The organism is Streptomyces sp. NPDC042002 (assembly GCF_055588305.1).
Window position 1 is genome coordinate 201,702 of sequence record NZ_JBVJCT010000003.1, and the last position, 54,395, is coordinate 256,096.

The 54,395-nt window shown below is 71.3% G+C and carries 44 protein-coding genes; 31 read left to right on the plus strand and 13 right to left on the minus strand.

Annotated elements, in window-relative coordinates; translation table 11 throughout:
- Positions 1–2,112 (minus strand): DEAD/DEAH box helicase (locus ACZ6KY_RS06220; RefSeq protein ID WP_469309142.1); only part of this gene is annotated, 2,112 nt, incomplete at its 3' end.
- Positions 2,113–2,585: 473 nt separating this feature from the next.
- Between ACZ6KY_RS06220 and ACZ6KY_RS06225 the strand changes: the two genes are divergently transcribed.
- Positions 2,586–3,347, plus strand: a complete 762-nt coding sequence (locus ACZ6KY_RS06225) for a ferritin-like fold-containing protein (protein ID WP_469309143.1) — start codon at positions 2,586–2,588, stop codon at positions 3,345–3,347.
- Positions 3,348–3,414: 67 nt separating this feature from the next.
- Here the strand turns inward: ACZ6KY_RS06225 and ACZ6KY_RS06230 are convergent, their stop codons facing one another.
- The 4 genes from ACZ6KY_RS06230 to ACZ6KY_RS06245 all read right to left on the minus strand — a co-directional run bounded on the left by ACZ6KY_RS06230 (position 3,415) and on the right by ACZ6KY_RS06245 (position 5,357).
- Positions 3,415–3,684, minus strand: a complete 270-nt coding sequence (locus ACZ6KY_RS06230; RefSeq protein ID WP_469309144.1) for a hypothetical protein — start codon at positions 3,682–3,684, stop codon at positions 3,415–3,417.
- A gap of 208 nt (positions 3,685–3,892) precedes the next feature.
- On the minus strand, positions 3,893–4,120 hold the full coding sequence (locus tag ACZ6KY_RS06235; protein ID WP_328558121.1) for a DUF3107 domain-containing protein: 228 nt from the start codon (positions 4,118–4,120) through the stop codon (positions 3,893–3,895).
- Between the two features lie 184 nt (positions 4,121–4,304).
- Positions 4,305–4,946, minus strand: a complete 642-nt coding sequence (locus tag ACZ6KY_RS06240; RefSeq protein WP_469309145.1) for a TetR/AcrR family transcriptional regulator — start codon at positions 4,944–4,946, stop codon at positions 4,305–4,307.
- Positions 4,947–5,138: 192 nt separating this feature from the next.
- Positions 5,139–5,357, minus strand: coding sequence for a hypothetical protein (locus ACZ6KY_RS06245; protein ID WP_469309146.1), 219 nt, complete (start codon positions 5,355–5,357; stop codon positions 5,139–5,141).
- A gap of 159 nt (positions 5,358–5,516) precedes the next feature.
- Here ACZ6KY_RS06245 and ACZ6KY_RS06250 point away from each other — a divergent pair, with 159 nt between their 5' ends.
- From ACZ6KY_RS06250 to moeZ, 12 genes are all read left to right on the plus strand, one after another.
- The gene (locus tag ACZ6KY_RS06250) at positions 5,517–6,506 is read left to right on the plus strand and encodes an alpha/beta fold hydrolase (RefSeq protein WP_469309147.1); all 990 of its coding nucleotides are present in this window, start codon (positions 5,517–5,519) and stop codon (positions 6,504–6,506) included.
- 8 nt (positions 6,507–6,514) lie between these two features.
- Positions 6,515–8,065: a DUF3152 domain-containing protein gene (locus ACZ6KY_RS06255; RefSeq protein ID WP_469309148.1), complete on the plus strand. Its 1,551-nt coding sequence runs from the start codon at positions 6,515–6,517 to the stop codon at positions 8,063–8,065.
- Positions 8,066–8,120: 55 nt separating this feature from the next.
- Positions 8,121–8,213, plus strand: a complete 93-nt coding sequence (locus tag ACZ6KY_RS06260) for an Ms4533A family Cys-rich leader peptide (protein ID WP_318658278.1) — start codon at positions 8,121–8,123, stop codon at positions 8,211–8,213.
- 201 nt (positions 8,214–8,414) lie between these two features.
- Positions 8,415–10,133, plus strand: a complete 1,719-nt coding sequence (locus tag ACZ6KY_RS06265; RefSeq protein ID WP_469309149.1) for an ABC transporter substrate-binding protein — start codon at positions 8,415–8,417, stop codon at positions 10,131–10,133.
- 4 nt (positions 10,134–10,137) lie between these two features.
- Positions 10,138–11,259, plus strand: a complete 1,122-nt coding sequence (locus tag ACZ6KY_RS06270) for an ABC transporter permease (protein WP_469309150.1) — start codon at positions 10,138–10,140, stop codon at positions 11,257–11,259.
- Positions 11,256–12,254, plus strand: coding sequence for an ABC transporter permease (locus ACZ6KY_RS06275; RefSeq protein ID WP_469309151.1), 999 nt, complete (start codon positions 11,256–11,258; stop codon positions 12,252–12,254). The genes ACZ6KY_RS06270 and ACZ6KY_RS06275 overlap by 4 nt, the downstream gene beginning before the upstream one ends.
- A complete protein-coding gene (locus ACZ6KY_RS06280; protein WP_469309152.1) occupies positions 12,251–14,071 on the plus strand; it encodes a dipeptide ABC transporter ATP-binding protein in 1,821 nt (606 codons plus the stop codon). The genes ACZ6KY_RS06275 and ACZ6KY_RS06280 overlap by 4 nt, the downstream gene beginning before the upstream one ends.
- Before the next feature lie 210 nt (positions 14,072–14,281).
- Positions 14,282–16,111 carry a DUF3492 domain-containing protein gene (locus tag ACZ6KY_RS06285; RefSeq protein ID WP_469309392.1) on the plus strand — a complete coding sequence of 610 codons (1,830 nt, stop codon included), beginning with the start codon at positions 14,282–14,284 and terminating at the stop codon, positions 16,109–16,111.
- 212 nt (positions 16,112–16,323) lie between these two features.
- Positions 16,324–17,352, plus strand: a complete 1,029-nt coding sequence (locus ACZ6KY_RS06290; protein ID WP_469309393.1) for a hypothetical protein — start codon at positions 16,324–16,326, stop codon at positions 17,350–17,352.
- A gap of 245 nt (positions 17,353–17,597) precedes the next feature.
- Positions 17,598–18,560 (plus strand): NAD-dependent epimerase/dehydratase family protein, encoded by a 963-nt coding sequence (locus tag ACZ6KY_RS06295; protein WP_469309153.1) that lies wholly within the window; start codon positions 17,598–17,600, stop codon positions 18,558–18,560.
- The gene (locus tag ACZ6KY_RS06300; RefSeq protein ID WP_469309154.1) at positions 18,548–19,297 is read left to right on the plus strand and encodes a spherulation-specific family 4 protein; all 750 of its coding nucleotides are present in this window, start codon (positions 18,548–18,550) and stop codon (positions 19,295–19,297) included. The genes ACZ6KY_RS06295 and ACZ6KY_RS06300 overlap by 13 nt, the downstream gene beginning before the upstream one ends.
- Positions 19,298–19,360: 63 nt before the next feature.
- Positions 19,361–20,539, plus strand: a complete 1,179-nt coding sequence (gene moeZ / locus ACZ6KY_RS06305) for an adenylyltransferase/sulfurtransferase MoeZ (RefSeq protein ID WP_469309155.1) — start codon at positions 19,361–19,363, stop codon at positions 20,537–20,539.
- Between the two features lie 71 nt (positions 20,540–20,610).
- Here the strand turns inward: moeZ and ACZ6KY_RS06310 are convergent, their stop codons facing one another.
- The 3 genes from ACZ6KY_RS06310 to ACZ6KY_RS06320 all read right to left on the minus strand — a co-directional run bounded on the left by ACZ6KY_RS06310 (position 20,611) and on the right by ACZ6KY_RS06320 (position 26,837).
- Positions 20,611–22,164, minus strand: coding sequence for an alpha/beta fold hydrolase (locus ACZ6KY_RS06310; RefSeq protein ID WP_469309156.1), 1,554 nt, complete (start codon positions 22,162–22,164; stop codon positions 20,611–20,613).
- A gap of 114 nt (positions 22,165–22,278) precedes the next feature.
- Positions 22,279–23,823 (minus strand): alpha/beta hydrolase, encoded by a 1,545-nt coding sequence (locus ACZ6KY_RS06315; RefSeq protein WP_469309157.1) that lies wholly within the window; start codon positions 23,821–23,823, stop codon positions 22,279–22,281.
- 158 nt (positions 23,824–23,981) lie between these two features.
- Positions 23,982–26,837 (minus strand): lysylphosphatidylglycerol synthase transmembrane domain-containing protein, encoded by a 2,856-nt coding sequence (locus tag ACZ6KY_RS06320; protein WP_469309158.1) that lies wholly within the window; start codon positions 26,835–26,837, stop codon positions 23,982–23,984.
- A 185-nt stretch (positions 26,838–27,022) separates the two neighbouring features.
- Here ACZ6KY_RS06320 and ACZ6KY_RS06325 point away from each other — a divergent pair, with 185 nt between their 5' ends.
- The 5 genes from ACZ6KY_RS06325 to nudC all read left to right on the plus strand — a co-directional run bounded on the left by ACZ6KY_RS06325 (position 27,023) and on the right by nudC (position 37,337).
- Positions 27,023–27,388 carry an MGMT family protein gene (locus tag ACZ6KY_RS06325; RefSeq protein ID WP_469309159.1) on the plus strand — a complete coding sequence of 122 codons (366 nt, stop codon included), beginning with the start codon at positions 27,023–27,025 and terminating at the stop codon, positions 27,386–27,388.
- 248 nt (positions 27,389–27,636) lie between these two features.
- The gene (locus ACZ6KY_RS06330; protein WP_469309160.1) at positions 27,637–31,044 is read left to right on the plus strand and encodes an ATP-dependent helicase; all 3,408 of its coding nucleotides are present in this window, start codon (positions 27,637–27,639) and stop codon (positions 31,042–31,044) included.
- A gap of 194 nt (positions 31,045–31,238) precedes the next feature.
- Positions 31,239–34,871: a UvrD-helicase domain-containing protein gene (locus ACZ6KY_RS06335; protein WP_469309161.1), complete on the plus strand. Its 3,633-nt coding sequence runs from the start codon at positions 31,239–31,241 to the stop codon at positions 34,869–34,871.
- Between the two features lie 10 nt (positions 34,872–34,881).
- Positions 34,882–36,294, plus strand: a complete 1,413-nt coding sequence (locus tag ACZ6KY_RS06340) for a dipeptidase (RefSeq protein WP_469309162.1) — start codon at positions 34,882–34,884, stop codon at positions 36,292–36,294.
- Between the two features lie 95 nt (positions 36,295–36,389).
- The gene (nudC, locus tag ACZ6KY_RS06345) at positions 36,390–37,337 is read left to right on the plus strand and encodes an NAD(+) diphosphatase (protein WP_469309163.1); all 948 of its coding nucleotides are present in this window, start codon (positions 36,390–36,392) and stop codon (positions 37,335–37,337) included.
- A 68-nt stretch (positions 37,338–37,405) separates the two neighbouring features.
- Here the strand turns inward: nudC and ACZ6KY_RS06350 are convergent, their stop codons facing one another.
- Entirely contained in the window at positions 37,406–37,663 is a 258-nt protein-coding gene (locus ACZ6KY_RS06350) for a glutaredoxin family protein (protein WP_469309164.1), read from the minus strand.
- 310 nt (positions 37,664–37,973) lie between these two features.
- Here ACZ6KY_RS06350 and ACZ6KY_RS06355 point away from each other — a divergent pair, with 310 nt between their 5' ends.
- The 5 genes from ACZ6KY_RS06355 to ACZ6KY_RS06375 all read left to right on the plus strand — a co-directional run bounded on the left by ACZ6KY_RS06355 (position 37,974) and on the right by ACZ6KY_RS06375 (position 41,879).
- Complete coding sequence (locus ACZ6KY_RS06355) at positions 37,974–40,169, plus strand: ATP-dependent DNA helicase UvrD2 (RefSeq protein WP_469309165.1); 2,196 nt, start codon at positions 37,974–37,976, stop codon at positions 40,167–40,169.
- 164 nt (positions 40,170–40,333) lie between these two features.
- Entirely contained in the window at positions 40,334–40,660 is a 327-nt protein-coding gene (locus ACZ6KY_RS06360; RefSeq protein WP_469309166.1) for a hypothetical protein, read from the plus strand.
- Between the two features lie 175 nt (positions 40,661–40,835).
- A complete protein-coding gene (locus ACZ6KY_RS06365; protein ID WP_028802016.1) occupies positions 40,836–41,204 on the plus strand; it encodes a WhiB family transcriptional regulator in 369 nt (122 codons plus the stop codon).
- Positions 41,201–41,524, plus strand: a complete 324-nt coding sequence (locus tag ACZ6KY_RS06370; RefSeq protein ID WP_401333068.1) for a hypothetical protein — start codon at positions 41,201–41,203, stop codon at positions 41,522–41,524. Before ACZ6KY_RS06365 ends, ACZ6KY_RS06370 begins: the two co-directional genes overlap by 4 nt.
- A gap of 130 nt (positions 41,525–41,654) precedes the next feature.
- Positions 41,655–41,879 (plus strand): hypothetical protein, encoded by a 225-nt coding sequence (locus tag ACZ6KY_RS06375; RefSeq protein ID WP_469309167.1) that lies wholly within the window; start codon positions 41,655–41,657, stop codon positions 41,877–41,879.
- Positions 41,880–41,993: 114 nt separating this feature from the next.
- On the opposite strand, the gene ACZ6KY_RS06380 is transcribed toward ACZ6KY_RS06375, so the two are convergent.
- Both ACZ6KY_RS06380 and ACZ6KY_RS06385 read right to left on the minus strand, forming a co-directional pair.
- On the minus strand, positions 41,994–43,370 hold the full coding sequence (locus tag ACZ6KY_RS06380; RefSeq protein ID WP_469309168.1) for an ABC1 kinase family protein: 1,377 nt from the start codon (positions 43,368–43,370) through the stop codon (positions 41,994–41,996).
- Entirely contained in the window at positions 43,363–44,553 is a 1,191-nt protein-coding gene (locus tag ACZ6KY_RS06385; RefSeq protein ID WP_469309169.1) for a TOMM precursor leader peptide-binding protein, read from the minus strand. Before ACZ6KY_RS06385 ends, ACZ6KY_RS06380 begins: the two co-directional genes overlap by 8 nt.
- Positions 44,554–44,770: 217 nt before the next feature.
- On the opposite strand from ACZ6KY_RS06385, the gene ACZ6KY_RS06390 reads away from it, so the two are divergent.
- From ACZ6KY_RS06390 to ACZ6KY_RS06405, 4 genes are all read left to right on the plus strand, one after another.
- Positions 44,771–45,367, plus strand: a complete 597-nt coding sequence (locus ACZ6KY_RS06390; RefSeq protein ID WP_469309170.1) for a M48 metallopeptidase family protein — start codon at positions 44,771–44,773, stop codon at positions 45,365–45,367.
- Positions 45,368–45,492: 125 nt separating this feature from the next.
- A complete protein-coding gene (locus tag ACZ6KY_RS06395; RefSeq protein WP_469309171.1) occupies positions 45,493–47,127 on the plus strand; it encodes a TerD family protein in 1,635 nt (544 codons plus the stop codon).
- Between the two features lie 11 nt (positions 47,128–47,138).
- Positions 47,139–47,819 carry an AIM24 family protein gene (locus ACZ6KY_RS06400; protein ID WP_469309172.1) on the plus strand — a complete coding sequence of 227 codons (681 nt, stop codon included), beginning with the start codon at positions 47,139–47,141 and terminating at the stop codon, positions 47,817–47,819.
- 16 nt (positions 47,820–47,835) lie between these two features.
- Positions 47,836–48,591 (plus strand): AIM24 family protein, encoded by a 756-nt coding sequence (locus ACZ6KY_RS06405; RefSeq protein WP_469309173.1) that lies wholly within the window; start codon positions 47,836–47,838, stop codon positions 48,589–48,591.
- Positions 48,592–48,687: 96 nt separating this feature from the next.
- On the opposite strand, the gene ACZ6KY_RS06410 is transcribed toward ACZ6KY_RS06405, so the two are convergent.
- Together ACZ6KY_RS06410 and ACZ6KY_RS06415 are read right to left on the minus strand one after the other, a co-directional pair.
- Positions 48,688–49,209 (minus strand): NUDIX hydrolase, encoded by a 522-nt coding sequence (locus ACZ6KY_RS06410; protein WP_469309174.1) that lies wholly within the window; start codon positions 49,207–49,209, stop codon positions 48,688–48,690.
- On the minus strand, positions 49,206–50,669 hold the full coding sequence (locus tag ACZ6KY_RS06415; protein ID WP_469309175.1) for a zinc-dependent metalloprotease: 1,464 nt from the start codon (positions 50,667–50,669) through the stop codon (positions 49,206–49,208). The genes ACZ6KY_RS06410 and ACZ6KY_RS06415 overlap by 4 nt, the downstream gene beginning before the upstream one ends.
- A 190-nt stretch (positions 50,670–50,859) precedes the next feature.
- Between ACZ6KY_RS06415 and ACZ6KY_RS06420 the strand changes: the two genes are divergently transcribed.
- The 4 genes from ACZ6KY_RS06420 (at position 50,860) to ACZ6KY_RS06435 (ending at position 54,242) form a co-directional block, all read left to right on the plus strand.
- Positions 50,860–51,975, plus strand: coding sequence for an SDR family oxidoreductase (locus ACZ6KY_RS06420; RefSeq protein WP_401333085.1), 1,116 nt, complete (start codon positions 50,860–50,862; stop codon positions 51,973–51,975).
- A gap of 164 nt (positions 51,976–52,139) precedes the next feature.
- Entirely contained in the window at positions 52,140–52,601 is a 462-nt protein-coding gene (locus ACZ6KY_RS06425) for a molybdenum cofactor biosynthesis protein MoaE (protein WP_469309176.1), read from the plus strand.
- Positions 52,602–52,751: 150 nt separating this feature from the next.
- Complete coding sequence (locus tag ACZ6KY_RS06430; RefSeq protein ID WP_469309177.1) at positions 52,752–52,937, plus strand: hypothetical protein; 186 nt, start codon at positions 52,752–52,754, stop codon at positions 52,935–52,937.
- 207 nt (positions 52,938–53,144) lie between these two features.
- Complete coding sequence (locus tag ACZ6KY_RS06435) at positions 53,145–54,242, plus strand: YlbL family protein (protein ID WP_469309178.1); 1,098 nt, start codon at positions 53,145–53,147, stop codon at positions 54,240–54,242.
- Positions 54,243–54,395: the final 153 nt, after the last annotated feature.

Below are 54,395 nucleotides of genomic sequence, written 5' to 3' on the forward strand. Positions count from 1 at the left end.
GCGGGTGCGCCGGGGCTTGGTCTCGGCGACGGTCTCGGCGACCTCGGTCGCGGCGGCCTCGACGGTGTCGAGAACGGCCTCCGCGGCCTTGCGGGTGCGTCGACGGGTGGCGGGCTTCGCTTCGGCCTCGTCGGCGGCCTGGGCCGGGATGTCGGCTTCGGCGACGGCCTTGCGGGTCCGTCGGCGTACGGGCTTGGCGTCGGTCGCCTCGGCGGCCTCGGTGGTGTCCGTGGCGGTGGTGGCGGCCTTGGCGCGGGTGCGCCGGGGCTTGGTCTCGGCGACGGTCTCGGCGACCTCGGTCGCGGCGGCCTCGACGGTGTCGAGAACGGCCTCCGCGGCCTTGCGGGTCCGGCGCCGCACGGGCTTGGCCGGGGCCTCGGTGACCTCGGCGGCCTCGGTGACCGTCTCGGCTACAGGAGCCGTCTCGACGGCCTTGCGGGTCCGGCGGCGGGCCGGCTTGGCCGGAGCCTCGGCGACGATCTCGGCGGCGGCGCTCTCGACGACGGCCTCGGCGGCGGTCACCGCGGCCGTCTCGACAGCGGTCTCGGTGGGCTCGGCGCTCCTCCGGCTCCGGCGACGGCGCGGCGCGGCCGGCTCGTCGGTGACACCCTCGGCCGTCGCCACGGCGGCTTCCGCGGCCTCGGCCACCGGGGCGGCCACAGCGGCGGCGGACACCGGCTCGGAGCCCGCTCCACCGCGGGTACGCCGACGGCGGCGCGGCGTGCGGGGCTCGGTGGCCTCGGCGGACGCGGGGGACTCCGTGGTCACCTCGGGGGACGTGGACGCGGACGTCTCGTCCGTCGCACCGTTGCGCGTACGACGGCGCTGGCGCGGCGTGCGCGCCGGGCGCTCACGCTCGCGCTCGGTGGCCGACGGCGCGGCCGTACGGCCACCGCGGCCACGCGGGCCGCCACGGCCACCGGTCTCGCCGAGATCCTCGACCACTTCGGCCGCGAGCCCGGCGCGGGTGCGCTCGGAACGCGGCAGGACACCCTTGGTGCCGGCCGGGATGCTCAGCTCCTCGAAGAGGTGCGGGGACGTGGAGTACGTCTCCGGCGGGTTGCCGAAGCCGAGGTCCAGCGCCTTGTTGATGAGCTGCCAGCGCGGGATGTCGTCCCAGTCGACGAGGGTGATCGCGATGCCCTTGGCACCCGCGCGGCCGGTACGGCCGATGCGGTGCAGGTACGTCTTCTCGTCCTCGGGGGACTGGTAGTTGATGACGTGGGTGACACCCTCGACGTCGATACCGCGGGCCGCGACGTCGGTGCAGACGAGGACGTCGACCTTGCCGTTGCGGAACGCGCGCAGCGCCTGCTCGCGGGCGCCCTGGCCGAGGTCGCCGTGGACCGCGCCGGAGGCGAAGCCGCGCTGCTGGAGCTGGTCGGCGAGGTCGGCCGCCGTGCGCTTGGTGCGGCAGAAGACCATGGCCAGGCCACGGCCGTCGGCCTGCAGTATGCGGGCGACGAGCTCGGGCTTGTCCATGTTGTGCGCGCGGTAGATGAACTGCGCGGTGTTGCGCACCGTCGCGCCCGAGTCGTCCGGCTCGGAGGCGCGGATGTGCGTGGGCTGCGACATGTAGCGGCGCGCGAGACCGATGACCGCGCCCGGCATGGTCGCCGAGAACAGCATCGTCTGACGGCGGGGCGGCAGCATGTTCATGATCTTCTCGACGTCGGGCAGGAAGCCCAGGTCGAGCATCTCGTCGGCCTCGTCGAGGACGAGCGCCTTGATGTGCTTGAGGTTCAGCTTCTTCTGGCCCGCGAGGTCCAGCAGGCGGCCCGGGGTGCCGACGATGACGTCGACGCCCTTCTTCAGGGCCTCCACCTGGGGCTCGTACGCCCGGCCGCCGTAGATGGCGAGAACGCGCACGTTGCGGACCTTGCCCGCGGTCAGCAGGTCGTTGGTCACCTGGGTGCACAGCTCGCGCGTCGGGACGACGACGAGGGCCTGCGGGGCGTCGGTGAGCTGGTCGGGCTTGGCCCGGCCCGCCTCGACGTCCGCGGGGACGGTGACGCGCTCCAGGAGCGGAAGACCGAAGCCCAGCGTCTTGCCGGTGCCGGTCTTGGCCTGGCCGATGACGTCGCTGCCGGAAAGGGCGACGGGGAGCGTCATCTCCTGGATGGGGAAGGGGTTGATGATGCCGACGGCCTCAAGGGCTTCGGCGGTCTCAGGAAGGATTCCGAGGTCTCGGAAAGTCGTAGTCAGGGTGCTGCCTCTTCTGTGTACGCGGTGCGAGGCGAGCGCGGGGGTCGTGTCGGGACCGTGCCGGGGACGTCGGCCGCTCTTGACGGGCGGGCCGAGTGGCATGGGACCACTGCCGACGCTCGAGCTCTCGTGCCGCTGAGGGTTCCCTCCGGATGTCGTACGCAATGTGCCGTACCGACGAGGAGGGCTGTCGGGTCGGAGCCGATCGGGCCACCGACCGGGCATCCTCATTCGTGCGGCCCGTCGGATTTACTCGCCGGGCGCATTACCACCATACCCCGGAATCGCGCACACGCGATGGCCGATTTGGTCACGTAGTCGTCGTCACACTGGTTGACCAGGGACTTCCCTCGTGCTGTGAGCGGGCTATTGTGCGCTTCATGACGACGCCTGACAACGCCGCTGAGAAGCCCGCCGAGGCCCCCGCCGACACCGCCCCCGCGGCCACCGGAGTCGCCGCGCAGAACTGGGACACGGCCTCGGCCGAGCCGCACTACCGCGCCGCGGTGGTGGACCTGCTCGGAGCGCTGGCCTACGGCGAGCTCGCGGCGTTCGAGCGGCTCGCGGAGGACGCCAAGCTGGCGCCCACGCTCAGCGACAAGGCGGAGCTGGCGAAGATGGCCTCGGCCGAGTTCCACCACTTCGAGCAGCTCAGGGACCGGCTCTCCGAGGTCGGCGCCGAGCCGACGCAGGCGATGGAGCCCTTCGTCGCCGCGCTCGACGGCTTCCACCGGCAGACGGCTCCCTCGGACTGGCTGGAGGGGCTCGTCAAGGCGTACGTCGGCGACTCGATCGCCAGCGACTTCTACCGCGAGGTCGCGGCCCGCCTCGACTCGGACACCCGCAAGCTCGTCCTCGGCGTCCTCGACGACACCGGTCACGCCGGCTTCGCCATCGAGAAGGTGCGCGCCGCGATCGACGCCGACCCCCGGGTGGGCGGCCGGCTCGCGCTGTGGGCGCGACGGCTGATGGGCGAGGCCCTGTCCCAGTCGCAGCGCGTGGTCGCCGACCGGGACGCCCTGTCGACGATGCTCGTGGGCGGCGTCGCGGACGGTTTCGATCTCGCGGAGGTCGGCCGGATGTTCTCCCGGATCACCGAGGCGCACACCAAGCGGATGGCCGCACTGGGCCTCGCCGCCTAGCGGCCCGGCCCGTCCAGCCGCCTAGGGGCGCGGTTCACGGTCGCGGGAGCGGGGTCCGCGGAACGCCTTACGCCGTCGCCGAGCTGCGCCGAAACCGCTCCTCGGGGCGGAGCAGCAGCGACAGCAGCGCCGCGGAGACGGCCGCCGCGCCGAGAAGGATGGCCAGGAAGTGGCCGGAGCCCAGTGCCGTGTGCGTCAGGAAGGCGCCGAACAGGGCTCCTGCCACGCCGGTCGACAGGACCAGGGTGCGTGCCGGCAAGCGGTGGGGCAGGCGGTACGAGGCCGCCCACGCCAGCGCGAGACCGAGCAGCCCGGAGCCGAGCGCTTCCAAGAACATGGTGATGGTCCCTCCCGCACGGCCGGTGCAAATCGGTCGTAGCCGCTCCTACCCCTGACGTGCGGAACGCAATCCTCCCCTGTGCGCGGCATGTGCTCCATCTGTGGACGCGCCCGGGCCGGGTGCGGCAAGTGGATACGTGAAGGGCCCGGTGACCAGGTCACCGGGCCCTTCACGTACCACTTCGTCGCGCTGTCGCGCTGCTGCTCTACAGAGCGCTGAATCCGACCTTGCGCTGCGTGGGCTCGCCGAGCTCCACGTACGCCAGCCGGTCGGCCGGAACCAGGACCTTGCGGCCGTGGTCGTCCACGAGGCTCAGCAGCTGCGACTTGCCGGCCAGCGCCTCGGACACCGCGCGCTCGACCTCTTCCGGGGTCTGACCGCTCTCCAGAACGATCTCGCGGGGCGCGTGCAGCACGCCGATCTTGACCTCCACGGCTTTGTCCCTCCGACGGTCAGTCATGTGCGCGTTCGTACGCGCCGTACGCAGCACACATTAGCCCGGCGAGGGGAGGTGCACGCTCCGCCCGGGAACGCCAGGAGCGAACAGCCGACGGGAACAAAGAAGCGGCCGGGGGATGTGCCCCCGGCCGCTTCCTCGGTGTCGGTGATTCTGTGGGTCAGTTGCCGTCGGTGCCGTGCAGCGGGAAACCCGCGATGCCCCGCCAGGCGAGCGAGGTCAGCAGCTGGACGGCCTGGTCGCGCGGGACACTGCGGTCGCTGTGCAGCCAGGAACGGGCCACCACCTGGGCCAGACCGCCGAGGCCCGAGGCGAGGAGCATGGACTCCGCGCGCGAGAGACCGGTGTCCTCCGCGATGACGTCGCAGATCGCCTCGGCGCACTCGTGCGTCACCTTGTCGACGCGCTCGCGCACCGCCGGCTCGTTGGTCAGGTCCGACTCGAAGACCAGCCGGAACGCGCCGCCGTCGTCCTCCACGTACGCGAAGTAGGCGTCCATGGTGGCGCGGACGCGCAGCTTGTTGTCCGTGGTCGACGCGAGCGCCGTCCGTACCGCCAGGAGCAGGGACTCGCAGTGCTGGTCGAGCAGGGCGAGGTACAGATCGAGCTTGCCCGGGAAGTGCTGGTAGAGAACCGGCTTGCTGACGCCCGCGCGCTCGGCGATGTCGTCCATGGCGGCCGAGTGATATCCCTGAGCAACGAACACTTCCTGGGCGGCGCCGAGGAGCTGGTTGCGTCGGGCACGGCGCGGCAGGCGAGTGCCCCGCGGGCGTGCTGCCTCTGTCTGCTCGATGGCTGTCACGCCGCCTCCCAAATTGTCCACGTGCGGTGTGCGCCGCGCCGCCATCGTACTTTTCGGTAACCGTGCTGTGTGCGGTGCGAGCGCAGAATTTCACGGACCGGACGCCGACGGGGACGGCACACAGTGTGCCGAAGGGGACGAGCTGGGCACCCGGCCGTCCCGACGGCCTCGATCAGCGGTGTCGCGGCACCGTCACCGGTAGTCGTCCTCGTTCAGCCGGACGACCCGGGCCTGCTCGGCGAGATCGGCATCATCGGCGTTGAGGCGGTCGCCCGGGGGTTCCGGGTCGACGTCGTCCGCGGGGTCCAGCTCGGCGGACTGCTCGGCGGCGTCGGCCTCGGGGGCCTCCGCGTCGAGGATTTCCCGGAACTGGTCGTCGAATGTTCCGGGGTCTGTCGGGTCGACTGTCATGGTTCCTCTTCCCGAACGGTACGAGTGCGCTCCTGACGAACGTGCGAGTGCCCTCGTTCGAAGCCTAGGAGACACGCGATCCGGACGCTATGCGATCCGCTCGCCATCTGTGACGGCGAACACATGAGCGCCTGCGTGATCGTCTCGTAACATTGCGGCATGTCTTCGACCGAACTCCCTTCCGCACCGGCCGCCACCGTCATGCCGAGGGTCAGCGCCGTCAGGGTCGCGGAGGGGGAGCGACTGCGATCGGTCGGGCTGCCCGGCATCACGCTGACGGTCCGGTCGAGACCGCCGGCCAGGGAGGACCTGCCGCCCGCGCTGTACGTGCACGGTCTGGGCGGTTCCTCGCAGAACTGGTCGGCGCTGATGTCGCTGCTCGACGGGCTCGTGGACAGCGAGGCCCTGGATCTGCCGGGCTTCGGTGACTCGCCGCCGCCGGACGACGGCGACTACTCGGTCACCGGACACGCGCGCGCGGTCATCCGCCATCTCGACGCGTCCGGACGTGGACCAGTACACCTTTTCGGCAATTCACTCGGCGGAGCGGTCACGACCCGCGTCGCGGCCGTACGGCCCGATCTCGTCCGGACGCTCACTCTGGTCTCCCCCGCGCTGCCCGAGATCCGCGCGCAGCGCACCGCGTGGCCGACCGCGATGCTCGCGCTTCCAGGGGTGGCGGGCCTGTTCACCAGGCTCACCAAGGAATGGAGCGCTGAGCAGCGCGTACGGGGGGTGCTGGCCCTCTGTTACGGCGATCCCGGCATCGTGACGCCCGAGGGGTTCCGTGACGCGGTCGAGGAGATGGAGCGGCGGCTCGCCCTGCCCTACTTCTGGGACGCGATGGCCCGCTCCGCGCGCGGGGTCGTGAACGCCTACACGCTGGGCGGCCAGCACGGGCTGTGGCGTCAGGCCGAACGGGTGCTCGCCCCGACGCTCCTGGTCTACGGCGGCCGCGACCAACTTGTCGGCTACCGTATGGCGCAGCGCGCGGCTCGTGCCTTCCGCGACTCCCGGCTGTTGTCCCTGCCGGAGGCGGGGCACGTCGCCATGATGGAGTATCCGGAGACGGTGGCCACCGCATTCCGTGAACTCCTGGCGGATCTGGGAGAGTTGACCTCCTCGGTGGCAATCGGCGCGGAGAGCTGAGGCGGGAAGTGGGACGACACAGTCGTCGGGGGCGGGCCGACAAGACGGACACCTCGCAGACGCGAGCGGTTCCGGCACAGGAAGCGGCACCCGCTCCGGCGCCTCGCCCGGACGGCGACAGCCGCGCGGCGACGCGGCCTTCCGGACCCCTGGGTCCCTACCCGCCCTCGGGCGGTACCCCGCAGCGGGGCGCACCACAGCGAGGCGGACCGCGCTTCGACGACGCGACCCCCGCACACGGCTTCCCGCGGACGGCCGAGGGCACTCCCGCGCGCGGGGTGCCACGATTCGCGGACGGGACTCCGGCACAGGGGGTCCCGCGTTTCGACGACGGCACCCCGGCGCGCGGGGTGCCGCGTTTTTTCGACGGGACTCCGGCGCGCGGTGTGCCACGCCTTCCCGACGGAACCCCCGCCCGCGGCGTGCCGCAGGTGCGGGGCGGGCATCCCGAGCAGCGTGAACAGGGCGGCGGCTGGGGGGAGTCCGGGGCCGGTGCGGCTCCGCAGGGCGCGCCTTCCGGACCGAGGGTCCCCCGGCAGCGTCAGCAGGCCGTGACGACCCCCCGGCAGGCGTACGTCGACGCGTTCGACCTCGAGACGCAGGAGAGCGGCGGCCTTCCCGTGCCCCGCGGAGGTGTCTCGGGGCGGACCACTGGCCCCCGTGCCGCCGACGGGAACACCGAGTTCACCGGGACCGGTGAACGGCCGCTGCCGGAGACCGACGAGCAGGGCGAGGGCAAGGCCCGCAAGGGGTGGGCGTTCACCGGGATCGCGGCGGCCGCCGTCACCACCGTGCTGGCCGTCGTCGTGACCGGGCAGATGGCCTCCGGACAGCACGACGCGGCCGCGCGGACGGAATCCGCCGACGGCGCCGGCCGGGCGACCCAGGACTCCGCCTCACGCGGAGACGACCGGCCGACCCAGTCGGGGCAGCCGACCGTGGCCGCGGCGGCCCTGACGTACGACCAGCGGATGGCCAGGACGTACCCGCTCGGAGCGAAGCTCAAGGCGTCGGGGAAGTTCGAAGCGGTGCCCGGAGGCGCCAAAGCGCCCGGCAAGGGGCACAAGTACACCTACCGCGTCGACATCGAGAAGGGCCTCGGTCTCGACGGCGCGCTCTTCGCCGACGCCGTGCAGAAGACCCTGAACGACCCACGGAGCTGGGCCCACGGCGGAGCCCGCACCTTCGAGCGGGTCGACTCCGGCGAACCGGACTTCGTCATCACGCTGGCGAGCCCGGGCACCACCGCCGAGTGGTGCGCCAAGTCGGGGCTCGACACCACGGAGGACAACGTGTCGTGCGACTCGGCGTCCACCGAGCGCGTCATGATCAACGCCTACCGCTGGGCCCAGGGCTCCAAGACCTACGGCTTCGGTGACAAGATCCACGCCTACCGGCAGATGCTGATCAACCACGAGGTCGGCCACCGGCTCGGATACGGGCACGTCACCTGTGAGAAGGACGGCGACCTCGCCCCGGTCATGCAGCAGCAGACGAAGTTCCTCGACCACGACGGAATCCACTGCCTGCCCAACGCCTGGCCCTATCCCACGAGTTGACGGAAAGCGCCCACATCGCTTTGACATGCGGAAAAAGATCGTTCATATTTTCCGCATGTCCTCCCGTCACGCCTCCGTTCGCGCCGCCATCGAGCTGGCGCTCATCGGCGTGACCGCGCTCTGCGTGGCCGACATTCACTGTTGCTGACGCCCGCCCCCGGCGAGTGCGTCGCTTTCCTTCCCGTCATTGTTTCCGTGCGCTCCTGAACCCCAGCGGTTCGGCGTGCCCGTGCCTCTTTCGGTCCGGTCGGACTCCGACGCCTGACGCCCTGGGCGAGCTCCGCGCTCTTCCGTCTCACTCCGTGTCATTCCGTCTCAGTATTCGAGTCATCCGAGAGGTCGTCTTCCGATGCGTCAACCGTCCGTCATAGCGCGCCGCGTGGCCGCGGCATCCGTCAGCCTGGTCGTGGCAGCGGGCGCCGCCGCCTGCGGGCCGAAGGACAACGATGCCAAGAGTTCCGGTGGCGACTCCCGGCCCCACAAGGGCGGCACGCTCACCGTCCTGAACGCCAACCCGCAGCAGGACTTCGACCCCGCGCGGCTCTACACGTCCGGCGGCGGCAACGTGCCCTCGCTCGTCTTCCGTACGCTCACCACCCGCAACCGCGAGAACGGGGCCCCCGGCGCCCAGGTCGTGCCGGACCTGGCCACCGACACCGGCCGTCCGAGCAAGAACGCGACCGTGTGGACGTACACCCTGAAGAAGGGCCTCAAGTACGAGGACGGCACGCCGATCACCTCCGCCGACATCAAGTACGGCATCGAGCGCTCCTTCGCCGCCGAGCTCTCCGGCGGCGCGCCCTACCTGCGGGACTGGCTGATCGGCGGGGCCGGCTACCAGGGGCCCTACAAGGACAAGAAGGGCCTCGACTCGATCGAGACGCCGGACGCGCTGACGATCGTCTTCCACCTGAACAAGCCCGAGGGCGAGTTCCCCTACCTGGCCACGCAGACGCAGTTCACGCCCGTCCCGAAGGCCAAGGACACCGGCACGAAGTACGAGGAGCACCCGGTCTCCTCGGGTCCGTACAAGGTCGTCAAGAACGAGAACGACGGCGAGCGCCTCACCCTGGAGCGCAACACGTACTGGTCCGCGTCGACCGACGCCGAGCGCAAGGCCTACCCGGACAAGATCGACGTACGGTCCGGCCTGGACTCCTCCGTGATCAACCAGCGGCTGTCCTCCTCCCAGGGCGCGGACGCCACCGCCGTCACCACGGACACCAACCTCGGCCCGGCCGAGCTCGCCAAGGTGACCGGGGACAAGGCGCTGGCCTCGCGCGTCGGCACCGGACACTTCGGCTACACGAACTACCTCGCCTTCAACCCGAAGGTGAAGCCGTTCGACGACCCGAAGGTGCGCCAGGCGATCTCGTACGCCATCGACCGCAGCTCGGTGATCAACGCCGCGGGCGGCTCGTCGCTCGCCGAGCCCGCGACGACGTACCTGCCGAACCAGAAGTCCTTCGGCTACACGCCGTACGACCTGTTCCCGGCGGGCGCGTCCGGCAATGCGGCCAAGGCCAAGGAACTGCTGGCGCAGGCGGGCCACAAGAACGGCCTGACCATCACGCTCACCCATTCCAACAGCAAGAACTTCGAGACCAGCCCGGAGATCGCGACCGCCGTCCAGGACGCGCTCAAGAAGGCCGGCATCACCGTCAAGCTCCAGGGTCTGGAGGAGAACGACTACAGCGACAAGGTCCAGAGCGTCAAGACCGAGCCGGGCTTCTTCCTCGCCCACTGGGGTGCCGACTGGCCCTCCGGCGGCCCCTTCCTGGCCCCGATCTTCGACGGCCGGCAGATCGTCAAGGACGGAGCCAACTTCAACACCGGCCTCCTCAACGACAAGTCGGTCAATGACGAGATTGACGCGATCAACAAGTTGACCGATCTCGACGAGGCCGCCAAGCGCTGGGGCGCACTGGACAAGAAGATCGGTGAGCAGGCGCTGACCGTCCCGCTGTTCCACCCCGTCTACAAGCGCCTGTACGGCGAGGGCGTCAAGAACATCGTGATCAGCGACTGGACCGGCGTTCTGGACATCTCCCAGGTCGCGGTGAAGTAGCACTGTGAGCGAGGCACTTGTCGCCTCCGCGGCCCCCGTGACGGACGTGTCCGTCACGGGGGCTTCGGGGGCCCGTCAGTTCTGGCGGCGGCTGCGTGCGCAGCGCGCCGCCCTCGTCGCGGCGGCCGTCGTCGCGCTGCTCGTCCTGGTCGCGCTCGCCGCACCGCTGCTCACGGCGATCGAGGGCCAGGACCCCACCACCTACCACCCCTCACTGGTGGACTCCGCGCGCGGCGGCGTCCCCGTCGGCGCGCTCGGCGGCATCGGCGCCGACCACTGGCTCGGTGTCGAACCGCAGACCGGCCGCGACCTGTTCGCACGCCTCGTGTACGGCGCCCGGGTCTCCCTCGGCGTCGCGCTCGCGGCGACCCTGGTGCAGGTCCTCATCGCCGTCGTCGTGGGCGTCGCGGCCGCGCTCGGGAACCGATGGGTTGATCAACTGTTGAGCCGCATCACGGAGATCATCGTGGCCCTGCCGCTGATGATCATGTCGTTGGCGCTGCTGGCCATCGTGCCCGGCAGCTTCCCGCGTCCCGTCCTGGTCGCCCTCGTCATCGGTCTGATCGCGTGGGGCACCCTCGCGAAGATCGTGCGCGCGCAGACGCTCACGCTCAAGCAGCTGGACTACGTCGCCGCGGCCCGGCTCAGCGGCTGGAGCACCTGGCGCATCGCCCGCCGCGATCTGCTGCCGGGCCTCGCCGCCCCGCTCATCACGTACTCCGCGCTCCTCGTGCCGGCGAACATCGGCGTCGAGGCGGCCCTGTCGTTCCTCGGCGTCGGTGTGAAGCCCCCGACCCCGTCCTGGGGACAGATGCTGACCGCCGCCGACGTCTGGTACCAGGCCGCGCCGCAGTACCTGCTGCTGCCGGCGGGCGCGCTGTTCGTCACCGTCCTCGCCCTGACCGTCCTCGGTGACGGCGTGCGCGTGGCCCTCGACCCGCGCGCGGCTTCCCGCCTGCGCGTCGGCACGGGCCGCAGACGTGAGGCCAAGGCCGACGCGAGCGCGGACGCGCCCATCGGCGGCGGCACGGACCTACCCCGGCAGGACGCCGGAACGCCCCCGCAGGGCGCGGATGTGCCCCGGCCGGGCGCGTCCGCCGACGAGACCAAGGAGGCCACGGCATGAGCGGCTTCGGCGGGTTCGTCCTGCGCCGTGCCCTGGGCACCGCGATCACCCTCCTCGCCATCTCGGTGATCATCTACGTCGTCTTCTACGCCACCCCCGGCAACGTCGCCCAGATCACCTGCGGCCCGCGCTGCTCACCCCTCCAAGTGCGCCAGGTCGCCGAGCAGTTGCACCTCGGGGACCCGCTGTACGTGCGCTACTGGCACTTCCTGGAGGGGATCCTCGTCGGCCAGGACTACTCGACCGGCACCTCCGTCCAGCACTGCCCCGCGCCCTGCCTCGGGCTGTCTTACCAGACCGACCAGCAGGTCACGCGGCTGATCCTCACGAAACTGCCGGTCAGCCTGTCGCTGGTGTTCGGCGCGATGGTCCTGTGGCTGGTTCTCGGCGTCGGCACCGGCGTGCTCTCCGCCTGGCGGCGCGGCCGGCTCAGCGAGCGGGTGCTGACCGGCGTCACCCTCGCGGGCACGGCGACGCCCGTCTTCGTGATCGGCCTGATCCTGATGATCGTCGTCTGCGGCCAGCTGGAACTGCTGCCCTTCCCGCAGTACGTGAACTTCTCCGACGACCCAGAACAGTGGGCGTGGAACCTGGTGCTCCCCTGGCTCTCGCTCGCCCTCGTCGAGGCCGCCGCGTTCGCCCGGCTGACCAGGGTCTCGATGCTGGAGACGCTGGCCGAGGACCACATCCGGACCTTCCGCGCCTACGGCGTGGGCGAGCGGTCGATCATCGGGCGGCACGCCGTCCGGGGAGCGCTCGCCTCGATCATCGCGCTGAACGCCAGCACCTTCGGGTCGGCGGTCGGCGGCGCGGTGCTCACCGAGACACTGTTCGGACTGCCCGGTATCGGCCAGGAACTGGTGCACGCGGTGAACGTCGTCGACCTTCCCGTGGTCGTCGGCATGGTCCTGGTCATCGGCTTCTTCGTGGTCATCGCCAACGCCGTCGCGGACGTGCTCTACGCGGTGGCCGACCGACGGGTGGTGCTGGTATGAGCGACTCTTCCCCGGTTTCTTCCTCCGCCTCCGGCCCGCTGGTCGAAGTGAGCGACCTCGTCGTCGACTTCGGCGACCTGCGGGCCGTCGACGGGCTCTCCTTCCGGCTGGAGAAGGGCGCCGCGCTGGGCCTCGTCGGCGAGTCCGGCTCGGGCAAGTCCACCGTGGCGTCGGCCCTGCTCGCGCTGCACCGGGGCACCGGAGCGCGCGTCGGAGGCACGGTCCGGGTGGCCGGTGTCGACGTACGGCGGGCGTCCGACGACGAACTGCGCCGGCTGCGCGGCGGAAAGGCCGCCATGGTCTTCCAGGACCCGCTGTCCTCCCTCGACCCGTACTACGCGGTCGGCGACCAGATCGCCGAGGTGTACCGGGTGCACACCAAGACGTCCCGACGAGCGGCACGCGCGCGTGCGGTGCGGGTACTGGACCGCGTCGGCATCCCCGACGCGGCACGCCGGTCCCGTTCGCGCCCGCACGAGTTCAGCGGCGGCATGCGCCAGCGCGCCCTCATCGCCATGGCCCTGGCCTGCGAACCCGAGCTCCTGATCGCCGACGAGCCGACCACGGCCCTCGACGTGACCGTCCAGGCCCAGATCCTCGACCTCCTGCACACCCTTCGGGAGGAGACCGGGACGGGGCTGCTGCTGGTCACCCATGACGTCGGGGTCGCGGCCGAGAGCGTCGACGAGATCCTGGTCATGCGTCACGGACGCGCGGTCGAGCACGGGCCGGTCGCCGCCGTCCTCGGCGCACCCCGGGAGCCGTACACCCGCGAACTCCTCGGCGCCGTACCCCGCGTGGACACACCTCGCGTGGTCGAGCGGGCCGGGCGCGAAAAGGCCGCCGGACCGGACACGGGCGCACGGCCCGGCGAGATCGGCGCCGGGCCGGAGGTAGGCGAAGGCGCCGGACGGGCCGGAGGCGCTGGTCCCGTCGCGGGGACCGGCCCGGCCGGGGGAACCAGCCAGGTCGAGGGCGCCCGCTCGGACGACGTCGTCCTCGAAGCGGTCGGGCTCCGGCGGGAGTTCGGACGCGGGAAGCGGCGGTTCGCAGCCGTCGACGACGTGTCGCTGAGCGTTCGCCGCGGCGAGACGCTCGGCATCGTCGGCGAGAGCGGCAGCGGGAAGACGACCCTCGGAAGGATGCTGGTCGGGCTCCTGGAGCCCACGGCCGGCGTGGTCCGCCACGAGGGGCGCGAACAGTCCGGCGTACGCCCCTCGGTGCAGATGGTCTTCCAGGACCCGGTGTCCTCCCTCAACCCCCGGCGGAGCGTGGGCGAGTCCATCGCCGATCCGCTGCGGGCGCGCGGGACGGGGGTCCCCCCGCTCGGGCGAAGCCGAGAGTGGGGGAGGGACGAGGGGCGCATTCGAGGGCGCGTACGGGAACTGCTGGAGCGCGTGGGGCTCGAGGGGGCGCACTACGACCGCTACCCGCACGAGTTCAGCGGCGGACAGCGCCAGCGTGTCGGCATCGCGCGGGCACTCGCCGCCGAGCCGCGCGTCATCGTGTGCGACGAGCCCGTCTCGGCGCTCGACGTCACCACGCAGGCCCAAGTGGTCGCCCTGCTGGGCGAGTTGCAGCGGGAACTCGGGCTCGCGCTGGTGTTCGTGGCGCACGATCTCGCGGTCGTACGCCAGGTCAGCGACCGGGTCGCGGTGATGCGACGCGGCCGGCTCGTCGAGTACGGTCCCGCCGACGAGGTCTACGAGAGCCCGCGGGACCCGTACACCCGGCAGCTCCTGGCCGCCGTACCGGCACTCGATCCGGAGATCGCGGCGCGGCGCCGCGCGGAGCGCAAGGAGCTGTCCCCGGCGTGACCCGAGGGCCCGAGGCCCGCGAAAACGTGTCTGCTTGATCTCGTAGCGCGACGAAACGCGGTCTGCGCGGGAAAGTTACGAGCGTTCACCCCTTTTGGTGGTGCGACGGACAACCGTCCGTCGTACCACCGCCTTGTCCGCATACGTTCGTCCCGCTGCGAGCCGCCGGGTCAACGGCGGCTCCTCATACGGGAGATCGGGGGTGTGCTCGTGCGCATCGGACTGGTGACGGAGGGTGGCTATCCGTATGTGAGCGGTGACGCCGGACTCTGGTGCGACCGGCTCGTACGCGGGCTCGGGCAGCACGAGTTCGACATCTACGCGCTCAGCCGCACCGAGCGCCAGGAGGACCAGGGCTGGGTCCAGCTGCCGCCCCAGGTCGGCCGCGTACGCACGGCACCGCTGTGGACGGCGCACAGCGACGGGGTGGTGTACGGACGCCGGGCCCGGCGCCGGTTCGCCGAGGTTTACGGGGAACTGGCGGCGGCGGTGTGCGGAGGCCCGGAAGCCGCGGGCGCGGAAGCATCCACCGAAGTCTCCGGGGACCCGGCGGACTCCGTCGGCGCCGAGGCGGACCGTTTCGCCGGCGCCCTGTACGGACTGGCCGAACTCGCCCGGGACGAGGGCGGACTGGCCGGCGCCCTGCGCTCCGAGAACGCGGTACGTGCCCTGGAACGCGCCTGTCGCGCACCCGGATCACTCCGTACGGCCCGCACCGCGCGCGTACCCGATCTGCTCACCGTCGCCGCGCACATCGAGCGCACCCTGCGCCCCCTCTCGCTGGACTGGTACGAGGACGACGCGCTCGGCTCGGCCGACCTCTGCCACGCCGCGGCCGGCGGAGCGGCGGCGCTGCCCGGCCTCCTCGCCCGGCACTTCCTCGGCGTCCCCCTGCTGGTCACCGAGTACGGCGTGCAGTTGCGGGCGCACTACCTGGCCGCCGCGACCCTCGAAGAGGCCCCCGCCGTCCGGGCGCTGCTCGCCGCGTTCCACGGCCGGCTCGCCACCGAGGTCTACCGCGCGGCCGCGCTCATCACGCCCGGCAACGCGCACGCCCGCCGCTGGCAGGAGCGCTGTGGCGCCGACCGCGCCAAGCTGCGCACCGTCCACCCCGGCATGGAGGCCGCGCGCTTCGCGGACGTCGGGGAGGGCACGCGGGGCAGCCGGTGCGCGGACCCCGACACGCTGGTGTGGGTCGGCCGCGTCGAACCGGCCAAGGACCTGATCTCCCTGCTGCACTCCTTCGCCGAGATCCGCAAGGCCGAGCCGAAGACCCGGCTGCGGATCATCGGCGCCCCCGCCGGGGGCCCGGACGGAGCGACCTGTCTGGCCCACTGCAAGGCACTGGCCGCACAGCTCTTCCCCGACGAGGCGGAGGGGGTGCACGTGGTCGGCGACAACCCGGTCTCCTTCGAGGAGATCGGCGGACCGGAGATCCCGAGCCTCGCGGAGGCCTACGCCTGCGGAGCCCTGGTCGTCCTGTCCAGCGTCGTCGAGGGCTTCCCGGTCAGTCTCGTCGAGGCCATGCTCTGCGGCCGGGCCACCGTCTCCACGGACGTGGGCGCGGTCGTCGAGGTCATCGGCGGTACGGGGCTGGTGGTTCCGCCGCGCAATCCGCGGGCGCTCGCGGAAGCGTGCGTGGCACTGCTGCGCGACCCGGAGCGCCGTGAGCGTCTGGGCGCGGCCGCCCGCGCACGCGCCCTCGAACTCTTCACCGTCGAGCAGAACATCACGGCATTTCACGGCATTTACCTGGAGATCGTCTCGCACTCCCCGGTGCGTCGGGTCGTCGTGGACGAGGAGGGGGAACCGTTGCCCTTCGGCGTCCCCGCCGAGGCCCATGTGCCCGGCCGCTGGACCGTGCCCCGCCTCATGACCGCGGGGAGGCCGCGCTGGGCGGCGGGGTCACCGGTACGAGCCACCGTGCCAGTGCCAGTGCCAGTGCCAGTGCCAGTGCCCGTACCGGTGCCCGCGTCTGTACCAGTGCCCGTGCCAGTGGTGCCCGTGCCGATGCCCGTTTCCGTGGGGGAGGGCGCGTGACGATCGACAGCGCCGGACCGGGCGTCCCGGGCGGGCTCGACGGCCAGGGCGAACCGGACCTGCCCGCCACACCGACGAGCCCCGGCACCTGGGACGAGCGGTCGGTACGCGACACCGGTCCACTCCGCGACGGCGACTCGGCACACGGCGGCTCCCAAGGCGCCCGCGGGCCCGCCGGGCACCGCGGCGCGGTGGACCCCGTGAAAGCGCTGATGCACCGGCACCGCGAACTCTGCGCGCGGGCCGTGGACCCGCTGGAGATCGCGGCGGGTCTGGAGGCCCACGGAGTGACCGACCGGACCGCCGTGCGCTTCCGGCACCGGGACGTCTTCTCGCTCGCCGAGGAGATGTACGCCCGCGTGGCACGCGACGGCGAGTCCGCGCCCCGCACCGAGACCCCGGGACGCCCCGGCACGCACGCCTACTGGACGGCACTCGCCCTCGTGCCGGGGGCCCTCGGTACGGCCGTCGTCGTCGGGCTGCGGCTCACCGACGGGCAGCCGCGTCTCGCCGTCGCGGCGTTCGGCGCCCTGGCCATGACGGCGGGCCTGTGCCTCGCCCTCCGCCACGGACCCCTGAGCACCCGGCACCGCACGACGAACGCCGCACGCGCGTGGACCTGCTCGCTCATCGCGTACGCCCTCGTCGGCGACGGACTGCTGAGCGCCGGCCAGGGCGGCGGCCCGCACGGTCCCTGGCCCCTGGCCACCGCATCCGTGCTGGCCCTCTTCCTGGCCTGTGTCCCGGCGGCCTGGTGCGCCCACCTCTTCGCGGCCCGCGCCCGTCGCCGACTGGGCGCGAGCCGCGGCCTGGAGGAGTTCGCCGCCTCCGTACGCCCGCTGCTCCTCGGGGCGTTCGCCCTGTACCTGTGCGCACTGGTCGGACTGCTCGCACTGTGCGGGACGGCACTGGACGAGTCACCCGCCTACGCCGGAGCCGGTGCCCTCGGCGCACTGCTCCTGCTCGCCCGACTGCTGACGGCACGCGGCTTCACCCACGCCCCGGTCCGCGCGCTCGCCGGTGCGGGCGTGGCGGAGGCCACCGCCCTCGCCACGGTCTTCGCCGCACGTCTGCCCGGCTGCTCGTTCCTGGCCGCCCCCGTCGACAGCCTGGTCGGGGCGGCGGGACCCGGCGCGGTACCGGCCCTGGCCTGCGGGGCGGGCGCCCTCGTCCTACTCGTCCAGGCGACCCGCACCCTCACCCGCGCCTCGGCCCACGCCCTGCCCTGCGAGGCCCCATGAGCCGCGATCCGCGCCCCGGCGCACCGGGTCCGCAGGACCGGTGGCCCGAGCCCGCCCGAAACCGGCCCACGACGCCCCCACCGCCGTGAGCCCTCCCCGGCGTCCGGACAGCGTTCCGGATCCGGGCCCCTTCCCTCCCGCGGGGCCGACACCGCGGGCCCTCTTCACGACCTACGGCACCACCTCGAAGGAGACAGTCAGATGATCACCTCCCGAACCGGAGAATCCGCCCCGGGAGCCGCCCGATGAGGGTCCTGCTGATCGGAGCCAACGGCTACCTCGGCCGTTTCGTCGCCGACAGACTGCTCGCCGACCCGGCCGTGCAGCTCACCGCCCTCGGCCGGGGTGACGACGCCGACGTCCGGTTCGACCTCGCCTCGGGCAGCCCCGGCGCACTCACCCGCTTCCTGGACGCGGTGCACCCCGGAGTCGTCATCAACTGCGCGGGCGCCACCCGCGGCGGCGCCCGCGAACTGACCCGGCACAACACCGTCGCCGTCGCCACCGTCTGCGAGGCCCTGCGCCGCAGCGGCTGCGGCGCCCGGCTCGTCCAGATCGGCTGCGGCGCGGAGTACGGGCCCAGCCAGCCCGGTTCCTCGACCGCGGAGGACGCCGTCCCGCGCCCGGGCGGCCCGTACGGAGTGAGCAAACTCGCCGCGACCGAACTCGTCCTCGGCTCCGGCCTGGACGCCGTCGTGCTCCGCGTCTTCTCGCCCGCGGGACCCGGCACACCCGCCGGATCCCCGCTCGGCCGGCTCGCCGAAGCCCTGCGCCGCGCCATGCAGGCCAACGACGGCGAACTCAAACTCGGCGGCCTCGGCGTCCAGCGCGACTTCATCGACGTCCGCGATGTCGCCCGCGCCGTCCACGCCGCCTCCCTGTCCGCCGCGCAGGGCGTGATCAACATCGGCTCGGGCCGTGCCGTACGCCTCCGGGACACCGCAGCCGTCCTCGCCCGCGTGGCCGGCTACAGCGGAACCCTGCACGAACTCGACGGTCCGTCCGGCCCGTCCATGAGGGCGTCCATCGGCCACCCCCGCCCCGAGCCCGACCACGTGGCCCCGGTCGCGTACCCCTACCCGGACGGCTGCGGCAGCTGGCAGCAGGCCGACGTGCGCACCGCGCGCGACCGGCTCGGCTGGCGGCCCCGGATCAATCTCGAGGAATCCCTCGCCGATATCTGGATGGAGGCGGCATGTCGTATCTGACCAGCACCGCGACCGGCAGCGCGAGCACCGACTTAGGACTCGGCTTCGGCATCCCCGGCTATGCGCACCCCCTCGTCGCTCCCGTGGAATGGGACGAACTCACCCGCCCCGGCACCCCCTTGCACTGGGTCGTCCTGAACGTGGACAACGGTCCCGGAGCGAGACCCGACCCGCGCTGCCTGGAGGCCTCGGGACGGTTGCGCAACGCGGGCGTCCGGGTGCTGGGACACCTCGACGCCGCCTATGGAGCCCGCACCTTCGGCGAGATGACCTCCGACGCGCGCCGCTATCTCGACTGGTACCAGGCCGACGGATTCATCCTCGACCGCTGTCCCACCGAACGCGCCGCGCTCCCGGAGATCCGCCGCGCGGTCGGCGCGCTCCGCGCACTCCGCGACGGCGCCCACATCGTGCTGGGCCACGGCACCCACCCGCACCCGGGCTACGCCGAGAACGCCGACCAGCTGGTGACCTTCTCGGGCCCCTGGACCGAATACCGCTGGTCGCAGGTCGCCGAGTGGACCGCCGACTATCCCCCCGCGCGCTTCTGCCATTTCGTGCACGGTGTGCCGCGCGGCCACCTGGACGAGGCACTGCGCATCGCCCGCTGGCAGGGCGCTTCGACGATCTACTTCACCGACCGCTCCGATCACGGCGGGAGAGCCGACCCCTGGGAGACGATGCCCGGTTACTGGGACGAGATCGTCTCGCGGATCGGAACGGGTGTCTCGGAATGAAGAAGGGCGTGGCAGTGTTACGGGGAGAACAACTGTAGTGATTGACCGACCAACGGAGTCCCCGTGTCGCTGCCACCCCTGGTCGAGCCAGCCTCTGAGCTCACCGTAGACGAGGTCCGCAGGTACTCCCGCCACCTGATCATCCCCGATGTGGGCATGGACGGGCAGAAGCGGCTGAAGAACGCCAAGGTGCTCTGTGTGGGCGCCGGCGGCCTCGGATCGCCGGCACTGATGTACCTGGCCGCGGCGGGCGTCGGCACGCTCGGCATCGTGGAGTTCGACGAGGTCGACGAGTCGAACCTGCAGCGCCAGATCATCCACAGCCAGGCGGACATCGGCCGTTCCAAGGCCGAGTCCGCGCGCGATTCCGTGCTGGGCATCAACCCGTACGTGAACGTGGTCCTTCACGAAGTGCGGCTCGAGGCCGAGAACGTGATGGAGATCTTCAGCCAGTACGACCTGATCGTCGACGGCACGGACAACTTCGCGACCCGTTACCTGGTCAACGACGCGTGCGTGCTGCTCAACAAGCCGTACGTGTGGGGTTCGATCTACCGCTTCGACGGACAGGCCTCGGTCTTCTGGTCCGAGCACGGCCCCTGCTACCGCTGCCTCTACCCGGAGCCCCCGCCGCCGGGCATGGTCCCCTCCTGCGCCGAGGGCGGCGTCCTCGGCGTGCTGTGCGCGTCCATCGGCTCCATCCAGGTCAACGAGGCGATCAAGCTTCTCGCGGGCATCGGCGAGCCGCTCGTCGGCCGCCTGATGATCTACGACGCCCTGGAGATGCAGTACCGCCAGGTCAAGGTCCGCAAGGACCCGAACTGCGCGGTCTGCAGCGACCACCCCACCGTCACCGAGCTCATCGACTACGAGGCCTTCTGCGGCGTCGTGTCCGAGGAGGCGCAGGAGGCGGCCGCCGGCTCGACGATCACTCCCAAGCAGCTCAAGGAGTGGATCGACGACGGCGAGAACATCGAGATCATCGACGTCCGCGAGATCAACGAGTACGAGATCGTCTCGATCCCCGGTGCCAAACTGATCCCGAAGAACGAGTTCCTCATGGGCACCGCCCTGGCGACCCTGCCGCAGGACAAGAAGATCGTCCTGCACTGCAAGACGGGTGTCCGCAGTGCGGAGGTCCTCGCCGTCCTGAAGTCCGCCGGTTTCTCCGACGCGGTGCACGTCGGCGGCGGTGTGATCGGCTGGGTCCACCAGATCGAGCCCGACAAGCCGGTGTACTGACCGGCGGCCCGGCCCGCTCTTTCGACGGCGGGGGTTTCGCGGACCCGGTGTCCGTGAAACCCCCGCCGTCGTCATGAGCAGACCTTGCCGTCCTTGGGCACCGTCCCGTCCAGCAGATAGCTGTTCACGGTCGAGTCGACACAGTCGCTCCCACTCCCGTAGGCGCCATGGCCCTCGCCCTTCCAGGTGAGCTCCACGCCCACGCCCTTGCCGAGCTCGTCCGCCATCCTGCGGGCGCCCTCGTAGGGTGTCGCCGGGTCCCCGGTGTTGCCGACGACCAGGACGGGTCCGGCTCCCGGCGCACTGACCTCGGGGGTGTCGTACTGACCGGCCACCGGCCAGTCGTGGCACCAGCCCGCTGTGTCCCAGCCCATGAAGTCCCCGAAGACGGGCGAGATCTTCTCGAACTCGGGCAGCCGCTTCCTCGTCTCCTCGGGAGTCGGCCGCTCCTTGTCGTCCAAGCACGATATGACCCGTTGGGAATGTGTCGTCGTGCCGTAGTGCCCCGAGGCGTCGCGTTCGTTGTAGCCGTCGGCGAGCGTCAGCAGGGCCGAACCGTCCCCGCCCTCGGCGTCCTTCAGGGCTTCGGTGAGGCGCGGCCAGCCCTCCTTGCTGTAGAGCGGCAGCACGATGCCGGTGAGGGCCAGCGTCTGGCTGAGCTCGCGTCCGCCCGTGGTGGGCAGGGGCTTCGCGTCGATCCGCTTCAACAGGTCCGCGATCCTCCGGGAGCCCCGCTTCGGGTCCTGGCCGGTGGACTTGAGGTAGTCGTCCAGGGCGCGCTGGAAGCCCAGTGTCTGGTTCTTGGCGTGGCCCACGGTGTCGGCGCTCGGGTCGACGACCGCGTCCAGCACCAGGCGGCCCACGTTCTTCGGGAACAAGTGCGCGTACACACCGCCCAGTTCGGTGCCGTACGAGATGCCGAAGTAGTGCATCCGGCGGTCGCCGAGGACCTGGCGCATCAGGTCCATGTCGCGGGCCGTGTCGGTCGTCGAGACATGGGACATCAGCTTTCCGGCGGCCTTCGCGCAGCCCTTGCCGAAGTCCACGGCGTCCTTGAAGTACGCCGCTTCCTCGGCCGCGTCGTCCGGTGTGGCGTCCACCGACTCGGAGGCCTGGATCGCCTTGTCCCCGCGGCACCGCACACCTTCGCTGGCGGCCACCCCGCGCGGGTCCCAGCTCACCAGGTCGTAGCGGTCGTGAAGCGGGCCGACGACACTCTCGTACGACGGCATCGTGGAGATGCCCGAGCCGCCGGGGCCACCGAAGTTGAACAGGAGCGAGCCGACGCGCTTGCCCTGACCGCCGGTCGCCTTCGAGCGGATGAGCGCCAGGCCGATCGTCGCGCCGCCCGGCTTCGCGTAGTCCAGCGGCACCTTGAGCGTCGCGCACCGCCAGCCGCTCCCGGGCACGGGGGAGTCCGAAGTGCCTTTGCAGATGCCCCAGTCGAGCTTCTGTGAGGTGAGCGAGGCGGGCAGACCCGACGATCCGCCGGAAGCCGGCGCGGTGGCCGACGGTCCGTCACCGTTCTTCCCCTCGTCCTTGTTGCCGGCCGACGAGCCCCCGCCGCAGCCGGCCAGCAGCAACGCGGCGGCGGCCGCGGCCGTCCACCGTGCGAAACGTGTCATGAGTGTCCCCCTCGCCCGTGGTCCGCCCGAAGTCGCGGATCACATGCAGGCCATAGTAGGCGTCGGCAGCCGACCCCGCCGAGGCCTGTGGATAACGCTCTGACCTGCGACTTTCTAGGAACAGGCGGTGCCGGCCGACGGCACGGTGCCCTGTAGCAGATAGCCGTTCACCGCGCCCTGCACGCACTTGTTCTTGCTGTCGTACGCCCCGTGCCCCTGGCCCTTGTAGGTCAGCTCGACTCCGACGCCCTTGCCGAGCGCGTTCACCATCGCCCGAGCGCCCTCGTACGGCGTGGCGGGGTCGCCGGTGTTGCCGACGACGAGGATCGGTGCCGCGCCGGGAGCGCTGACGTCCGGGTGCTCGGCGGCTCCCGGCACGGCCCAGTCGGTGCAACTGACCATGCCCCAGGCCAGATAGTCGCCGAACAGCGGGGAGGCGGCCCGGAACTCAGGAACCTTCGACCGCACATAGTCCGCGGTGTAACGCGGCTTGTCGTCCGCGCAGTTGATGGAGATGTTCGCTGGGGTGATGTTGCTGTACTGGCCGTTCTCGCTGCGCCCGTTCATCGAGTCCGACAGCAGCATCAACACCTTGCCGTCGCCGTCGTACGCCTGCTGAAGTCCCTCCGTCAGGTACTCCCAGAAGTCCTTGGAGTACAGCGACTGCGCGATGCCGCTGGTCGCGGCCGTCTGCGTGAGCTGGCGCGGGAAGACGCCGGGGATCGGCTTCGCTTCGAGGTCCTTCAGCAGTTTGGCGATGCGGTCCTTGACGTCCTGCGGGGTGTCACCGATGGGGCAGTCCTCGACCTTCGAGGTGCAGTCCTCGGCGAAGTTGTCCAGCGCGAGCTGGAAGCCCTTGGCCTGCCCGAGGGAGCTCTGTTCCACGTTCTGCGTCGGGTCGACCACTCCGTCGAAGACGGCACGGCCCACGTTCTCGGGGAACAGGTGGGCGTAGACGCCGCCCAGTTCGGTGCCGTACGAGATGCCGAAATAGTGCAGCTTGTCGTCGCCGAGCACCTGCCGCATCAGGTCCATGTCGCGAGCCGCGTCCGTCGTGCGCACATGGGGGAGGACCTTGCCGGAGTTCTTCTCGCACGCCGCGTTGAACGTCCTGGTGTTCCGCAGGAGTTCCCGCTGTTCGGCGGCGTCGTCCGGAGTGCCGTCCTGCTGGAAGAACCTGTCGAGCTGCTGGTCGTTCTCGCACTTCACGCCCGCACTGCGGCCGACGCCCCGCGGGTCGAAACTCACCAGGTCGTAGCGGGTGCGCAGGGCCGCGTAGTCCTGTCCGAAGGCGGGCAGGGTGGTGACGCCCGAGCCGCCGGGGCCACCGAAGTTGAAGATGAGCGAGCCGATGCGCTTGCCCGGTTCGCCGCTGGCCTTCGCCCGGATCAGCGCGAGCCCGATCGTGTCGCCCTTGGGCTCGGACCAGTCGAGGGGCACCTTCAAGGTCGCGCACTGCCACTCCGTACCGCCGGGCAGAGGCGAGGGGGCGCTGCCACCGCCCTCGGCCTCGGACGGTGCCGGGCACGCCTTCCAGCTCAGTTTCTGTGCTGTCAGATCCTCGCCCTTCGAGTCACCGCTGCAGCCGGACACCCACGAGGTCAGCAGGACGGTGGTGACGGCCAGGGCTGCGGCGCGCCGCTGGGGCGGGTTCGGCATGTTCCCCATCCTGCGGGCGGGCGGGGTGGGGCGCTCGGGGCACGAGCCGTGTGGGTGAGGGGGCACCACGGGGCTCGCACCCGGTGGGCGCGGGGCAGGGACGAGACCGTCCGTACGCGGCTGGGCCGAGGAGCGTACGGACGGTCCCCGCGCGGACCCTAGAGCGCGCCCTTGCGCGTCAGATGGTTGAAGAACAGCCAGCCCGGCAGGACCGGGATCCACAGGGTCAGCAGCCGGTACAGCAGCACCGCGGGCGCCGCGACCTCCTTGGGGAGGCCGATGGCGATCAGGCCGACGGTGAGGGTCGCCTCGACCGCGCCGACACCGCCCGGGGTCGGCGCCGCCGAACCCAGCGCGTTTCCGGCGAGGAAGACGACGGCGACACTGGCGAGACTGAGCGAGGTCGTCTCCTCGTGGCCGAACGCGCGGACCGACGCGTCCAGGCACATCACGAAGCAGGCCGTCAGCAGCAGCATGCCGCCGATGCCGGTGACGAGCTTCTGCGGCCTCTGCAGCACGTCGAGCATGCGCGGGACGACGCCGGCGAACAGCGACCGCACGCGCGTGGAGACGAACTTGCGCAGCAGCGGCACCGACGTCACCACCAGGATGAGGACGGCGACCGTCAGCAGACCCGCGATGACCGTACGGGACGGCGACAGGGACGGTGTCTTCTCCGTACCGGTCAGGTAGCCGAAGGACAGCAGCATCAGGATGTGGCAGCCGAGCCCGAACAGCTGCGACGCGCCGACGCTCGCCACCGCGAGTCCCGGCCGTACCCCGGCACGCTGCAGGAAGCGCGTGTTGAGGGCGACGCCGCCGACCGCGGCGGGCGCCACGATCTTCACGAACGAGCCGGCGACCTGCGCCGCCGCGGTCCGCAGGAACGGCACCCGCTCGGGCACGAAGCCGAGCAGGCTCATCGCCGCCGCGAAATAGCTCAGCGCGGAGAACAGCACGGCCGCCGCGACCCAGCCCCACTCGGCGTTGTCGAAGAGGGTCCCGAACTGGATGTGGGTGAGCTGCGTCAGCAGGAAGTACGCGCCGATCGCTCCGGCGAAGACGCTGATCAGCGTGCGGGGCTTGACCCGCTCCAGGCGGGCCGGCTCGACGGGCGCCTGGGGCCTGATCAGCAGTACCTGGTGACGGATCTGGGTGAGCAGATCCTCCTCGCGCGCCTCGTCCAGGGCCTCGTCGATCGCCCGCTTCTCGGCGCGCTGCTCGGCGCGTACGGCCTTCTTGTCGGTCTTCTCCGGTACGGGCGGGACCGCTTCCGGCGCTTCCTCCGCCGCTGCCTCGGCGCGGGCGAGTCTGGCCTGCCGTGAGGCCTCCAGCACCGCCTCGCGTTCGCGCTGCGAGCGCTCCCGGGCGAGTTTGCGCAGCGTCGCGCGCGTGGAGCGCGTCAACGCGATCGGCTGGAGCATGGGCAGACAGTCCGCGACGGCGTCCGGGCCGAGCACGCCGACCGCCGACGCCACCGCGCGCTCGGCGCCCACACGGAGCCCGAGGGTGGTCACCAGCTGGGCGATGTCCATGCGCAGCAGCAGATCGCCCGCCGCGATCTCGCCGCCGCGCAGATCGGTGAGGATCACTTTGCCGGAACGATCCACCAGAATCGAGTCGCCCGCGAGCCGGCGGTGCGCGATGCGCCGGGACTGCAGCGCCTGCACCTGGTGCCAGGTGTCGCGCAGCAGATCGTCGGTGATCAGCTCGTCGGGCAGCGAGTCGAGGGTGTGACCGCCGGTGTGCTCGTAGACGAGCATCACGGCGTCCGGGCCCAGCTCGGAGGTCGCGATCAGCTTCGGCGCGTTGGCCCCGGCCGCGATGGCCGCGTACGCGAGGAGGGCTTCCTGCTCCAGGGCCTGGCGCAGCGACTGGAGGCTGCGGCGTGTGGTGATGCCGCGCAGCGTCAGACGGCGCCAGACGCGGTAGAAGAAGCCCTGCGCCTGCTGCTCGCGGTCGACGACCGTGACGTCCAGCGGCGGGCCGTCCTCCAGCGTGACGAAGTAGCGGCGGCCGCGGTCGCCGCTCTCCGCGGTCTCCGGCATCTCCTCGCGGGCCGCGCTGACCGGGTGGAAGCCGACGTGCCGAAGGCCCGCCATCAGCGTGCGTCCGGTCGGCCGCACGTTCGGTGAGCCGACCGCGTACAGCGTCCCGTAGGCGACGGTCCAGCCGATCAGCACCGTCAGGATGATCGAGAACGGGGTCGTGTAGCCGGTCACCAGCATGGAGAAGGCGTCGAGGAGCAGCACGACCCAGAGCACCCCGCGCCAGCGAGGTCTGCGGGACATGCCGACGGCCGTCATATAGGCGATGACCGGTGCGAGATAGCCGTGCACCGGGTCGGTGAGGGCGTGGATGTCACCCGGAGAGGGCTGGGTGAGCGCCTCCTGGATGGAGCCCGGGGCGCCCTTCGCGACCCAGAGGTCCGTGGCGAGGGTCACTCCGTGCGCGAGGACCGCGGCGAGGACGCCGTCGGCGATGCGCAGCCCGTCCCGCTTGATCAGCCGCTCGATGGCGAAAGCGACCGGCACCAGGAGGATGGCGATGCTCGACGCCAGCCCCGCGATCTTGATCAGCAGATCGGGTGCCTGCCCCGTGCCCTTGTTGATGTCCTGTTCGAGGCCCGAGGTGGTGCCGTGCGCGAACGCGGCGATGGCGAGCAGCACCACGATCGCGAGCACGCCCACCAGGAGCCGCATCAGGTCGGACGGGCGGTGCACGCGCGCGGGGAGCAGCGGTTCGTCGCCTTCGACCTCGTCGGCGTGGACCTCGTCGGCACAGTCGGTGTCCCGCTTGACCAGCCGCTCCTCGTCCCCGCGGGTCCGAGAGGGGGCTTCCTGGGCCTCAGGAGAGGTGTCCCCGGTCTCGCCGGAGTCCGTCCCGCTCGTCGCGGAGGAGGACCCGCTCGCCCCGTCTTGCGTTTCCTTCTCGCCCGCGCCGCCGGTGTCCGGGCGTGACGAGGCAGCGGAGGTCCCCTCCGCGTCTTCGGGGTGCACGCCCTGCTGCCTCATGGTCTCTTCTTGATCTCGTATCACCAGTCACCGCCCGCACGATGGTGGCATGCCCGACCGACACACGGGGGCATCAGGGTGCAAATGCGGGGCGCGCAATCTGCTACAAGCGTCACTCCGTGGCGAGGAATATGCACAGCCTCCGCCGCGGCACATTGTCGGTGGGGTGGGGCAGGATGGGTCGGATGAGCGAGGAGAGCCTTCCGGCGGACGCCCTGCCGGAGTACGCGGAGCGGGTCCTCGACGTCGCCGAGCTGATCCCGCCCGGCCGCGTCATGACGTACGGCGACATCGCCGAATGGCTGGAAGTGGGCGGGCCGCGCCAGGTGGGCCGGGTGCTGGCCCTCTACGGAGGAGCGGTTCCGTGGTGGCGTGTCATACGCGCCGACGGTGTGCTGCTCCCCGGCCACGAACTGGACGCGCTGGCCCACTACCGCGCCGAGGGAACGCCTCTCAAGGAGGCGAGCCGGGCCTCCGATGGGCATCTGCCACGCGTCGACATGAGACGGGCCCGATGGGACGGCGGCGAACGCGCGGAAGGTCACACCTGACAGCTTCGGGCATTCACGGGGCCGAAGGGGAAAGCGAGGCCCGTATGAGGGAAACGAGGCACATCCGTGACATGCCGTACGTTCGTGAAGGACGGGACGCACGTGGCGTGAGGGAAGAATCGGAAGCCCTCCTTCCGTGAACCGCACCGGCGTAGCGTCATCGGCACGCGTCCCCCTCACCCCGCGGTCACCGCCCTCCACACGCGGCAGTCCGCCAATCCGTACGACCACCAGGACCGGCGAACCACGTGAGCTCCACTTCTTCCACCAGGCGCCTGACGCACCCATCGGTGCGCCAGGGGGCCCGCGGTGCGTACCGGCTGGTGCGCACCTTGCAGGCCCGGATGGATCCCCCTCGTCTTGACGCAGCCCAGCGCGCGGTGGTTGACCACGGGAGCGGTCCACTGCTCGTGCTCGCGGGTCCCGGTACGGGCAAGACGACCACGCTCGTCGAATCCGTGGCCGCCCGGATCGAACGGGGCGGCGACCCGGAACGCGTCCTGGTGCTCACGTTCAGCCGCAAGGCGGCCGTCGAGCTGCGCGACCGTATGGCGCTGCGCATAGGAGCCGCCCGCGCGCCCAGGGCCACCACGTTCCACTCCTTCTGCTACGCCCTGATCCGCGCCCACCAGGACAGCGACCTGTTCGCGGAGCCCCTGCGGCTGCTGTCCGGCCCCGAGCAGGACGTCGCCGTACGCGAGCTGCTCGCGGGCCAGCCCGACCTGGAGCGGCTGGGTCTCGCCCATGTGCGCTGGCCGGACGAACTGCGCGCCTGCCTGACCACGCGCGGCTTCGCGGACGAGGTCCGCGCGGTCCTCGCCCGCAGCCGGGAACTCGGGCTCGGCCCCGACGCCCTGGAGGCCTTCGCGCGGCGCATCGGCCGCCCGGACTGGGGCGCGGCGGCCGCCTTCCTCGCCGAGTACCTCGACGTCCTCGACATGCAAGGAGTCCTCGACTACGCGGAACTGGTCCACCGCGCGGTGCTCCTCGCCAGGCGCCCCGAGGTCGCCGAGCGGCTCACGGCGCAGTACGACGCCGTCTACGTGGACGAGTACCAGGACACCGACCCCGCGCAGGTGCGGCTGCTGCGCGGCCTCGCCGGCGGCGGGCGCACCCTCGTCGCCTTCGGCGACCCCGACCAGTCGATCTACACCTTCCGCGGCGCCGACGTGAACGGCATCCTGGACTTCCCCGAGGCCTTCCCGCGCGTGGACGGCCGTCCGGCTCCGGTCGAGGTCCTCGGGACGTCCCGCCGCTCGGGCGCCGACCTGCTGGCCGCCACCCGCCGGCTCACCCAGCGCATGCCGCTGACCCGCCTGCCGGCGCAGAAGGTGCGCGCCCACCGCGAGCTGTCCCCGGTACGGGACGGGGGACACGTCGAGGTCTACACGTACCCGACGTCCGGCACGGAGCTCGACAACATCGCGGACATCCTGCGCCGCGCCCACCTGGAGGACGGTGTGCCCTGGGGCGAGATGGCCGTCCTGGTGCGCGCCGGTTCCCGGACGATCCCCACGATCCGGCGGGCGCTCACCTCGGCGGGCGTGCCCCTCGACATCGACGGCGACGATCTGCCCCTGCGGCACGAACCCGCCGTCGCGCCGCTGCTGACCGCGCTGCGGGCGGTGGCCCGGGCGGAGACGGGCGCGGACGGGGCGCCCGGTGCCGACGCCGACCCGCGCACCGACGCCGACCCGCGTGCCGAGACCGACCCGCGTAGCGACACCGATCCGCGTGCCGACACCGGCCCGCGGGAGGACACCGCCGACGTCCGCGTCGCGTCCTGGCTCGACACCGAGACCGCGCTCACCCTCCTCGCCTCGCCTCTCGCGAGCATGGACGCCGCTGACCTGCGGCGCCTGGGGCGGGCGCTGCGGGAGGAGGAGCGCGCCGGCGGAAACCTCGTACCACCGCCGTCCGACGTCCTGCTCGCCCGCGCCCTGGCCGAGCCGGAGCGGCTCGTCGCGCACGACCCCGCGTACGCGCGAGGGGCCCAGCGCCTCGGCGCGCTGCTGCGCAAGGCGCGTGAGCGTCTCGCCGGCGGCGGGACGGCCGAGGAGGCCCTCTGGGACCTGTGGGACGGCACACCGTGGCCGCAGCGCCTGGAGCGGGCCGCCCGGCGCGGCGGCGCGGCCGGACGCAACGCCGACCGGGACCTCGACGCCGTGTGCGCGCTGTTCGCGACCGCCGGACGCGCGGAGGAGCGCACCGGAGGCCGTGGCGCCCTGAACTTCCTGGAAGAGATCGACGCCGAGGACATCGCGGCCGACACGCTCACCCGCAGGGCCGTACGCCCCGATGCCGTACGCCTGATGACGGCACACCGCTCCAAGGGCCTGGAGTGGCGCCTCGTCGTCGTCGCGGGCGTCCAGGAGGGACTGTGGCCGGATCTGCGCCGCCGCGGTTCCCTGCTGGAGGCCGACCGCATCGGGCGGGACGGCCTCGCCGAACCCCTCACACCCGGGGCACTCCTCTCCGAGGAACGCCGGCTGTTCTACGTGGCCGCCACACGCGCGCGTGAACGGCTCGTCGTGACCGCGGTGAAGGCGCCTGCCGACGACGGCGACCAGCCCTCCCGCTTCCTCACCGAACTCGGCGTCGAACCCAAGGACGTGACCGGCCGCCCGCGCCGCCCCCTCGCCGTCGCCCCGCTGGTCGCCGAGCTGCGCGCCACCACGGTCGACCCACGCGTCTCGGACAGCCTCAGGCAGGCCGCGGCCCGCCGCCTCGCCCGGCTCGCCGCGCTCGCCGACGAGGACGGCCGCCCACTGGTCCCCTCCGCGCACCCCTACCGCTGGTGGGGCATGTACGAGCCGACGGAGAGCAAGGTCCCGCTGCGCGACCGCGACCAGCCCGTCGTGCTCTCCGGCAGCGCCCTCGACCAACTCGCCAACACCTGCGCCCTGCAGTGGTTCCTGGGGCGGGAGGTGAAGGCCGACGCGCCCGCGACAGCCGCCCAGGGCTTCGGCAACGTGGTGCACGTCCTCGCCGACGAGGTCGCGTCCGGACGTACCCCCGCCGACCTCGACGTCCTCATGGAGCGCCTCGACTCCGTGTGGAACGCGCTCGCCTTCGACGCGCCCTGGAAGTCCGCGCAGGAGAAAGAGCACGCGCGCGTGGCGCTCGAACGCTTCCTGAAGTGGCACGTCATGGACCGCACCGGCCGTACGCCGGTGGCCAGCGAGCACGACTTCGACGTGACCCTCGAAGCGGGCTCCTACGAAGTACGCATCCGCGGCTCCATGGACCGCGTCGAGGCCGACACCGAGGGCCGCGCCTACGTGGTCGACTTCAAGACCGGCAAGCAGGCGCCGAGCGCCGCCGAGGTGACCCACCACCCGCAGCTCGCCGTCTACCAGCTCGCCGTCGGCGAAGGCGCGGTCGACGACGTCTTCGACGGCGTACGCCCCGAAGCGGGCGGTGCCGAACTGGTCCAGCTCCGCCAGGGCGCCGCCAAGAAGAACGGCGGCGAGACCCTCCCCAAGGTGCAGGCGCAGGAGCCGCTGGAAGGCGAATGGGTCGGCGACCTCCTGGCGAACGCCGCCGGCAAGGTCCTCGACGAACGGTTCTCGCCGACCACGGGACAACACTGCACGCACTGCTCCTTCCAGGCATCATGCAGCGCCCGGCCGGAGGGCCGGCAGGTGGTCGAGTAGACGGGTCCCGCAGCGGCGCGGAGCGGGGTCGGATCCCGGGTTCTCCGACGCTCGGCAGGTCGCCGGTTCAGGTGGGTCCGAAATCGGTGACGTCAGCGAGTGACGTACGGCACCACATGTGCTGACCTGCGATTCTTCAGCCCAGGGCGCAAATGTGGCCACCGCTGTCAGCGGACGCCGCTAGCCTCTGCGACATGCCCGCCCGTATCACCGACCCCGAACAGCTCAAGGAACTCCTCGGTATCCCGTTCACCCCGGAACAGACGGACTGCATCACCGCGGAGCCGGCCCCGCAGGTGATCGTGGCCGGAGCCGGTTCGGGCAAGACCACGGTGATGGCGGCCCGCGTGGTGTGGCTCGTCGGCACCGGACAGGTCGCCCCCGAGCAGGTCCTCGGTCTGACGTTCACCAACAAGGCGGCCGGCGAACTCGCCGAGCGCGTCCGCAAGGCGCTCGTCAAGGCGGGCGTCACCGACCCGGACGTCATCGACCCCGACAACCCGCCGGGCGAGCCGGTCATCTCCACCTACCACGCCTTCGCGGGACGCCTGCTCACCGACCACGGCCTGCGCATCGGGCTCGAACCGACGTCACGGCTGCTCGCCGACGCCACCCGCTACCAGCTCGCCGCGCGCGTGCTGCGTGAGGCGACCGGCCCGTATCCGGCGCTGACCCGATCCTTCCCGGACCTGGTCGGCGACCTCCTGACCCTCGACTCCGAGCTCGCCGAACACCTCGTACGGGCGGAGGACCTGCGCGCCTACGACGCCGAACTGCTGCGCACCCTGGAGAGCGCCGAACTCACCAACGCGGACCTGCGCAAGGTCCCCGAGGCCGCCGCCGCCCGGCGGGAACTCGCCGAGCTGGTGGGCCGTTACCGGGCGGCGAAACGCGAGCGCGACCTCCTCGACTTCGGCGACCAGATCGCCCTCTCGGCCACCCTGGCCAGTACCCGTCCCGAGGTCGGGGAGATCCTGCGCGACGAGTTCCGGGTGGTCCTGCTGGACGAGTACCAGGACACGTCGGTGGCCCAGCGCGTCCTGCTCGCCGGACTCTTCGGCGCCGGCACGGGACACCCCGTGACCGCGGTCGGCGACCCCTGCCAGGCGATCTACGGCTGGCGCGGCGCCTCCGTGGCCAACCTCGACGACTTCCCCGAGCACTTCGCGCGCCCCGACGGCCGCCCCGCGACCCGTCAGTCGCTCAGCGAGAACCGCCGCAGCGGCGGCCGCCTCCTCGACCTCGCCAACGGCCTCGCGGAGCCCCTGCGCGCCATGCACGCGGGCGTGGAGGCCCTGCGGCCCGCCCCCGGAGCCGAGCGCGACGGCCTGGTGCGCTGCGCGCTGCTGCGCACCCACGCCGAGGAGATCGGCTGGCTCGCCGACTCCATCGCTCATCTCGTACGCACCGGAACGGCACCCGCCGAGATCGCCGTCCTGTGCCGCACCGCCACCGACTTCGCCGAGATCCAGGGCGCACTCGTCGCCCGTGACATCCCCGTCGAGGTGGTGGGTCTCTCCGGTCTGCTGCACCTGCCCGAGGTGGCCGACCTCGTGGCCGTCTGCGAGGTCCTCCAGGACCCGGGGGCGAACGCCTCCCTCGTCCGGCTGCTCACCGGTCCGCGCTGGCGGATCGGCCCGCGCGATCTGGCTCTCCTAGGGCGCCGCGCCCGTCTGCTCGTGTCCCACGCGCGCGCGGGGGCCGACGACGATCCGGACCGCAGGCTCGCCGCGGCCGTCGAGGGGGTCGACCCGGCCGAGGTGATATCGCTCGCGGACGCCCTCGACACGTTCCTGGAGACGCCCATCGAGGCCGCGAGGGACGACGACGGGCTGCCCTTCTCGCCGGACGCGCGGGTGCGCTTCGCGCGGCTCGCCACCGAACTGCGCGACCTGCGCCGCTCGCTCGCCGACCCGCTGATGGACGTCCTGCACCGGGTCCTCGCCGTCACCGGTCTCGAGGTGGAGCTCTCCGCGTCCCCGCACGCCCTGGCCGCCCGCCGCCGCGAGACCCTGTCGAACTTCCTGGACATCGCCGCGTCCTTCGCCTCCGGCGACGGCGAGGCGAGCCTGCTGGCCTTCCTCGGCTTCCTGCGCACCGCCGCGCAGTACGAGAAGGGCCTGGACAACGCCCTGCCCGGCGGCGAGAACACCGTCAAGGTGCTCACCGCGCACAAGTCCAAGGGCCTGGAGTGGGACGTGGTCGCCGTCCCCGGTCTCGTCAACGGCACCTTTCCCAGCAGCCAGGGCCGCGAGAAATGGACCTCCCAGGGCAAGGTCCTGCCGCATGAGCTGCGCGGCGACGCCGACACACTGCCCGACATCGAAGCCTGGAACGCGAAGGGCATCAAGGCTTTCCACGAGGCCATGAAGGACCACCAGCACACCGAGGAACTGCGCCTCGGCTATGTCACGTTCACCCGCCCCCGTTCGCTCCTGCTCGGATCCGGCCACTGGTGGGGCCCCTCCCAGAAGAGGACGCGCGGCCCCTCGGACTTCCTGCACGCCCTGTACGACCACTGCGCGGCCGGACACGGCGAGATCGAGGTCTGGGCGGACCAGCCGGCGGAGGACGAGGGGAACCCGGCCCTGCACGAGGCGGCCGCCGACCATGCCTGGCCGCTCCCGCTCGACGACGCGGCCCTCGCCCTGCGTCGCGCGGCGGCGGAGACCGTACTCGCCCACCTGGAGCTGGTCGCGTCCCACGACGAGGCCCACCCGGGGGCCGACGGACATCGGCGAGCGGCCGTCCACGACCCCTCCTCGTACGACGACCCGGAGTGGCCGCCGCCGTCGCGGGACGGCATCCCTCCGTACGACGAGGACGACCTCCCCGAAGACGAGTTCTTCGAAGACGGGCTCTCCGAGGACGGCTTTCCAGAGGACCGCCTCCCGGAGGGCGACCTCGCCGATACCGCCCTGCCCGAGGGCGACGACTCCGACTGGGACTCCTGGACGACGGAACGACCGGGAAAGCGACCGGCCGCCGGCCCGAGCGGCCGCCCGACGGTGCCGCACCAGGCCCAGGGCCCGGCCCCGGCGCCCCGCCCCTACCCCCAGGAGACCGGGAGCGAGCGCCTCACGCCCGAAGAGGCCCGCACCCTCGCCTCCTGGGACCGCGACCTGGACGCGCTGACCGGAGAACTCCTGCGCGCCCGCGCGACCGTCACCCACGTACCCCTGCCGGCCTCGCTCACCGCCTCCCAGCTGCTGCGCATGGCCGCCGACCCGGACGGCTTCGCACAGGAACTCGCACGCCCCATGCCGCGCCCCCCGCAGCCCGCCGCACGCCGGGGCACGCGCTTCCACGCCTGGGTGGAGTCCCGCTTCGAAGAGCTGCGGCTGCCGATGCTCGACCCCGAGGAGCTGCCCGGCAGCGAGACGGAGATCGCCGACGAGCGTGACCTGGAAGCCCTGAAGGACGCCTTCGAACGCACTCCCTACGCACACCGCACCCCGTACCGAGTCGAGGTGCCCTTCCAGCTCGCGATCGCCGGCCGCGTCGTCCGCGGCCGGATCGACGCCGTCTACAGGAACGGCGACGGCGACGGGACGACGTACGAGATCGTCGACTGGAAGACCGGCCACGGCCGCACCGCCGACCCGCTCCAGCTCGCGCTGTACCGACTGGGCTGGGCCGAGCGCCAGGGTGTGCCCCTGGAATCCGTCACGGCCGCTTTCCTGTACGTCCGCGACGGCGAGCTCGTACGACCGGACGAGCTCCCGGACCGTGCCGCGCTGGAGCGGCTGCTCACCGAGGACCCGGCGGGCCCGCAGGACGGGGCTCCCGGACAACCGCCGGACGAACACGCCTCTGTGGGCGGATAGGCTCAGGAACATGAGCAAGCCCGTTGACAACGCCGTCAGCACCGTCCGTACGTACATCGGGACCCACCGCGCCGCCTTCCTCGACGACCTCGCGGAGTGGCTGCGCATCCCCTCGGTATCGGCTCAGCCCGACCACGCCGCGGACGTGGCACGCAGCGCCGACTGGCTCGCCGCCAAACTCCGGGAGACCGGCTTCCCGACCAGCGAGATCTGGCCGACCGCGGGCGCCCCGGCCGTTTTCGCCGAATGGCCCTCCGAGAACCCCGACGCACCCACGGTCCTCGTCTACGGGCACCACGACGTGCAGCCCGCCGCCCGCGAGGACGGCTGGGACACCGATCCCTTCGAGCCGGTCGTCCGCGGAAACCGCCTCCACGCGCGCGGGGCCGCGGACGACAAGGGCCAGGTGTTCTTTCACACACTCGGCGTCCGGGCCCACCTCGCCGCCACCGGGCGCACCGCCCCGGCCGTGCACCTCAAACTGCTCATCGAGGGCGAGGAGGAGTCCAGCTCCCCGCACTTCCGCGACCTCGTCGAAAAGCACGCCGAGCGACTCGCCGCCGACGCCGTGATCGTCTCCGACACCGGCATGTGGTCCGAGGACACCCCCACGGTCTGCACGGGCATGCGGGGCCTCGCCGAGTGCGAGATCGTCCTGCACGGGCCCGGGCAGGACATCCACTCCGGGTCCTTCGGGGGTGCCGTGCCCAACCCGGCCACCGCGGTCGCCCGCCTGGTCGCGGCCCTGCACGACGAGCACGCGCGCGTGGCCGTACCCGGCTTCTACGAAGGCATCACCGAACTCACCGACCGCGAGCGCGAACTCTTCGCCGAGCTGCCCTTCGACGAGGAGCGGTGGCTGCGCACGGCCAGGTCGACGGCCACCCACGGAGAGGCCGGTCACACCACCCTGGAGCGCGTCTGGGCCCGCCCGACCGCCGAGGTCAACGGCATCGGCGGCGGCTACCAGGGCGCCGGCAGCAAGACGGTCATCCCGTCCTCGGCCCTGGTGAAGCTCTCCTTCCGGCTGGTCGCCGGGCAGGACCCGGACCACATCGAGAAGGCCGTACGCGCCTGGGCGGCCGAGCAGGTGCCCGACGGCATCCGGCACGAGATCACGTTCGGCCCGGCCACGCGCCCGTGCCTGACACCACTGGACCACCCGGCCCTGCAGTCCGTCGTACGCGCCATGGGCCGAGCCTTCGAGCAGCCGATCCGCTACACCCGCGAGGGCGGCTCGGGACCGGCGGCCGACCTCCAGGAAGTCCTCGGTGCCCCGGTGCTCTTCCTGGGCATCTCCGTTCCCTCCGACGGCTGGCACGCCCCCAACGAGAAGGTCGAACTCGACCTCCTCATGAAGGGCGTCGAAACGACCGCCTACCTGTGGGGCGACCTGGCCGAGAACTGGCGCGACACACCCTGAACAAGCCGATTCACACCCTCAAGAGCGCACCGCACGCCCGTCCTGCTGAACCGCCCGCCGAAATAACCGTTCCACCGGGGGAGTTGGAAGCACCCGTGACCACCTGGACCGACCACAGCGCCGACCGTCCCATCTCGCTCACCGCTCCGAGCGGCATCGACCGGGCCGCCCATCACCGGCTCGACGAGGCCTGGCTCGCGGCGGCCTGGAGCCACCCCACGACCCGCGCCTTCGTGGTCTCCGGAGGTCAGGTGCTCATCGACGAGACGGCCGACGGCACCACCGAACTGCTGATGACGCCCTCCTTCGAGGCCCCCCTCACGGAGGCGCACCGCTATTTCCTGGGCACGGACGACGACGGGGTGAGCTACTTCGCACTCCAGAAGGACGCGCTTCCCGGCCGCATCGACCAGTCCGCCCGCCCGGCGGGCCTGCGTGAGGCCGGTCTCCTGCTGTCCCCGCGCGACGCCGGACTGATGGTGCACGCGGTCGCCCTGGAGAACTGGCAGCGACTGCACCGCTTCTGCTCCCGCTGTGGCGAGCGCACGGTCATCGCGGCCGCCGGCCACATCCGCCGCTGCCCCGCGTGCGGCGCCGAGCACTACCCGCGCACCGACCCGGCCGTGATCATGGCCGTCACGGACGACGAGGACCGCATCCTGCTCGGCCGCCAGGTGCACTGGCCCGAAGGCCGCTTCTCCACGCTCGCGGGCTTCGTCGAGCCCGGCGAGTCGATCGAGCAGTCCGTACGCCGCGAGGTCTTCGAAGAGGCGGGCGTCACGGTCGGCGCGGTCGAATACGTCGCCAGCCAGCCCTGGCCGTTCCCCTCCAGTCTCATGCTGGGCTTCATGGCCCGCGCCACCTCGTCGGAGATCAACGTCGACGGCGAGGAGATCCACGAGGCCCGCTGGTTCTCCCGGGAAGACCTGCGAGCCGCCTTCGAGTCCGGGGAAGTGCTGCCCCCCTACGGAATCTCGATCGCGGCCCGCCTGATCGAGCTCTGGTACGGCAAGCCCCTGCCGACGCGGGGGAACACCGCCTGAGGGCGCCCCTGACATGACGCTGCCCCTCTGGTGACTCACCAGAGGGGCATTGCCGTGCGTGCGGGAGGTCAGGCGCTGAGCGCCTGCTTCACCTGGGCGAGGCTCGGGTTCGTCATGACGACCTCACCGCCACCCGTGGCGGGGACCACCAGGACCGTCGGAACCGTCTGGTTGCCGCCGTTCGCCTTCTCGACGAACGCCGCGGACTGCGGGTCCTGCTCGATGTTGATCTCGGTGTACGCGATGCCCTCACGGTCCATCTGGCCCTTGAGCCGACGGCAGTAGCCGCACCACGTGGTGCTGTACATCGTCACAGTTCCCTGCATGTCTCATGCGCTCCTTCACGGCTTCGGGTGCGTGGTCGCTGCAAGTGGAACGCAGGTCACCCGGTCACCATTCCCGTAGGGGGTATCCGGGGCGCCCGCCGAGACGTGATGCTCGCCGCACTGTGGTGCACTGCGAGCGCGCCGTAGGCGCGACGACCCCCGCAGGGGAGGGGTACCACGTCCGGGGCATGGCCGAGATGCGACCCCGGCGCACACGGCGGACGTGACGCTTGCCGCATTCGTACGACTGCAGGCGCCTCCCTGTGGACAACCGGCTCACCTGTCTCCGCCGACCTGGCAGCATGGCGGGGTGACAGCAGCAACGCACTCCACCCTCTTCCCGCAGGTTCCGGACACGGCCGACGCGGTGCTCGACGGGCTCGACCCCGAGCAGCGCGAGGTCGCCACCGCCCTGCACGGTCCGGTGTGCGTGCTGGCGGGAGCCGGTACGGGCAAGACACGGGCGATCACCCACCGCATCGCCTACGGGGTGCGCGCGGGGATTCTCCAGCCCTCCAGCGTGCTCGCGGTCACCTTCACCAACCGGGCCGCGGGCGAGATGCGCGGCCGGCTGCGCCAGCTCGGCGCCGGAGGAGTCCAGGCCCGCACCTTCCACTCCGCCGCCCTGCGTCAGCTCCAGTACTTCTGGCCGAAAGCTGTCGGTGGCAGTCTGCCCAGGCTCGTGGACCGCAAGATCCAGCTCGTCGCGGACGCGGCGGCCGCCTGCCACATCCGCCTCGACCGAGGAGAGCTGCGGGACGTCACCGGCGAGATCGAGTGGTGCAAGGTCACCCAGACCATCCCCGCCGACTACGCCGCTGCCGCCGCCCGCGCCGGACGCGAAGCCCCCCGGGACCCGGCCGAGACCGCCAAGATCTACTCCGCGTACGAGGACCTCAAGCGCGACCGCGCCGTCATCGACTTCGAGGACGTCCTGCTGCTGACGGTCGCCATCCTGCAGGACCGGCACGACATCGCCGAGCAGGTCCGCTCCCAGTACCAGCACTTCGTGGTCGACGAGTACCAGGACGTCAGCCCGCTCCAGCAGCGCCTTCTGGAGCTGTGGCTCGGCGAGCGGGACAACCTCTGCGTGGTCGGTGACGCCAGCCAGACGATCTACTCGTTCACCGGTGCAACCCCCGACCACCTTCTCGACTTCCGGACCCGCCACCCCGGAGCCACCGTCGTCAAGCTCGTCCGCGACTACCGCTCCTCGCCCCAGGTCGTCCATCTCGCCAACGGTCTGCTCTCCCAGGCCCGCGGCCGGGCCGCCGAGCACCGCCTCGAACTGATCTCCCAGCGGCCCCCGGGCGCCGAGCCCGTCTACGCCGAGTACACGGACGAGCCCGCCGAGGCCGAGGGCGCCGCCCGACGCATCCGCGACCTCGTCGCCGCGGGCGTTCCCGCCGGTGAGATCGCCATTCTGTTCCGCACGAACTCCCAGTCCGAGACCTACGAACAGGCTCTCGCCGACGCCGGTGTGCCCTACCAACTGCGCGGCGCCGAGCGGTTCTTCGACCGCCCCGAGGTGCGCAAGGCGGGCTCGGCCCTGCGCGCCGCAGCCCGCTTCGGCGGCAACGACTCGCTGCTCGACGATGTCGTCGACCTGCCCTCGCAGGTCCGAGCGGTGCTCTCGGGCGAGGGCTGGACCAGCAATCCCCCGGCCGGCTCCGGCGCTGTCAGAGAGCGCTGGGAGTCGCTGGCCGCCCTGGTGCACCTCGCGCAGGACTTTGCGACCGCCAAGCCCGGCGCGACGCTCGGCGACCTGGTGGCCGAGCTCGACGAACGCGCGAGCGCCCAGCACGCCCCGACCGTGCAGGGCGTCACCCTCGCCTCCCTGCACTCAGCCAAGGGACTGGAGTGGGACGTCGTCTTCCTGGTCGGTGTAGCCGAGGGCATGATGCCGATCACCTACGCAAAGACCGACGAGCAGATCGAGGAGGAGCGCCGCCTTCTCTACGTCGGTGTCACCCGCGCCAGGGAGCGCCTCTTCGTCTCCTGGGCGCTCGCCCGCTCGCCCGGCGGCCGCGCGGGCCGACGTCCCAGCCGGTTCCTCGACGGGCTGCGCCCCGGCTCGGTCGCCACGGCGGGCCGCGGCGGTGGCGGAGCCTCGGGCGGCATCGAGCGCGGCGCCGGAAGCAGCGGCGTCACCGCCGTACGGCGCACGAGCCGCAGCCCCGCACGCTGCCGGGTCTGCGGCCGCACCCTCACCGACGCCGGTGAGATGAAGCTGATGCGCTGCGAGGGCTGCCCCTCCGACATGGACGAGGGTCTCTACGAGCGGCTGCGCGAGTGGCGCGCGGTACAGGCGCAGCGCAGCGGGCAGCCCGCGTTCTGCGTCTTCACCGACAAGACGCTGATGGCGATCGCGGAGACCGCGCCGGACGACGAGGGCGAGCTGGCCCGGATCCCCGGGGTCGGCGTGCGCAAACTCAACCGCTTCGGAGCCGACGTTCTGGCCATCTGCGCAGGTCGGGAGGTTGGAGGGGGCGGAGAGGGTGATTGATTCAAACTCGTCGGAAAAATAGTTTGCGCATGCCCCAGCAATCCCCATAGGTTCTTAACCACGGCAGCAGCGGCCTTCTCCAAGGCCCTGGTTCCGTGCTGTACTTAATAACCGTCGGACCGGCTCGCACCGGTCCCCCAAGACGCCGAGAGGAGGCGATTCCAGTGATCAGCATCAACACCAGCTTCATCAACACCGTGAAAATGACCGATCGCTCGGTCGTCGTCTCCACGTGCATGCTCGGCGTCTCGAACCTGGGCACCGGTCTGTCCGGCATTCCTGTCGTCCGGTCGGCGTCCTCCGTGTCTCTCGCGGGTCTTCCCGTCAGTGAGCGCAATGAGCGACCGACACAGGCACTGGAAGCAGCAGTAGTGGCAGAGGCACATGCCTATGCCTTTGCGGCAGCCGGTGCCGGATCCCTGAAGCAGGAGCAGCAGCACCACACGATGTGGGCCTTCCGTGGGCCTGAACCCTGGAGTGATCCAGCCTGATTCACGATCAGGCCGGCGCCTTCAGGGCCGCGGAACCCCACCCGGGATCCGCGGCCCTTCTGTTTGTCCCCGACCGGGGACGGCAGAGCGAAGGGGCCTCGGGACAAGAAAAGAACCCGGTACCAGCCGCCAACCGGCCAACCCGGCCGGCACGACCAGACGAGGAAGACGAACCGTGCAACTCGAAGCGCACGCCCCGTCCGTACCGCCTTCCGAAACGATCCCCCCGCCCGGCCTCACGGAGGACTCCACCTTGATCCCGCTCACTGCGCTCACCGCGCTCGACGACGCCATCGAGAACCTCGGCGTACCCGTCCCCTGCCGTTCCTACGACCCGGAGGTCTTCTTCGCCGAGTCGCCGGCCGACGTCGAGTACGCCAAGTCTCTCTGCCGCACCTGCCCGCTGATGGAGGCCTGCCTCGCCGGCGCCAAGGAGCGGCGTGAGCCCTGGGGCGTCTGGGGTGGCGAGCTCTTCGTCCAGGGTGTTGTCGTGGCCCGCAAGCGGCCGCGTGGCCGCCCGCGCAAGAACCCGGTTGCGGCATGAACATCCGAGGAACGATCGACCGCCCCCTGACGCACGACCCCAAGAAGCAGGCCCCGATGAAGCCGTCCACGAGCGAGCCCGCGGGCTCCGCGACCCCAGACTTCACCACCACCGGCGCGAACGACTCGCGTCAGAACAGGACCCGAGAGATGCAACTCATCCCAGAAGCCTTGGCTCGTGCGCATATGCACGAGCGACTGCACCAGGCCGAGCGGGAGCGCCGGGCTGTGCGCCTGGCGACCGCTCGCCGCATGCAGCGCAGGGCCGAGCGCGCTTCGATGCGAGCCCGGCGCGCGCTGGCCATGGCGGTCATGCAGTAATCGACGTACGTCGTCGTAGCAGCCGTTGCAGTCTCAGGCATTGAATCTGGCGGGGGCCGGTCCGAACGGACCGGCCCCCGCGGTGCGTTGCACCGGTCGAACCACCGATCGCGGCGATATCGTCGCCCGAGTGACGAGTCTTCCCGAAGACAGTGACAGCCCCGGCTCCACACCCGGGTCCGATACGGGCGAAGCCCAGAAGATCGTGTGCGCCCTCTGCGGCACACCGGCCGATGGTCCCCGGCCGATGTGGACCTGTTCCGTCGAGAACGGCACCCGCTACTACTTCTGTGACAACTGCGCCCGCGGCAACCTCAGAGCGATCGAGGGCCGTCTCGACTCGTCCTGGTGGTAGAGCCGGTTCAGCACCGGTCGGCCCGCAGCCCGATTCGACGACCGCCGGCGCCCATCCCGCTTCGAGGACTGTCCGACCCGCGGGTGCGGGTGCGGACCGTGCCGTGGTGCGGGCTCATGCCTCGGCGGCCGACACCTCTTCGCCCAACTCCTCGTCCTCCAGCTCCTCCTCCAGCATGAACCCCGGCAGCCATTCCTCCAGTTCGTCGCGCAGGCGGACCGTCGCGCCGAGCTGGCACAGGACACCTATGGTGCTGAGGGTCACCCGGTGTATCAGGAGGTACGCCGGCGGCAGGTTCAGCTGCCTGCCCAACTGGTGAGCGGGGGAGCGCGGGTCGGCGATGCGGGCGGCCTGGCTGCGCATCCAGCCCCGGGTGAAGGTGAACGCGTCCGCCTGGGCCGGTTCGATGATCGGCAGCAGATAGTCCAGGACCGCGTCGGGTTCGAGGTCTATCGACTCCTTGACGAAGCCTTCCTCACGGAGCAGTTCGTAGACCGAATCGGCGTCACCGTCCAGGGTCATACGGAGGGAATCGCCGATCGGCTGGGGCAGGCCGCCGGGAAGCCGGTCCACCGTGCCGAAGTCCAGGACGCCCAGACGCCAGCCGCTCTTCTCGTCCGGCAGGAGACGGAAATTGCCCGGGTGCGGATCGGCGTGCAGCAGGCCGGTGCGGGCGGGGCCCGAGAAGAGGAAGCGGGCCAGCAGCTGACCGGCGCGGTCCCGCTGCTCCTGTGTACCGCCGGTGATCACCTCCGACAGCGGCACCCCGTCGATCCACTCGGTCACCAGGACCTGCTCGCACTGGTGGACCACCGCAGGCACCATGACGTCCGGGTCGCCCGCGAACTCCTCGGCGTGCGCTGCCTGGGCCTGCGCCTCCAGGCCGTAGTCGAGCTCCTCGGAGACCCGGTCGCGCAGCTCCGTGATGAGCGGCTTGATGTCCATACCCGGGATCAGGGGACCCAGGAGCCGGGCGAATCGGCCGAGTTGGGTCAGGTCGGACAGCAGTGCCTCGCCCGCCCCTGGATACTGCACCTTGACGGCGACCTCACGGCCGTCGTGCCACACCGCCCGGTGCACCTGACCGATCGAGGCCGCCGCCGACGGCTTGTCCTCGAATTCGACGAACAGCTCGGTCCAGTCCGCGCCGAGCCGCTCCTCCAGCACCGAGTGGACCGTGCGTGTCGGCATGGGGGGTGCCGCTTCCTGGAGTTTCGTCAGCGCCGCCCGATAGGGGCCCGCGACCTCTTCCGGCAGTGCCGACTCGAATACGGACAGTGCCTGCCCGAACTTCATAGCACCGCCCTTCAGCTCCCCGAGCACCTTGAAGAGCTGCTCGGCCGTGCGCTGCTGAAGCTCGCGGCCCACGATCTCCGCCGACTTCCCGCCGATCCGCTTCCCGAGTCCCCAGGTCGCACGCCCGGCGAAGCCGAGCGGCAGCGCGGCCAGTTTGGCAGTACGGGTGACTGCCTTCCGGGGAAGATCAGACATGCGCCCTCCAGGTCCCAGCAGGCCGTGCCGCGTGCGGCTGTTGCTCTGCCATTGTCTCGTGCGTTTCGCCGTCCTCGGGGGTCCGCCCACCTTTTGTTTTCTCCGCGGTGCCGCAGGAGCAGGCGGGATGCGCCCAGACCGGCGTCGCGTGCCAGTCGCATCCGGGGAGAGACGCCTCCCAGCGGGCGCCCGTGCTGGAGGGCAGATCTCCGTCCAGGAAGGCGAGCGCGTGGCTCGCGGCGAGCCCGGCGACCGCAGCGGCCAGGGCGAGGTCGCACGCGGCCACCCGGCGCTGCCGCCCGGAACGCCACTGCGCGACCATGCGCGGCCAGGTCGGATCCCGGTCGGCGCGCCGCTGGTCCAGACAGCCCGCGCAGCCGGTGTCGCCCGGCAGGACCAGGGGCCCCACGACTCCGGTCGCCTCGACGACCCCGGCGTAGAGGTGGGGTGTGCCTGAGGTGATAAGGCTCTCGGTCGACGTGGGGTCCGGCGCGTGGACGGCGAGACCGTCCCGGGGAGCCAGGATCACGAGCGACAGTCCGCGTGTCTCCTCCCCCTCCTTCTCCCTGGAGGAGGTGCGGGGCGGACGGTCCGGGGCGGCTCGGCGCACCGCCCGACGGGCGGCGTCCTCCCTGCGCTCGCCGATGGACTCGACGGGAAGTCCGCCCGGCGCCACGTCCCACGGCTCGACGCGGCCGAGGTCACGCACCTCGACCTCGCCCACGCCGGCGCCCGCGAGGAGCGCGGCCAGGATGACCCCCACCCGGCCGGCGCCCCGCACCTGTACGCGCAGGCAGCGGCGGGCGGCCAGACGCTTGACCGCCCCGCCGGGCTCGGGGGCGACGAGGGAGAGGGAGGCGACGTCGGACCGCAGTCGGTCCATGACCTCCTTCTTCTCGCGCAACGCGACCGCGGCCGGGCCGCCTCCGGTCGTGTCGTCGAGCAGGCCCGACCGGGCCAGCCGGTCCACCAGTCCGTCGACATGACCGTCGGGCAGTCCCATCTCCCGTCCCTGCTCGCGCAACAGCGGCATTCCGCGTGTCCCGTCGAGCAGTTCGAGGAAGCTGCCGGTCGCCGTGTCCATCGGGCCCAGCACCATCGCGTGCGCCGTCGCCATTCCGAACTGCACCGTGTTGAGATCCCGCCAGCCGCGCCGCAGAGCGGGCTTCACGATCGGATGCATGACCTACCCCCGTAGACCCGTAGTACGTCCCCGTATGTCCGCGGCGCACTCCCGCAGCGCGGACCGAATGCCAGCATGCCCGTCCCCGCGGACCCCCGCCGAAAGTTGTCCACAGGTGGCACCGTTCGTCGCACAAATCAAACGCGCAGAGTGCGGATCGGCATCGAACCGTCCAGGGGGCGGGACTTCCCCCATGTGCAGCAGGTAACGTCGGGGCGTGCCCGCCGACCCACTGCACAGCGCCGCAAAACCACAGCGCAGCACGACGAGCCCGCCGCCGAGCGGTTCGGGGGCGAGCGCGATCGAGGTCCGCAGGAGTGCCCGACGGCGCAGAACCGTCTCCGCGTACCGCGAGGGCGATCGCACCGTCGTGCTCATCCCCGCCCGCATGTCCGAGGCGGAGGAACAGCGCTGGGTGACCGTCATGCTCGACAAGCTGGCCGCCCAGGAAAGCAAACGGGTGCTCGGCGACACCGAGCTGGCGGAACGCGCCGAGCGGCTGTCGGCCCATTACTTCGACGGTCGCGCACGGCCCTCGTCGGTGCGCTGGGTCACCAACCAGAACACCCGCTGGGGCTCCTGCACCCCCGCCGAGGGCAGCATCCGTCTGTCGCACCGGCTGCAGGGCATGCCCGAGTACGTCGTCGACTACGTCCTCCTCCACGAGCTCGCCCATCTGCTCGTACCCGGCCACGGGCCGCGCTTCTGGCGCCTCCTGGAGGCCTATCCGCGTACCGAGCGCGCTCGCGGCTATCTCGAAGGCGTCGTCGCCGCCGACCGGCTGCCCCACCTCCCGACAGCGCGCGACGAGTAGGGGCGGGCCGGCCCCTCCACGGATGTGATTGTGTACCGGGTCTGTACCGGCTTCGTCCACTTCCGGACTTTGCCGTTAGCCTGACGCGACGCACTCGTATTCGGGATGGGGGACGGTCGTTACGCATGGCCAGGGAATTCCAACGCGGCCACAAGGCCAAGATCAGTGACCTCACCGCGGGCACCGATCTGTACGTAGGTGTGCAGATCACCGGCCCCGGACTCACCTTCGACATCAGCTGCTTCGGTCTGGACGCCGACGAACGGCTTTCGGACGACCGGTACTTCGTCTTCTTCAACCAGCCGAAGTCCCCCGAGGAGTCCATTCAGCTGCTCGGCAAGCAGTCGGGCGACACGGAGTCCTTCCGGGTCACCCTCGACCGGATTCCGGCGCAGATCCAGAAGCTGGCCTTCACGGCGACGATCGACGGCGCCGGACAGATGTCGCAGATCGCTCCCGGATACCTCCGCGTCGTCGCGGGGGGTGAGGAGGTGGCCCGGTACGCGTTCAGCGGTGCCGAGTTCTCCACCGAACGCGCCGTGATGCTGGGCGACTTCTACCTCAAGGACGTATGGCGGTTCGCCGCTGTGGGACAGGGCTTCGACGGCGGTCTCGAAGCGCTGCTGAAGAACTTCGGCGGCGAGGTCGCCGAGGAGACACCCGCCGCCCCGCAGCCGCAGCCCGGCGCCGCGCCGTCCTTCGCCCCGCCCGCGTTCGGCGCGCCGGCGGTGCCGGCTCCGGCACCCGCGCAGGGTTTCGCGCCGCCCGGTGCCACGCCGCACGCTCCGATGCCCGCGCCCTCCGTGCACGGCGCCCCCACGATCGTGGCACCTCTGCACACCCCTCCGGGTGGCGCCGTCGCGCCGCCGGGCCCCGCGCCGTACGGACAGCCGCCCGGTCCGCCAGGTCCGCCGCCCGGCTATGGCCAGCCGCCGCCGCCCGCTCCTCCCGGATACGGTCAGCAGCCCCCGACCGCACCCCCCGGATACGGCCAGCAGCCGCAGTACGGCCAGATCCCGGGCCAGGCACCCGCGCCGTACCCGGGTCAGCCCGGCGCTCCCTCCCCCTACGGCGCGCCCCAGGGCGCCCCGCAGGGCGGGGCCGGTGTGTCCGCCGCGCTGGGGCTCTTCAAGGAGACGCCCACCGGTCAGCGGTGGACACCGCAGAACAAGAAGCTCATCCGCGTCGATCTCGGTATCGGCGGTCAGCCCGTGCTGGCCCGTCAGGGCAGCATGGTGCTGTACCAGGGCAAGGTCGACTTCGGCTACAAGGGCGCCGGATTCGCCGGCCGGCTCGTGGGCAGCGCGACCGGCCAGGAGATGCAGCTGATGCGCTGCACCGGTCAGGGCCAGGTGTTCTTCGCCGAGAACGCCACCCATGTGCACCCGATCGAGCTCCAGGGGGACGCGATCTGCGTCTCCGCGGAGAACGTCCTCGCCTTCGACGAGTCCCTCCAGTACGAGGTCCGCCGCATCGAGGGGCACGGCATCCCCGGGGGCGCCCTGTTCACGATGCAGTTCCAGGGGACGGGCACCATCGTCGTCAAGACGCACGGCGCCCCTGTCGTCCTGCCGGTGACCCCCACCACGTTCGCCGACTGCAACGCCGTAGTCGCCTGGTCCGCCGCGGCTCAGGTGATCGTCTCCAGCCAGGTGAGGATGCGCCGGAACGCCTACCCCGGCGACACCGGCGAGAGCGTGAACCTCCAGTTCCGTGCCGCGCCAGGCAATTTCGTCGTCGTCCAGCCGTACGAGGTCTGAGGGAGCCCGTCATGAACCAGCCACTCGCGGGCTTTGCCCCGGCACCCGTCACCGCGCGCATGGAGAACCACGGCAGCCACATGCTGAAGGTCGCCATGCAGACCGGAAACGACCTCCTCGCGCGCGTGGGGTCGATGGTCGCCTACGAAGGGTTCGTCCAGTACGAACCCAACCCGCCCGCCGTACGCCAGATCGCGCGCGACTGGATGACCGGCGAGGGCGCCCCCCTCATGAAGTGCTCCGGAGACGGTCTGCTCTATCTCGCCGACTACGGGGCGAACGTCGTCGTCATCAACCTCAACGGGGACGCGATCTCCGTCAACGCGACGAATCTGCTCGCCTTCGACGCCCACCTCACCTGGGGTGTCGAGCGCGTGAAGGGGCTCGCCAAGTTCGCCGGACAGGGTCTGTGGAACACCAAGATCTCCGGTCAGGGCTGGGTCGCGCTGACCTCCAGGGGCACCCCGATCGTCGTCGACTGCGGCGGCGGTGAGGACGAGACGTACGTCGACCCGGACGCGCTCGTCGCCTGGTCCCCGAACCTCAAGGTGAAGGGCAAGCGCAGCTTCAAGGCGCAGTCGCTGATCGGACGCGGCAGCGGCGAGGCGTTCCAGATGGCGTTCTCCGGGCAGGGCATCGTCGTCGTCCAGCCCAGCGAGGACAGCACCGACCGCCTCCGAGTCCGGGGCTGAGGGGGAGCAGGACATCATGCAGAGCCCGCTTTTCGGCTACAACGAGCAGCAGACCCAGGACCGCTACAGCCTGCAGAACGAGCAGATGCTGCGCGTCGTCCTGGAGGGCCACGACGACATCCTCGCCCGCAAGGGCACCATGGTCGCGTACCAGGGTCTCGTCGAGTTCGACGCCGAGTACCAGAACACCAGCCAGCACCGCGCGCGTGCGTACACCGGTGAGGGCCTCGACCTGATGCGCTGCCACGGGCAGGGCACGGTCTACCTCGCGAACCTCGGCCAGCACGTGCACATTCTCGACGTGGACCAGGACGGCCTCACCGTCGACAGCAGCTATGTGCTGGCGATGGACTCCGGGCTGCACCACGAGGTCATCGCCGTGGACAGCCAGTACGGCATCTCCGGCTCCGGGAAGTACCAGCTCAACATCACAGGGCGCGGCAAGGTCGCGCTGGTGACCTCCGGGGCGCCGCTGATGATGCAGGTCACCCCGGACCGGTACGTCAACTGCGACGCCGACGCGATCGTCGCGTGGTCCACCGGCCTGCGCGTGCAGATGCAGGCCCAGACCCACTCCTCCGGAGTGTGGCGGCGCCGCGGCAACACCGGTGAGGGCTGGGAACTCAGCTTCATGGGCAGCGGTTACGCGCTCGTCCAGCCCAGTGAACTGCTGCCACCGCAGAACGCGGCGATCGGCCAGGGACTGCGCGCCCAGTACGGCATGGGCCAGCAGGGCGTGCACGCGCAGAACCAGGGCAACGCCTGGAGCTGACGTTCGACCGTCCGGGAAGCGACGGTCCGGAGAGCAGATGTAAGGGGCGACCGCCCATAGCGGTCGCCCCTTACACGCTGGTCGCCTCCGCGCCGGTCACAGCCGTGCGCGGGCCGCTTCCAGCAGTCGTACGACCGAGTCGTCGGCCACCTCGGCGACCTCGTCGTACGCGAACCAGCGCAGGTCGAGGGACTCGTCGCTGATGGCCTCGACGGCGTCGGCCGGGGCGAGGGCGGCGTACTGGACGTCCAGATGCCAGTGGCACGGCGCCGGGATGGCGTGCCGGTCCAGCGTCACGGGGCCGCCGGGCAGGAGGGTCAGCCCCTCGATGCCCGACTCCTCGGTCGCCTCGCGCAGGGCCGCGTCGGCCAGGGCCGAGTCGCCCGGCTCACAGTGCCCGCCCATCTGCAGCCACATCCGGAGCTTGCGGTGCAGTGTCAGCAGGACGCGGCCGCGCGACGGGTCGATCACCAGAGCGCTCGCCGTGAGGTGCCCGGCGTGGCACGACTTCCACATCCCGTCCGGGTGCCCGGACAGGTGGTCCAGATAGACCTGGCGCAGTTCTTCCTGGCCCTCGTACCTCTTCAGTACGAGGACCGCGTCGTCGTACAGGCTCACTCGGTGTCGTCGCCCTTGCCGTCGCCCTTGTCGGAGTCCCCGCCGCCCTTGTCGGAGTCCTTGGAGTCGTCGGCCTTCTTCAGGTTCGGCTTCTCGTGGGCGCCGCTCGCGGCCTCACCGAGCATCTTGTCGAGCTCGGAGAAGTCCATGTGCTCGCGGTGCACGAAGCCGTCCGGGTCGTCCAGGTCGGACGCCGTCGGCAGCATGTCCGGGTGGGCCCACAGACCGTCCCGGCCGTCCACACCGCGCGCGTCGGTGAGCGAGGCCCACAGGCGCGAGGCGTCCCGCAGCCGGCGCGGGCGCAGCTCCAGACCGATCAGCGTGGCGAACGTCTGCTCGGCCGGACCGCCCGTGGCGCGGCGGCGGCGCAGCGTCTCGCGCAGCGCGTCGGCCGACGACAGGCGCGGTTTGGCCGCCGAGTGGACGACCGCGTCCACCCAGCCCTCGACCAGTGCGAGCGCCGTCTCCAGGCGGGCCAGCGCAGCCTTCTGCTCCGGCGTGTCCTCCGGCTGGAACATGCCCTGCTGGAGTGCCTGCTGCAGCTCCTCCGGGTTCTGCGGGTCGAACTGGCCGACGACGTCCTCCAGCTTCGCGGTGTCGACCTTGATCCCGCGCGCGTACCCCTCGACCGCGCCGAACAGGTGCGAGCGCAGCCACGGCACGTGCGCGAAGAGGCGCTGGTGGGCGGCCTCGCGCAGGGCGAGGTAGAGCCGCACCTCTTCCTGGGGGACGCTCAGGTCCTTGCCGAACGACTCGATGTTCAGCGGCAGCAGCGCGGCCTTGCCGACCGGACCGAGCGGCAGACCGATGTCGGTCGAACCGACGACCTCGCCCGCGAGCACGCCCACGGCCTGCCCGATCTGCGTACCGAACATGGCGCCGCCCATCGAGCGCATCATGCCGATCAGCGGGCCCGCCATGGCCTGCATCTCCTCGGGCAGCACGTCGCCCATGGCCGCGCCGACCCGCTCGGCGACCGGGTCGACGAGTTCCTTCCACACGGGAAGGGTCGCCTCGACCCACTCCGCGCGGCTCCACGCCAGCGCGGAGGCGGCACCGGACGGCAGGGACGTCGCGTCGTCCAGCCAGTGATCGGCCAGACGGACGGCCTCCTCGACCGCGAGCCGCTCGGCGGGGCCGACGCTCGCGTCCTTGGTGCCGTCAGAGGCGCCCTGGGCGACCGTCTGCCGGGCGATCTGCTTGGCCATGTCCCAATTCACCGGACCGCCCTCGTACGAGAGCATCTGGCCCAGTTGCTGGAACGCGGCGCCCAGGTCGTTGGGGTTCATCGAACCGAACATGGCTGCGAGCGGATTGTCGGCGCCGGGGCCACCGGCTCCGGGCGGCCCGAAACCGAACGGTCCCTGACCACCACCGCTCTGCTGGTCCTTCTTCTTGCCCTCGTCGCCGTTCTCCGGCTCCTCCGGCGGAAGGCCGAATCCGAATGGGGTGTCACTCACGGGATTCCTCGGCTGGTAAGGCCGCCGGTTCGTTCCGACGGCGGCTGCCCACAACACCACCCAGCGTAGACACCAGAACCCGATCGGGCCTCGGTGCTTCGCCGACTCGTCGCCTGCGGCAGGATGGATGCCACCTGGTAGGGGCGCGTCACACGCGTCCATTACTGAAGACAACCGCTGGAGACGCCCGGTGAGTTCCCCAGATCCGCAGGTTCGCGCAGCGCGAAACCACTCAACCAGCCCAGCCTCGCGCGGCCCCGTCGTCGCGGTCACCGGCGCCGCGGCCGGTGTGGGCGCGCTGCTCACCGAGCGGCTGGCCGCCAGCGAGGAGATCAAGCAGGTCGTCGCCATCGACGAGCGGCGCGGCGAGTGCGCCGAAGCGCAGTGGCACATCCTGGACGTCCGGGACCCGGCGATCGCCGAAAAGCTGCGCGGGGCGGACGTCGTGGTCCATCTGGCGCTCGACCTCGATCTGGAGACGGACGCGGCGGCCCGGACCGCTTACAACGTCCGGGGGACGCAGACCGTGCTCACCGCCGCCGCGGCGGCGGGGGTCCACCGGGTCGTGCTGTGCACGTCGGCGATGGTCTACGGGGCGCTGCCCGACAACGAACTGCCCCTCTCCGAGGACGCCGAACTGCGGGCGACCGCCGAGGCGACGGGCGTCGGTGACCTTTTGGAGATCGAGCGGCTCGCGCGCCGCGCGCCGCGGGCGCACCCAGGCCTGAACGTGACCGTCGTACGGCCGGGGGTGCTTGTCGGCGGTGGTACGGACACCGCGCTGACCAGGTATTTCGAGTCTCCCCGGCTGCTGGTCGTGGCGGGGTCGAGGCCCGCCTGGCAGTTCTGCCACGTCGAGGATCTGTGCAGTGCGCTGGAGTACGCGGTCGTCGAGAAGGTCGAGGGCGAGCTGGCCGTCGGGTGCGACGGGTGGCTGGAGCAGGAGGAGGTGGAGGAGCTGAGCGGGATCCGGCGGATGGAGCTGCCGTCCGCGGTCGCGCTGGGCGCCGCCGCCCGGCTTCACCGGATCGGGCTCACTCCGTCGCCCGCCGGGGATCTCGCCTACACGATGTACCCCTGGGTGGTGAGCGGGAGCCGGCTGCACGACGCCGGCTGGCGGCCGCGCTGGACCAACGAGGAGGTCCTGGCGGAGCTGCTGGAGGAGGTGGCCGGGCGGCACACGGTGGCCGGCCGTCGGCTGGGCCGCAAGGACGCGACCGCGGCGGGCGCGGCCGGCGCGACGGTGGCCCTGCTCGGCGCGGCAGCGGTGGTACGGCGGGCACGAAAGGCCCGGCGCAGGATCTGACACCGGGCCCGTGCCGGGCTCGCGCCGGAAGTGAGGCTCCCGCGTCTGCCGGGGATTGGGCTCGTGAGGTTGAGAGGGGCATGGAGGAGGCTCCAAGTGGTACGCGCGTGTGCCGGGTGAAAGCCGTATTCCACGGTGCCGGCGGGGTGCGGCACGATGGAGACATGGCACCTACCTATGACCATCCCGGTGAGCGGGCCGCGCGGGATCCGATCCGGCTGCTCGCGATCCGTGACGAACCGCTCTCCCTTGACGAGGTCTTCAAGGCCGTGGGGGACGACGCCGCCGGGGGGACCGCGTTGTTCGTGGGGACCGTGCGGAATCACGACGGAGGCGCCGACGTCGACGAGCTCGGGTACTCGTGCCACCCCAGTGCCGAGGCGGAGATGCGCCGGGTCGCGGAGAAGGTGGCCGCCGCCTATCCGGTGCGGGCGCTGGCCGCCGTTCACCGGGTGGGTGACCTGCGCGTCGGGGACCTGGCCGTCATTGTCGCCGTGTCGTGCCCGCACCGGGGCGAGGCCTTCGAGGCCTGCCGCAGGCTCATCGACGATCTCAAGCACGAGGTGCCGATCTGGAAGCACCAGAGGTTCTCCGACGGCTCGCAGGAGTGGGTCGGCGCCTGCTGAGACCGGCCTGAATCCCCGGTGCCGAGGACTGACCGACTTCTCACCTGCCGTCCGGTTGCGTAACCGGGGCCCTGCCGTGAGCGTTAACAGTGCGGATGGTTAATCTGCTGATCAGTCAGTTGCGGTCGCTCATGGGGTTGGGAGGTCGACATGGCGGCGCTTGCCTGGTTGCTGATTCCGTTGATGGCCGCGATCGGTGCCAGTTTGTGGGGAAGTTGGGCCGGAAGGAATCGCAAGGCCGCGGGAGACGGTGTCGAGCTCGCTGGATACACACGCTTCCGTGAGGCCATGGAGCGGACCGACGTCCGGGAGAAGTCCCACTCCGACGCGGCGTAGGACGCACGGTCCGTCCCCCGTGCCCGCGCGATGCGTTCGGGTGCGCGGCGGACGGCGTCCGGTGTCCCGCCCGACTCCGGAACCGTGCGGAACGTTCTGGATCACTGCCGGGAAGTGGGCATTCGCGCATTTTGGGCGGGCTCCGGCCCCACCTCGTACGGACGGCCCCGACGGTGCGCTTACAGCACCGTCCCGTACTGTCGTTCCATGCCACGCCGCACCGCGACGATGCTCGCCGCCACTCTGATCCTGATCGCGCTCCTGTGCGCGGGAGTGTTCATCAAAGTGCCGTACTCGGAGATGTCACCGGGTCCCACGGTGAACACGCTGGGTGACCACGACGGCGAGCCGGTGCTGCAGATCTCCGGCCGCAAGACGTACCCGACGACCGGGAACCTGAACATGACCACGGTCCGGGTCACCAGCGCCGACTACAACATGAACCTCGTCGAGGCCGTGTACGGGTGGCTGGCGCACGACAGCAAGATCGTGCCGCACGACACGCTCTACCCGGACGGCAAGACCGAGCAGCAGTCGACGCAGGAGAACGCCGAGGAGTTCAGCCAGTCCCAGGAGAGCGCCAAGGTGTCCGCCCTGAAGGAGCTGGGCATCCCGGTGAAGTCCTGGGTGATCGTCTCCACCGTCGTCAAGGGTTCCCCGTCCGAAGGACGGCTGCACGCCGGTGATGTCATCAAGGCCGTCGACGGCACGGTCGTGAAGGCGCCCGACGACGTCGCGAAGCTGGTCACCAAGCACAAGCCCGGCGAGAAGGTCGTGTTCAGGGTCGTGCCCGCCAAGGAGCAGGCCGCCGCGGTGAAGGAGAACACGACGGCGACCGCGACCAAGGATGTGACGCTCACCACGGCCAAGTCCGACGACAGCGGCACCGATCGTGCCATCGTCGGGATCTCGGCCGGGACCGACCACACGTTCCCGTTCACCGTCGACATCAAGCTCGCCGATGTCGGTGGCCCGAGCGCGGGCCTGATGTTCTCGCTCGGCATCGTGGACAAGCTCACCCCGGGGAACCTCACCGGAGGCAAGTTCGTGGCCGGCACCGGCACGATCGACGACAACGGCAAGGTCGGCCCGATCGGCGGCATCGACATGAAGACCGTCGGCGCGCGCAACAAGGGCGCCCAGTACTTCCTGACGCCCAAGGACAACTGCGCCGCCGCCGCCGAGGACACTCCCGGCGGGCTCACACTCGTCAAGGTCAACACCATCGACGACGCGATGAAGGCCCTCAAGGACATCAGCGCGGGCCGGACCTCCGACCTGCCGAAGTGCACCACCAAGGGCTGACGGACACCGCTCGTCCGTGGCCGGGGGGGGGGGGGGGGGGGGGGGGGGGGGGGGGGGGGAGGGAGGGGGGAGGGGGGGGGGGGGGGGGGGGGGGGGGGGGGGAGAGGGTGTGGCGGGGCTATAGCCCTACCCTCTCCCCGACCATAATGAAGC

What these genes read in the sequence shown, in the direction of transcription:
- ACZ6KY_RS06225 (WP_469309143.1), top strand. Translation starts at nt 2,586, where the DNA reads ATGACGACGCCTGACAACGCCGCTGAGAAGCCCGCCGAGGCCCCCGCC.
- ACZ6KY_RS06230 (WP_469309144.1), bottom strand. Translation starts at nt 3,684, where the DNA reads ATGTTCTTGGAAGCGCTCGGCTCCGGGCTGCTCGGTCTCGCGCTGGCG.
- ACZ6KY_RS06245 (WP_469309146.1), bottom strand. Translation starts at nt 5,357, where the DNA reads ATGACAGTCGACCCGACAGACCCCGGAACATTCGACGACCAGTTCCGG.
- ACZ6KY_RS06250 (WP_469309147.1), top strand. Translation starts at nt 5,517, where the DNA reads ATGTCTTCGACCGAACTCCCTTCCGCACCGGCCGCCACCGTCATGCCG.
- ACZ6KY_RS06260 (WP_318658278.1), top strand. Translation starts at nt 8,121, where the DNA reads ATGTCCTCCCGTCACGCCTCCGTTCGCGCCGCCATCGAGCTGGCGCTC.
- ACZ6KY_RS06265 (WP_469309149.1), top strand. Translation starts at nt 8,415, where the DNA reads ATGCGTCAACCGTCCGTCATAGCGCGCCGCGTGGCCGCGGCATCCGTC.
- ACZ6KY_RS06275 (WP_469309151.1), top strand. Translation starts at nt 11,256, where the DNA reads ATGAGCGGCTTCGGCGGGTTCGTCCTGCGCCGTGCCCTGGGCACCGCG.
- ACZ6KY_RS06280 (WP_469309152.1), top strand. Translation starts at nt 12,251, where the DNA reads ATGAGCGACTCTTCCCCGGTTTCTTCCTCCGCCTCCGGCCCGCTGGTC.
- ACZ6KY_RS06290 (WP_469309393.1), top strand. Translation starts at nt 16,324, where the DNA reads ATGCACCGGCACCGCGAACTCTGCGCGCGGGCCGTGGACCCGCTGGAG.
- ACZ6KY_RS06295 (WP_469309153.1), top strand. Translation starts at nt 17,598, where the DNA reads ATGAGGGTCCTGCTGATCGGAGCCAACGGCTACCTCGGCCGTTTCGTC.
- ACZ6KY_RS06300 (WP_469309154.1), top strand. Translation starts at nt 18,548, where the DNA reads ATGTCGTATCTGACCAGCACCGCGACCGGCAGCGCGAGCACCGACTTA.
- ACZ6KY_RS06310 (WP_469309156.1), bottom strand. Translation starts at nt 22,164, where the DNA reads ATGACACGTTTCGCACGGTGGACGGCCGCGGCCGCCGCCGCGTTGCTG.
- ACZ6KY_RS06315 (WP_469309157.1), bottom strand. Translation starts at nt 23,823, where the DNA reads ATGCCGAACCCGCCCCAGCGGCGCGCCGCAGCCCTGGCCGTCACCACC.
- ACZ6KY_RS06320 (WP_469309158.1), bottom strand. Translation starts at nt 26,837, where the DNA reads ATGAGGCAGCAGGGCGTGCACCCCGAAGACGCGGAGGGGACCTCCGCT.
- ACZ6KY_RS06325 (WP_469309159.1), top strand. Translation starts at nt 27,023, where the DNA reads ATGAGCGAGGAGAGCCTTCCGGCGGACGCCCTGCCGGAGTACGCGGAG.
- ACZ6KY_RS06335 (WP_469309161.1), top strand. Translation starts at nt 31,239, where the DNA reads ATGCCCGCCCGTATCACCGACCCCGAACAGCTCAAGGAACTCCTCGGT.
- ACZ6KY_RS06340 (WP_469309162.1), top strand. Translation starts at nt 34,882, where the DNA reads ATGAGCAAGCCCGTTGACAACGCCGTCAGCACCGTCCGTACGTACATC.
- ACZ6KY_RS06350 (WP_469309164.1), bottom strand. Translation starts at nt 37,663, where the DNA reads ATGCAGGGAACTGTGACGATGTACAGCACCACGTGGTGCGGCTACTGC.
- ACZ6KY_RS06370 (WP_401333068.1), top strand. Translation starts at nt 41,201, where the DNA reads ATGAACATCCGAGGAACGATCGACCGCCCCCTGACGCACGACCCCAAG.
- ACZ6KY_RS06380 (WP_469309168.1), bottom strand. Translation starts at nt 43,370, where the DNA reads ATGTCTGATCTTCCCCGGAAGGCAGTCACCCGTACTGCCAAACTGGCC.
- ACZ6KY_RS06385 (WP_469309169.1), bottom strand. Translation starts at nt 44,553, where the DNA reads ATGCATCCGATCGTGAAGCCCGCTCTGCGGCGCGGCTGGCGGGATCTC.
- ACZ6KY_RS06395 (WP_469309171.1), top strand. Translation starts at nt 45,493, where the DNA reads ATGGCCAGGGAATTCCAACGCGGCCACAAGGCCAAGATCAGTGACCTC.
- ACZ6KY_RS06400 (WP_469309172.1), top strand. Translation starts at nt 47,139, where the DNA reads ATGAACCAGCCACTCGCGGGCTTTGCCCCGGCACCCGTCACCGCGCGC.
- ACZ6KY_RS06405 (WP_469309173.1), top strand. Translation starts at nt 47,836, where the DNA reads ATGCAGAGCCCGCTTTTCGGCTACAACGAGCAGCAGACCCAGGACCGC.
- ACZ6KY_RS06425 (WP_469309176.1), top strand. Translation starts at nt 52,140, where the DNA reads ATGGCACCTACCTATGACCATCCCGGTGAGCGGGCCGCGCGGGATCCG.
- ACZ6KY_RS06430 (WP_469309177.1), top strand. Translation starts at nt 52,752, where the DNA reads ATGGCGGCGCTTGCCTGGTTGCTGATTCCGTTGATGGCCGCGATCGGT.
- ACZ6KY_RS06435 (WP_469309178.1), top strand. Translation starts at nt 53,145, where the DNA reads ATGCCACGCCGCACCGCGACGATGCTCGCCGCCACTCTGATCCTGATC.